The sequence below is a fragment of the Nocardia sp. NPDC047038 genome (assembly GCF_040644075.1).
Taxonomy (GTDB): Bacteria; Actinomycetota; Actinomycetes; order Mycobacteriales; family Mycobacteriaceae; genus Nocardia; species Nocardia sichangensis.
The window spans coordinates 1,496,001-1,551,719 of record NZ_JBEYVQ010000001.1; the positions used below are offsets into that span (position 1 = coordinate 1,496,001).

General features: G+C 67.3%; 56 protein-coding genes and 4 pseudogenes (2 of these 60 running past the window's edge). 34 read left to right on the forward strand and 26 right to left on the reverse strand.

Annotation, left to right across the window (positions count from 1 at the left end):
* The 5 genes from ABZ824_RS07180 to ABZ824_RS07200 all read right to left on the reverse strand — a co-directional run.
* On the reverse strand, positions 1-1,322 hold the 5' portion of the coding sequence (locus tag ABZ824_RS07180; RefSeq protein ID WP_356962152.1) for a CHASE3 domain-containing protein. The gene continues 298 nt to the left of window position 1, outside the view; 1,322 of the gene's 1,620 nt are visible here — the first part of the coding sequence; its start codon is at positions 1,320-1,322; the stop codon falls past the left edge of the window.
* A 2-nt stretch (positions 1,323-1,324) separates the two neighbouring features.
* Positions 1,325-2,524, reverse strand: coding sequence for a SpoIIE family protein phosphatase (locus tag ABZ824_RS07185; protein ID WP_356962486.1), 1,200 nt, complete (start codon positions 2,522-2,524; stop codon positions 1,325-1,327).
* Between the two features lie 278 nt (positions 2,525-2,802).
* Positions 2,803-2,967, reverse strand: coding sequence for a hypothetical protein (locus ABZ824_RS07190; RefSeq protein ID WP_356962153.1), 165 nt, complete (start codon positions 2,965-2,967; stop codon positions 2,803-2,805).
* 161 nt (positions 2,968-3,128) lie between these two features.
* Positions 3,129-4,178 (reverse strand): fused (3R)-hydroxyacyl-ACP dehydratase subunits HadA/HadB, encoded by a 1,050-nt coding sequence (locus tag ABZ824_RS07195; RefSeq protein ID WP_356962155.1) that lies wholly within the window; start codon positions 4,176-4,178, stop codon positions 3,129-3,131.
* Between the two features lie 113 nt (positions 4,179-4,291).
* A complete protein-coding gene (locus ABZ824_RS07200; protein ID WP_356962157.1) occupies positions 4,292-4,621 on the reverse strand; it encodes a DUF732 domain-containing protein in 330 nt (109 codons plus the stop codon).
* 372 nt (positions 4,622-4,993) lie between these two features.
* Here ABZ824_RS07200 and ABZ824_RS07205 point away from each other — a divergent pair, with 372 nt between their 5' ends.
* Positions 4,994-6,514 carry a catalase gene (locus ABZ824_RS07205; protein ID WP_356962159.1) on the forward strand — a complete coding sequence of 507 codons (1,521 nt, stop codon included), beginning with the start codon at positions 4,994-4,996 and terminating at the stop codon, positions 6,512-6,514.
* A gap of 567 nt (positions 6,515-7,081) precedes the next feature.
* Here the strand turns inward: ABZ824_RS07205 and ABZ824_RS07210 are convergent.
* Positions 7,082-7,222: pseudogene (locus ABZ824_RS07210) on the reverse strand (hypothetical protein); the annotation flags it as partial.
* A 285-nt stretch (positions 7,223-7,507) separates the two neighbouring features.
* The gene (locus tag ABZ824_RS07215; RefSeq protein WP_356962160.1) at positions 7,508-8,875 is read right to left on the reverse strand and encodes a hypothetical protein; all 1,368 of its coding nucleotides are present in this window, start codon (positions 8,873-8,875) and stop codon (positions 7,508-7,510) included.
* A gap of 112 nt (positions 8,876-8,987) precedes the next feature.
* Here ABZ824_RS07215 and ABZ824_RS07220 point away from each other — a divergent pair, with 112 nt between their 5' ends.
* Complete coding sequence (locus ABZ824_RS07220; protein ID WP_356962161.1) at positions 8,988-9,890, forward strand: helix-turn-helix transcriptional regulator; 903 nt, start codon at positions 8,988-8,990, stop codon at positions 9,888-9,890.
* 195 nt (positions 9,891-10,085) lie between these two features.
* On the opposite strand, the gene ABZ824_RS07225 is transcribed toward ABZ824_RS07220, so the two are convergent.
* Positions 10,086-10,256 (reverse strand): hypothetical protein, encoded by a 171-nt coding sequence (locus ABZ824_RS07225; RefSeq protein ID WP_356962163.1) that lies wholly within the window; start codon positions 10,254-10,256, stop codon positions 10,086-10,088.
* Between the two features lie 914 nt (positions 10,257-11,170).
* On the reverse strand, positions 11,171-11,560 hold the full coding sequence (locus ABZ824_RS07230; RefSeq protein ID WP_356962165.1) for a helix-turn-helix domain-containing protein: 390 nt from the start codon (positions 11,558-11,560) through the stop codon (positions 11,171-11,173).
* Positions 11,561-11,649: 89 nt separating this feature from the next.
* Here ABZ824_RS07230 and ABZ824_RS07235 point away from each other — a divergent pair, with 89 nt between their 5' ends.
* The 5 genes and pseudogenes from ABZ824_RS07235 to ABZ824_RS07255 all read left to right on the forward strand — a co-directional run bounded on the left by ABZ824_RS07235 (position 11,650) and on the right by ABZ824_RS07255 (position 14,530).
* Positions 11,650-12,468, forward strand: coding sequence for an NAD(P)H-binding protein (locus tag ABZ824_RS07235; RefSeq protein WP_356962166.1), 819 nt, complete (start codon positions 11,650-11,652; stop codon positions 12,466-12,468).
* A complete protein-coding gene (locus tag ABZ824_RS07240) occupies positions 12,435-12,863 on the forward strand; it encodes a PPOX class F420-dependent oxidoreductase (RefSeq protein WP_356962167.1) in 429 nt (142 codons plus the stop codon). The genes ABZ824_RS07235 and ABZ824_RS07240 overlap by 34 nt, the downstream gene beginning before the upstream one ends.
* 301 nt (positions 12,864-13,164) lie before the next feature.
* A pseudogene (locus ABZ824_RS07245) lies at positions 13,165-13,467 on the forward strand (TniB family NTP-binding protein).
* Positions 13,449-13,631, forward strand: a complete 183-nt coding sequence (locus ABZ824_RS07250; protein ID WP_356962169.1) for a hypothetical protein — start codon at positions 13,449-13,451, stop codon at positions 13,629-13,631. Before ABZ824_RS07245 ends, ABZ824_RS07250 begins: the two are co-directional and overlap by 19 nt.
* Positions 13,632-13,945: 314 nt before the next feature.
* Positions 13,946-14,530: a hypothetical protein gene (locus tag ABZ824_RS07255; RefSeq protein ID WP_356962170.1), complete on the forward strand. Its 585-nt coding sequence runs from the start codon at positions 13,946-13,948 to the stop codon at positions 14,528-14,530.
* Positions 14,531-14,537: 7 nt separating this feature from the next.
* On the opposite strand, the gene ABZ824_RS07260 is transcribed toward ABZ824_RS07255, so the two are convergent.
* Both ABZ824_RS07260 and ABZ824_RS07265 read right to left on the reverse strand, forming a co-directional pair.
* Complete coding sequence (locus ABZ824_RS07260; protein ID WP_356962172.1) at positions 14,538-15,332, reverse strand: alpha/beta hydrolase; 795 nt, start codon at positions 15,330-15,332, stop codon at positions 14,538-14,540.
* A gap of 2 nt (positions 15,333-15,334) precedes the next feature.
* Positions 15,335-15,931 carry a TetR/AcrR family transcriptional regulator gene (locus ABZ824_RS07265; protein WP_356962174.1) on the reverse strand — a complete coding sequence of 199 codons (597 nt, stop codon included), beginning with the start codon at positions 15,929-15,931 and terminating at the stop codon, positions 15,335-15,337.
* Between the two features lie 762 nt (positions 15,932-16,693).
* Here ABZ824_RS07265 and ABZ824_RS07270 point away from each other — a divergent pair.
* The 3 genes from ABZ824_RS07270 to ABZ824_RS07280 all read left to right on the forward strand — a co-directional run bounded on the left by ABZ824_RS07270 (position 16,694) and on the right by ABZ824_RS07280 (position 19,201).
* Positions 16,694-16,927: a hypothetical protein gene (locus ABZ824_RS07270; RefSeq protein WP_356962176.1), complete on the forward strand. Its 234-nt coding sequence runs from the start codon at positions 16,694-16,696 to the stop codon at positions 16,925-16,927.
* A gap of 170 nt (positions 16,928-17,097) precedes the next feature.
* Positions 17,098-17,595, forward strand: coding sequence for a recombinase family protein (locus ABZ824_RS07275; protein WP_356962178.1), 498 nt, complete (start codon positions 17,098-17,100; stop codon positions 17,593-17,595).
* 652 nt (positions 17,596-18,247) lie between these two features.
* Positions 18,248-19,201 (forward strand): NAD(P)-dependent alcohol dehydrogenase, encoded by a 954-nt coding sequence (locus ABZ824_RS07280; protein ID WP_356962179.1) that lies wholly within the window; start codon positions 18,248-18,250, stop codon positions 19,199-19,201.
* A 145-nt stretch (positions 19,202-19,346) separates the two neighbouring features.
* Here the strand turns inward: ABZ824_RS07280 and ABZ824_RS07285 are convergent, their stop codons facing one another.
* Positions 19,347-19,505, reverse strand: coding sequence for a hypothetical protein (locus ABZ824_RS07285; RefSeq protein WP_356962180.1), 159 nt, complete (start codon positions 19,503-19,505; stop codon positions 19,347-19,349).
* A 487-nt stretch (positions 19,506-19,992) separates the two neighbouring features.
* Here ABZ824_RS07285 and ABZ824_RS07290 point away from each other — a divergent pair.
* The 5 genes and pseudogenes from ABZ824_RS07290 to ABZ824_RS07310 form a co-directional block, all read left to right on the forward strand.
* Positions 19,993-20,106, forward strand: a pseudogene (locus ABZ824_RS07290) (transposase); the annotation flags it as partial.
* A gap of 164 nt (positions 20,107-20,270) precedes the next feature.
* A pseudogene (locus ABZ824_RS07295) lies at positions 20,271-20,419 on the forward strand (helix-turn-helix domain-containing protein); the annotation flags it as partial.
* Between the two features lie 399 nt (positions 20,420-20,818).
* Entirely contained in the window at positions 20,819-21,688 is an 870-nt protein-coding gene (locus tag ABZ824_RS07300) for an NAD(P)-binding domain-containing protein (protein WP_356962181.1), read from the forward strand.
* Between the two features lie 238 nt (positions 21,689-21,926).
* Complete coding sequence (locus tag ABZ824_RS07305; RefSeq protein WP_356962183.1) at positions 21,927-22,304, forward strand: VOC family protein; 378 nt, start codon at positions 21,927-21,929, stop codon at positions 22,302-22,304.
* Between the two features lie 408 nt (positions 22,305-22,712).
* The gene (locus ABZ824_RS07310) at positions 22,713-23,114 is read left to right on the forward strand and encodes a hypothetical protein (RefSeq protein WP_356962184.1); all 402 of its coding nucleotides are present in this window, start codon (positions 22,713-22,715) and stop codon (positions 23,112-23,114) included.
* Between the two features lie 88 nt (positions 23,115-23,202).
* Here ABZ824_RS07310 and ABZ824_RS07315 read toward each other — a convergent pair whose 3' ends face one another.
* Complete coding sequence (locus ABZ824_RS07315; RefSeq protein ID WP_356962186.1) at positions 23,203-23,826, reverse strand: TetR/AcrR family transcriptional regulator; 624 nt, start codon at positions 23,824-23,826, stop codon at positions 23,203-23,205.
* A 138-nt stretch (positions 23,827-23,964) separates the two neighbouring features.
* Between ABZ824_RS07315 and ABZ824_RS07320 the strand changes: the two genes are divergently transcribed.
* The 5 genes from ABZ824_RS07320 (at position 23,965) to ABZ824_RS07340 (ending at position 28,980) form a co-directional block, all read left to right on the forward strand.
* Positions 23,965-24,780, forward strand: a complete 816-nt coding sequence (locus ABZ824_RS07320; protein WP_356962488.1) for an oxidoreductase — start codon at positions 23,965-23,967, stop codon at positions 24,778-24,780.
* A 108-nt stretch (positions 24,781-24,888) separates the two neighbouring features.
* On the forward strand, positions 24,889-25,065 hold the full coding sequence (locus ABZ824_RS07325) for a hypothetical protein (protein ID WP_356962187.1): 177 nt from the start codon (positions 24,889-24,891) through the stop codon (positions 25,063-25,065).
* A 358-nt stretch (positions 25,066-25,423) separates the two neighbouring features.
* Positions 25,424-26,458 (forward strand): NAD(P)/FAD-dependent oxidoreductase, encoded by a 1,035-nt coding sequence (locus ABZ824_RS07330; RefSeq protein ID WP_356962189.1) that lies wholly within the window; start codon positions 25,424-25,426, stop codon positions 26,456-26,458.
* A gap of 87 nt (positions 26,459-26,545) precedes the next feature.
* A complete protein-coding gene (locus ABZ824_RS07335; protein ID WP_356962190.1) occupies positions 26,546-27,499 on the forward strand; it encodes an NAD(P)H-binding protein in 954 nt (317 codons plus the stop codon).
* Between the two features lie 833 nt (positions 27,500-28,332).
* Positions 28,333-28,980, forward strand: coding sequence for a TetR family transcriptional regulator (locus tag ABZ824_RS07340; protein ID WP_356962192.1), 648 nt, complete (start codon positions 28,333-28,335; stop codon positions 28,978-28,980).
* A gap of 113 nt (positions 28,981-29,093) precedes the next feature.
* On the opposite strand, the gene ABZ824_RS07345 is transcribed toward ABZ824_RS07340, so the two are convergent.
* Both ABZ824_RS07345 and ABZ824_RS07350 read right to left on the reverse strand, forming a co-directional pair.
* Positions 29,094-29,699: a hypothetical protein gene (locus ABZ824_RS07345; RefSeq protein ID WP_356962194.1), complete on the reverse strand. Its 606-nt coding sequence runs from the start codon at positions 29,697-29,699 to the stop codon at positions 29,094-29,096.
* A gap of 15 nt (positions 29,700-29,714) precedes the next feature.
* Positions 29,715-30,173, reverse strand: coding sequence for a TetR family transcriptional regulator (locus ABZ824_RS07350; protein ID WP_356962196.1), 459 nt, complete (start codon positions 30,171-30,173; stop codon positions 29,715-29,717).
* 136 nt (positions 30,174-30,309) lie between these two features.
* On the opposite strand from ABZ824_RS07350, the gene ABZ824_RS07355 reads away from it, so the two are divergent.
* The 3 genes from ABZ824_RS07355 (at position 30,310) to ABZ824_RS07365 (ending at position 34,597) form a co-directional block, all read left to right on the forward strand.
* Positions 30,310-31,941, forward strand: a complete 1,632-nt coding sequence (locus ABZ824_RS07355; protein WP_356962197.1) for an MFS transporter — start codon at positions 30,310-30,312, stop codon at positions 31,939-31,941.
* 702 nt (positions 31,942-32,643) lie between these two features.
* Positions 32,644-33,348, forward strand: coding sequence for a TetR/AcrR family transcriptional regulator (locus ABZ824_RS07360; RefSeq protein ID WP_356962199.1), 705 nt, complete (start codon positions 32,644-32,646; stop codon positions 33,346-33,348).
* An 85-nt stretch (positions 33,349-33,433) separates the two neighbouring features.
* Positions 33,434-34,597: an acyl-CoA dehydrogenase family protein gene (locus ABZ824_RS07365; protein ID WP_356962201.1), complete on the forward strand. Its 1,164-nt coding sequence runs from the start codon at positions 33,434-33,436 to the stop codon at positions 34,595-34,597.
* 21 nt (positions 34,598-34,618) lie between these two features.
* Here ABZ824_RS07365 and ABZ824_RS07370 read toward each other — a convergent pair whose 3' ends face one another.
* Genes ABZ824_RS07370 through ABZ824_RS07390 form a run of 5 tightly spaced genes read right to left on the reverse strand, consistent with a single transcriptional unit; the run spans position 34,619 to position 38,631 of the window.
* Positions 34,619-35,611: an LLM class flavin-dependent oxidoreductase gene (locus ABZ824_RS07370; RefSeq protein WP_356962203.1), complete on the reverse strand. Its 993-nt coding sequence runs from the start codon at positions 35,609-35,611 to the stop codon at positions 34,619-34,621.
* On the reverse strand, positions 35,608-36,186 hold the full coding sequence (locus tag ABZ824_RS07375) for a nuclear transport factor 2 family protein (RefSeq protein ID WP_356962205.1): 579 nt from the start codon (positions 36,184-36,186) through the stop codon (positions 35,608-35,610). Before ABZ824_RS07375 ends, ABZ824_RS07370 begins: the two co-directional genes overlap by 4 nt.
* Complete coding sequence (locus tag ABZ824_RS07380; protein WP_356962206.1) at positions 36,186-36,962, reverse strand: SDR family oxidoreductase; 777 nt, start codon at positions 36,960-36,962, stop codon at positions 36,186-36,188. Before ABZ824_RS07380 ends, ABZ824_RS07375 begins: the two co-directional genes overlap by 1 nt.
* Before the next feature lie 56 nt (positions 36,963-37,018).
* Positions 37,019-37,834, reverse strand: coding sequence for an SDR family NAD(P)-dependent oxidoreductase (locus ABZ824_RS07385; RefSeq protein WP_356962207.1), 816 nt, complete (start codon positions 37,832-37,834; stop codon positions 37,019-37,021).
* Between the two features lie 17 nt (positions 37,835-37,851).
* Positions 37,852-38,631 (reverse strand): SDR family oxidoreductase, encoded by a 780-nt coding sequence (locus tag ABZ824_RS07390; protein ID WP_356962209.1) that lies wholly within the window; start codon positions 38,629-38,631, stop codon positions 37,852-37,854.
* Between the two features lie 101 nt (positions 38,632-38,732).
* On the opposite strand from ABZ824_RS07390, the gene ABZ824_RS07395 reads away from it, so the two are divergent.
* A complete protein-coding gene (locus ABZ824_RS07395; protein ID WP_356962211.1) occupies positions 38,733-39,251 on the forward strand; it encodes a MarR family winged helix-turn-helix transcriptional regulator in 519 nt (172 codons plus the stop codon).
* Between the two features lie 26 nt (positions 39,252-39,277).
* Here the strand turns inward: ABZ824_RS07395 and ABZ824_RS07400 are convergent, their stop codons facing one another.
* Positions 39,278-40,474: a thiolase family protein gene (locus tag ABZ824_RS07400; protein ID WP_356962213.1), complete on the reverse strand. Its 1,197-nt coding sequence runs from the start codon at positions 40,472-40,474 to the stop codon at positions 39,278-39,280.
* Positions 40,471-40,974 carry an OB-fold domain-containing protein gene (locus ABZ824_RS07405; protein ID WP_356962215.1) on the reverse strand — a complete coding sequence of 168 codons (504 nt, stop codon included), beginning with the start codon at positions 40,972-40,974 and terminating at the stop codon, positions 40,471-40,473. Before ABZ824_RS07405 ends, ABZ824_RS07400 begins: the two co-directional genes overlap by 4 nt.
* A 261-nt stretch (positions 40,975-41,235) precedes the next feature.
* Here ABZ824_RS07405 and ABZ824_RS07410 point away from each other — a divergent pair, with 261 nt between their 5' ends.
* From ABZ824_RS07410 to ABZ824_RS07425, 4 genes are read left to right on the forward strand one after another with little or no spacing between them, the layout of a single operon-like run.
* Complete coding sequence (locus ABZ824_RS07410; RefSeq protein ID WP_356962216.1) at positions 41,236-43,644, forward strand: nitrate- and nitrite sensing domain-containing protein; 2,409 nt, start codon at positions 41,236-41,238, stop codon at positions 43,642-43,644.
* Between the two features lie 30 nt (positions 43,645-43,674).
* Positions 43,675-44,085: a roadblock/LC7 domain-containing protein gene (locus ABZ824_RS07415; protein ID WP_356962490.1), complete on the forward strand. Its 411-nt coding sequence runs from the start codon at positions 43,675-43,677 to the stop codon at positions 44,083-44,085.
* The gene (locus tag ABZ824_RS07420; protein ID WP_356962218.1) at positions 44,082-44,456 is read left to right on the forward strand and encodes a DUF742 domain-containing protein; all 375 of its coding nucleotides are present in this window, start codon (positions 44,082-44,084) and stop codon (positions 44,454-44,456) included. The genes ABZ824_RS07415 and ABZ824_RS07420 overlap by 4 nt, the downstream gene beginning before the upstream one ends.
* 19 nt (positions 44,457-44,475) lie before the next feature.
* Positions 44,476-45,066 (forward strand): ATP/GTP-binding protein, encoded by a 591-nt coding sequence (locus ABZ824_RS07425; protein WP_356962220.1) that lies wholly within the window; start codon positions 44,476-44,478, stop codon positions 45,064-45,066.
* A 92-nt stretch (positions 45,067-45,158) separates the two neighbouring features.
* On the opposite strand, the gene ABZ824_RS07430 is transcribed toward ABZ824_RS07425, so the two are convergent.
* From ABZ824_RS07430 to ABZ824_RS07440, 3 genes are all read right to left on the reverse strand, one after another.
* Positions 45,159-46,418 (reverse strand): acetyl-CoA C-acetyltransferase, encoded by a 1,260-nt coding sequence (locus ABZ824_RS07430; protein WP_356962222.1) that lies wholly within the window; start codon positions 46,416-46,418, stop codon positions 45,159-45,161.
* Positions 46,419-46,485: 67 nt separating this feature from the next.
* On the reverse strand, positions 46,486-48,021 hold the full coding sequence (locus ABZ824_RS07435; RefSeq protein ID WP_356962224.1) for an AMP-binding protein: 1,536 nt from the start codon (positions 48,019-48,021) through the stop codon (positions 46,486-46,488).
* Between the two features lie 23 nt (positions 48,022-48,044).
* Positions 48,045-48,680 carry a TetR/AcrR family transcriptional regulator gene (locus tag ABZ824_RS07440; RefSeq protein WP_356962226.1) on the reverse strand — a complete coding sequence of 212 codons (636 nt, stop codon included), beginning with the start codon at positions 48,678-48,680 and terminating at the stop codon, positions 48,045-48,047.
* A 592-nt stretch (positions 48,681-49,272) separates the two neighbouring features.
* Between ABZ824_RS07440 and ABZ824_RS07445 the strand changes: the two genes are divergently transcribed.
* From ABZ824_RS07445 to ABZ824_RS07460, 4 genes are all read left to right on the forward strand, one after another.
* Positions 49,273-49,797: a TetR-like C-terminal domain-containing protein gene (locus tag ABZ824_RS07445; protein ID WP_356962227.1), complete on the forward strand. Its 525-nt coding sequence runs from the start codon at positions 49,273-49,275 to the stop codon at positions 49,795-49,797.
* Positions 49,798-50,270: 473 nt separating this feature from the next.
* The gene (locus tag ABZ824_RS07450; protein WP_356962229.1) at positions 50,271-50,867 is read left to right on the forward strand and encodes a hypothetical protein; all 597 of its coding nucleotides are present in this window, start codon (positions 50,271-50,273) and stop codon (positions 50,865-50,867) included.
* Positions 50,836-51,402, forward strand: a complete 567-nt coding sequence (locus tag ABZ824_RS07455) for a hypothetical protein (protein WP_356962231.1) — start codon at positions 50,836-50,838, stop codon at positions 51,400-51,402. The genes ABZ824_RS07450 and ABZ824_RS07455 overlap by 32 nt, the downstream gene beginning before the upstream one ends.
* Before the next feature lie 638 nt (positions 51,403-52,040).
* Positions 52,041-52,574 (forward strand): RDD family protein, encoded by a 534-nt coding sequence (locus ABZ824_RS07460; RefSeq protein WP_356962233.1) that lies wholly within the window; start codon positions 52,041-52,043, stop codon positions 52,572-52,574.
* 165 nt (positions 52,575-52,739) lie between these two features.
* Here ABZ824_RS07460 and ABZ824_RS07465 read toward each other — a convergent pair whose 3' ends face one another.
* Positions 52,740-53,366, reverse strand: a complete 627-nt coding sequence (locus ABZ824_RS07465; RefSeq protein WP_356962235.1) for a TetR/AcrR family transcriptional regulator — start codon at positions 53,364-53,366, stop codon at positions 52,740-52,742.
* Between the two features lie 125 nt (positions 53,367-53,491).
* Here ABZ824_RS07465 and ABZ824_RS07470 point away from each other — a divergent pair, with 125 nt between their 5' ends.
* Positions 53,492-55,108 carry an AMP-binding protein gene (locus tag ABZ824_RS07470; RefSeq protein ID WP_356962237.1) on the forward strand — a complete coding sequence of 539 codons (1,617 nt, stop codon included), beginning with the start codon at positions 53,492-53,494 and terminating at the stop codon, positions 55,106-55,108.
* On the forward strand, positions 55,105-55,719 hold the 5' portion of the coding sequence (locus ABZ824_RS07475; RefSeq protein WP_356962239.1) for an enoyl-CoA hydratase/isomerase family protein. The gene runs 159 nt beyond the window's last position; the window shows 615 of its 774 coding nt (coding positions 1-615); the start codon lies at positions 55,105-55,107; its stop codon lies beyond the right edge, outside the window. The genes ABZ824_RS07470 and ABZ824_RS07475 overlap by 4 nt, the downstream gene beginning before the upstream one ends.

Here is a 55,719-nt window from a genome sequence, read left to right on the forward strand (position 1 = left end):
GGTTCGCAGGTGATCTCGATCCGCGGTGCGCGGTCGGGCTCGCGGAACTTGATGGCGTTGGCGATCAGGTTCTGCCACAGCATGGTCAGCAGCGTCGGATCGCCGATGATCTCGGGCAGCTCGTCGGGCCGCTGGATGCTCGCGGCGGTGTCGTCGATCACCGCGGAGAGATTGGTCAGGGCCTTGTCCAGGGACGGGCCGAGGCCGGTGGGTTCGGTGCGGTCGGTGACGCGGCCGACGCGGGAGAAGGTGAGCAGGTCGTTGATCAGCACCTGCATCCGCTTGGCGCCGTCGACGGCGAAGTCGATGTACTGCTTGCCGCGCTCGTCGAGTTTGTCGCCGTAGCGCTTCTCCAGCAACTGGCAGAACGACGCCACCTTGCGCAGCGGCTCCTGCAGATCGTGCGAGGCGACATAGGCGAATTGCTCCAGCTCGGCGTTGGACCGGCGCAGTTCCACGGCCTGCAGGTCCAGATCCGTCTTCTGCTCCGCGAGCACCGCTTCCTTGGTTCGGGAGGAATCCAGCTCGGCGACGATGCGGCGGCGCATGCTCTCCACCGCGTTCGCGACGGTCGCCAGGTCGCCGGGGCCGGGGGCGTCGATGTGATGATCGAAGTCGCCGCCCGCGACCCGCAGCGACGCATCCGTCAAGGACCCGAGGGGACGGACGATCAAGCGCCGGATCAGCACGGTCAACAGGACACCGGTCAGCAGGAACGCCACGACCATCCCGGCCAGCACGGCGTCCCGGACCGCGCGAGTGTGGGTCAGCTCGTCTTCGTCGTGCGCGATGGCCGCCGCGAGACTGCTGTTCTGGGCGTCGAAACGTGTCCGGAGGTCGTCGAACAGCGGTTTACCGCGGACCGGCGTGGTGGGGTCGGTGCCGAGGGGTGATCCAGAGGCCAACCCCGCGACCAGCGGCTCCGCGTACTCGTCGCGCCACCGCTGTGCGGCCTGCTCCACGGCGTCGAGCTCGTCGAGCAGCGGCTGTCGATCGGCCAGCAGCTCGCGCAGGCGGGTCGCCGAGTGCGCCTCGTCCCGGGTGCCGTCCCGGTAGGGCTGGAGGAACTGCGGGTCGGCGGTGATCCGGTAGCCGCGCAGACCGGTCTCCTGGTCGACCAGGGCACTCTGTAACCGGTAGGCTTCGGCCGCCGCAGGCAACGTCTTGGCGATGAGCCGATCGGTCACGCGGTTGGTCTGCGCGATCACCTGGGCGCCTGCCACGGTGCCGATGATCACCACCAGCACCATCGCGGCCAGTACCAGTTGGAACCAGGCCTGGGCGGTCAATCGTGCGCTGAGCGGCGCTCGACCGGTCGTCATCGTCATCGCTCCTGTCCTTGCCCGTCGCCGTTCCATGCCAGATACAGAATGGCGACATCGTCGTCCAATCCGCCGGACGCACCCGCCAGCGCCTCAACGCGACCGATCAGCTCGTCGACGAACCAGTCGGGATCCGCGGCTCGCACGGCGCGTGCGACCTCCATCAGCCCTTGCTCACCGAGTCGTTCCCGGTCGGTCCCGGCGTGCCCTTCGAACAGGCCGTCGGTGAACACCATCAGCCCGGAGCCCGGCGGCAGCTCCAGATCGTGGACGGGCCACTCGGCACGACCGGGCAGAAAGCCGAGGGCGGGCCCGCCGGGGACCTCGACCCAGGTCAATCCGGAAGCCGAGCGCAGCAGCATCCCCGGGTGCCCGGCCCGCAGCACCTGGGCGCGGCGGTCGCCGGGATGCAACACCAGGCTCGTGACCGTCGCGAAAGTCTGCTTGCCGGTGCGTTCGGCCAGCAACACTTGCTCGAGCAGCCGCAGTTGCCGGGCGCCGGTGACGCCGCTCAGCACCAGGGTGCGCCAGGCCAGGCGCAGGGCCACGCCGGTCGCCGCCTCGTCCGGGCCGTGGCCCGACACGTCACCGATGACGGCGTGCACCGTGCCGTCCGCGTCCTGCACGACGTCGTAGAAATCGCCGCCGAGCAGTGAATGGGCCCGGCCGGGACGGTAGCGCGCCACGATGTCGACGACCCGCTGTCCCCGCAACAGCGGGGTGGGCAGCAGGCCGCGCTCCAGCCGCGCGTTCTCCTGCGCGCGCATATTGCTCGCCTGCAGGGCCGCGCTGGTGCGCTCGGCCTGCTTGCGCTGGATCGCGTACCGCACGGCGCGCCCGAACAGCTCCGGCTCGACCCGGCCTTTGACCAGATAGTCCTGGGCTCCCGCCGCGACCGCGGCCAACCCGGTCTGCTCCTGATCGAGCCCGGTCATCACCACGATCGCGACCTGGTCGGTGTGCCTGCGGATGCGCTCCACCGCCTCGAGCCCCTTTGCATCGGGCAGATGCAGGTCCAGCAGCACACAGTCGGGCTCGGCGGAGGCGAGGTGCTCGGCGGCCTCCGCCAGCGACCGGACCCAGTCCAGTCGCAGGCCCGGCGCGCCGTCCACGACCAGTTCCTCCACCAGCAGCGCATCCCCCGGATCGTCCTCGATCAAGAGCACCGAAGGTTGCTGCCACGGCCAATCCGCGCCGACCATCACCTCGGGATCGTCGTCTGTCCCGTCACGCCGCACGGACACCGCCGGTCGTGGGTCCGGTTGCGACGGAACGACTGACAGCACTGATGCCGTCGTCGGCGAACACCGACAACCCGGCCTCCGATCCCCAAGGGCGGCACCAGCGCACGCCTACTGTCTCTGCGGCCGTTTGCTGGACCGAGAGGCAGGCAAGATCGTATCCGATCCGCTACCCGACCGAGACATGACGGTGTTCACCTGGGCGGAAGCGGAGGCTGGGTGCGAAGGGAGCCGGAAGATCAGACCATGGTGCCCGTCAGTCGTGCGGTGCTCTGCTCGTCGTCCCTGGTCGCGCCGTCGCGGCGCGGGGAGCGGACTTCCGCCAAGCTGCGTGCGACGACCGTGGCATGGACCGCGATGACGGCAAGGGAAGCCGAGCCGATCACAGCAAGAAGCACAACCACGACAGATACCGGTCCTTTCGGGTGCGAGCGGGCCGGTTGCCCGCTCGATCGAGTGCCGAGTTCGCGTCCACCGATCCCGGCGGGCGCGTGCTCCGCCTCCAACGTGCCCGCGTCGCTCCGGACCAAACACACCGATGCGGCGGCGCGAACGGGTCGCGCGATCACGCGAGGACGACCTCGGCCGTCGCGCGACCGAAGATCTTGTGGCCGTCGTGCTCGGCGGTGATCGCGACGGTGGCGGTGCGCGTGTCCGCGTCCAGGTGTTTCACCCGGCCCGAGAACTCGATCCGGCCTCCGGTCGCGCCGACGTGCACCGGATTGGTCAGCCGGACGTTGTAGGAGCGCAGGGCCCCGGGGTCGCCCAGCCACGAAGTGAGCAAATCCACACTGAGCCCGATGGTGAACATGCCCTGCGCGACAACCGTTCCCATTCCCATCTTGGCCGCCGCCTCGGTGCTCCAATGGATGGGGTTCGGGTCGCCCGCCACTCCGGCGTAATTGACCAGATCGCCTTGGCTGACCGTGAGTGTGCGTGGGGGAAGTTCCGCTCCCGGACACACCGCTTCGAACCGCCGTCCCCGCGGGTTCGCCGATGTGACGGGCGTCTCGCGGGCGGGCTCGCTGCCGTTCCCCACGCGGCGCGGGTCGGGGACACGGCGCTGCTGCCGGGCCTCCGGGCGTACTCCGTGCATCACCACAGCGTCCAACCAGTCAGGCAAGGCCTCGTCGGCCCGCCCGACCAAGCTGGTCCGAGACGTGAGGACCGGCCGATCATCCTGGTCCAGAATGGTCTGGCGCAGGACGATGAGGTCGCCGCCGAACGCGTGCCGGAACGAGTCCAGGGACATCTCGAAACAGATCCGGTCGCCGGCCAGGAGCGGACGGTGGAATTCGATCATCTGGTCGGTCTGGATGGTCCGGCTCAGGTCGTAGCCGGGCAGGATCGTGTCGAACACCTCGGCATAGGCGAGATACCCGGGCACCGCGCCGAAGGTCGGCGGAGCGACCAGGTTGCCGTAGCCGAGGTCGGCAGCGGCGTCCTCCGACCAGTGCGCCGGGTGCTGATTGCGCACCGCGCGGGCGTACTCACGGATCTTCTCGCGGGCGACCTCGTAGTGATCGCTGCTGCGATACCGGCGCCCGACCATAGCGGCGGGCACCGCGGCGTCGGCCGCGTCGTTCGCACTCGATGTAGCAGGGATTCTGGACATCGCGGGGGAATCTACCCAAGGAGAGCCGAATTTCCGGTCAGCCCGCATCGCACGCCGTTTCGCGACCGGAGACGTCCGCGGACCGGGTCGCCTCGCTCGCCGATCGTGGCGGTTCAGCACAGATTCCGCTCGGCGGCCACCACCACGGCGGCGGCCTCGTCCACCGATTGGTGCGCGCTCACCCGCACGACGATGTCGGCTTCGGGCGTTCCCGCCGCCAATTCCCGGCACACCGCGTAGCCCAGATCGAGCAGCGCCGCGGTCACGCCGTCGCCCGCGGTCCGCACCCCGAGCCGCTGTAGATCGGCGAAATAGCCTTTGGTGGCACCGCGCGGCGCGTGCGCCCGCGCTTCGGCGACGATGAACGCCGCCGCGACCACGGAGACGGACAACGTACAGACGACCAGCACCCCGCACAGCGCGAGCTTCATTTCGTTTCCCATCGAAAGAATTTGTGGTCGGACGGAATTCGGCATGCGACAGCCGACGCAGCCTAGCCGGGCGCCGGTCGCCTCGCGAAAGAGCCCCCGTGCCGGTCGTGCGCGTACCGATCGCGCGCCGCCGGTGGCGCGGCCCCGGTCGCTCGTCGTCGCGGAAGGCCTGGTCAGCGCTAGTTTGAGCAGTGGTCCCCTGGGAAGTCGATCGACAGGACCGACGGGACGGGTATCGGCCTTCGGCCGGCCGCGGCGGCGATGCCGTTCGTCGAGCGCGGGAGCCTACCCGCAAACCCCGTCGCGGTCGTGAAGCGATCGCGCCGCTCGTCTCTGCGGTCTCGTCGCCGGCCTCCTGCCCGCGGCTCGTAGGAGAGGAGAGAGATGTCTGGCCCGAACTACACCACCGATGACGCCGGGATCCCGGTCCCCAGCGACGAGCATTCACTGACCGTCGGCCCGGATGGGCCGATCTTGCTGCAGGACTGGTATCTGATCGAGAAGATGGCGGCGTTCAATCGGGAACGGGTGCCCGAGCGCCAGCCGCACGCGAAGGGCGGCGGCGCGTTCGGCGTCTTCGAGGTCACCCACGACGTGAGTGCCTACACCATGGCCGAGGTTTTCCAACCGGGGAAGAAGACGGAGATGCTGGCCCGCTTCTCCACCGTCGCTGGAGAGCGCGGCAGCCCCGACACCTGGCGCGATCCGCGCGGGTTCGCGCTGAAGTTCTACACCGAGCAGGGCAACTTCGACATGGTCGCCAACAACACGCCGATCTTCTTCGTGCGCGACCCGATGAAGTTCCAGGACTTCATCCGTTCCCAGAAGCGCCGCGCCGACAACAATCTGCGCGACCACGACATGCAATGGGACTTCTGGACGCTGTCGCCGGAATCCGCGCACCAGGTGACCTGGTTGATGGGTGACCGCGGTATCCCGCGCACGTGGCGGCACATGAACGGATACTCCAGCCACACCTACATGTGGGTGAACGCCTCCGGGGAACGGTTCTGGGTCAAGTACCACTTCAAGACCGATCAAGGTATCGAGTTCTTCACCCAGGACGAAGGCGATCAGATGGCGGCGATGGACACCGACTATCACACCCGCGATCTGTGGGAATCCATCGAAGGCGGCGATTTCCCGAGTTGGACGTTGAAGATGCAGATCATGCCGTTCGACGAGGCGAAGTCATACCGGTTCAACCCCTTCGACCTGACCAAGGTCTGGCCGCACGGCGACTATCCGCTGATCGACGTCGGCAAGATGACGCTCGACCGCAATCCGGCGGATTACCATACCGAGATCGAGCAGGCGGCGTTCGAGCCGAGCAGTTCGGTACCCGGCACCGGGCCGAGCCCGGACAAGATGCTGATGGCCCGCTGGTTCTCCTACCCCGACGCGCACCGGCACCGCATCGGCGCCAATTACAAAGAGCTCCCGGTCAATACGCCGCACGCCACCACCGTCCGCTCGTACAGCAAGGACGGTGCGCTGCGTCACCACAACCCGGGCGATCCGGTGTACGTGCCGAACTCGAAGGGCGGCCCGCACGCCGATCCCGCCGTCGCTGGTCCGCCCGCGACGTGGCACACCGACGGCGAACTCGTGCGCTCGGCCTACACGCTGCACCGGGACGACGACGATTGGGGCCAGGCGGGCACCATGGTCCGCGACGTGCTCGACGACGCGGCACGGCAGCGGCTGGTGGACAACATCGTCGGGCACCTGCTGAACGGCGTCAGCGCGCCGGTGCTGGACCGGGCATTCGAGTACTGGCGCAATGTCGACAAGAATCTCGGCGACCGGGTCGAGGCCGGGGTGCGCGCGAAACAGGACGAACTCGACCCCAAGGCGGCCGGGCAAGCAAATCCGGCTCGCTCGTCGGCGCAAGCGAAAGCCTGACGGACGCCAACAAGCGGCCGGTGCCGACCGGCCGCTTGTTCGTTGTCTTTTCGTGATCATTTCGTCGTGTGTCCCGCGCCAGCTCTTCGAATGTGTGCGGGAGCATGACTCTCCGGATCCAGTGGACCGCAACCACCGTGGTGTTTCGAACGAATTCGAGGCTCGGTGACGTCCCCGTGGTACCGGATGGGTCGTACCGGGCCGGCCGACGCAGATCGGAGGACCGCATCATGGCGTCTGACGCCGATATTCGACCTGATCAACGCGCACAACATAGTTCGTGGGCCGCCCGGACGATCGCCGCGGTATGTGCGGCCGCGGCAGCCGTGCTTCCCGCCGCTCCCGCCGTGGCGGAGCCGTCGTCCGTCGGCGAACCCGATCTCCCGCTGGAGGTTCCCATTCCCGGTGGATTCCGGGGTTTCTCCGAAATCCTGCGATTCGTTCCGCCCGCGCCGCCGGTGCCGCAGATGCCGCTCGGTCGACCTGTGCCACACCACGGCGGGATATCGGCGCCGCATCAGGACGGTCGTTCGCTGCCACACCACGGCGGCGCGACCGGTCACACGGCGAAGGGATAGGTTCGGGCAGTTCCCCGGCTTCCCATCGGGAGGTACCGTCGAGCGGTTCCAGTGCGCGGGGCTCCTCGATGTGAATCAGCGCGTCGAACCGGTGGGCGATCCGTACTCGGAAGTAGTGACTGCGCCGCTCGGCTCGCGGCCTGTGGCGACGTCGGTGTGGGCGTGGTCGCGCACACGATTCGGTCTCCAAGGCGCGACCCACTTCCTGGCACGTGGACTCGGAGCATCGGGCACGGCCACCACGATTCGCGTCGGACCCGGTCGCCGCACCGCTCCGGCGCGGCGCGCATATTCGCGCCGGTAGCGACGTCGTCGACCAGGGGCATGGTCGTGCCCGCTACGTATCGCCCAATGGGTGCTGTCGGACGTAGTGCGTCTTCAACCCGCACATGGCCGGACGAAGGCGGAGGTACGCCTAACTCGGTTCCATGCGCCCATGTCGAGCCGTCGACGCCCTGGACATCGCGGGTCGCATCGCCGCCATGTCGGCCGGAGCGCGGCGCGGCACGCGGGCTCTTCGCCTCGGAAGAGCGCGGAGAGCGAGTCCGATCCCGCAGCCGACCGCGATGGCGAACGCCGCCCATTCCGAGCCCGACACCACGGTGACCGGGCCCCAATCGTGCAGATGGTGCGGCGACACCATCGTCCAGTCGAACGACTCGGTGCGGGTGGGCGCCACGGTCGAGGGGCGCCACAGGATGGCGATCGCCAGAATGCTGCCCGCCGTTCGTGGCTGGATGCAGACCGCGCAATACCCCGCGACGACGGCGAGCGCGGCCGTGACCACGTTGCGCGTGCCACCTGGTGGGGCAACAGAGGCGAACAGCGCGACGGCCGCGAGCGAACCGGCGCCTATCCGGGGATTCGAGGGTCGGATTCGGGTTCCGACCAGATACCCGAGCAGGATCAGGCCCAGCAGGAGCGGCACGCTCCATATCGGTCGCGGACCGTTGCCCACCGCGCTGCCTGTGGCGCTGAGCCCGACCGCGAGGTAGATCGCGATCCCGTCCCGGCGCGGTAGCAGCCAGGCGGCGAGGGTCGTGGCCAGCAGCGTGCACAGTGCCGTCACGATCAGCGCGAGACTGCCGTCGCCGTGACGGAAGCGCCACTCCGCGACGGCCAATTCGGTCAGCACGAGCACGATCGCGGCGATGACCGGGCTGAGCGGCAGTTCCGGATAGATCGGTTCCGGCGTGAAGCGGTGCCGGGTGACCACCTGGCACGTCAGGATGAGCCCGGCGACCGCCGCCAGCAACCACAGAGGTTGCGTTTCCAACACCGACCACACGTGTGGCTCGGCGGTCGCCCGATGCGGGTTGCCCAGCAGCCCCGACGCCTGCGAGAGCGTGATGACCACGAAGCAGCCGACAGCGCCGAGTACCAAGCCCGTCGCGGGCACGCGGCGGCCGAGTACGGCCACGCCCGTCGCGCCGAGCAGGATGCCGCTGCCGATCGCGTCGAGGTTGGCGGTGGTCGTCAGGACGTCGGGCGAGGCACTGTTCGCTTCGACCGTGTGTGTGACGAACAACAGCGATGTCGCCGCCAGCGCGATCCACCACGCGGTACGCGCCCGGGCCAGGCTGACCGCGACCACCGCGGTGACCGCCGCGACCAGCACACCGATCGCTGCCTCCCGCGGCACGCTCAACACCAATCGATTCACCTGATAGGGCGTGCAATGACAGGTCCTGCCGAAGCTGAGCGGCACGACCAGCAACAACCCGGCCACCGCGGCGGCCAGGAACGCGGTGACGCCTTCGAGTGCTTCACGCCATCGCACCACTTCACAGTCGTACCCAGCCGGGACGAACCGAACATCACCGGCGCCGCGCCGCGCTGAAACTGGTACCAGCAACACCTGGATACTTGTGTCCCGGTACGGGATGATCTCTGGAATGACCGAAGTCGTCGACGTGCGAGCAGTGCGCAAGGCGCGGCGCGCGGAACTAGGAGCCTTCCTCAAATCCCGGCGAGCGCGTATCGCACCCGAGGATGTCGGCATCCCCACCGGAACGCGTCGACGTACACCGGGGCTCCGTCGCGAAGAAGTCGCCCAATTATCAGGAATCGGCGTGACCTGGTATACGTGGCTGGAACAGGGGCGCAGCATCAATGTGAGTGTGCAGGTGTTGAACGCGGTGGCCCGGACGTTGTCGTTGGATGCGGCGGAGAAGGCGCATTTGTATCGGTTGGCGGATGTGCCGACGGTGCCTTCAGTGGAATCCGGATCGGCGTTACCCGAGGAGTTGCAGGTGATCTTGGATCATCTGGAGCCGTTGCCGGGTGTGGTGTTGAGTGCGAGGTATGACGTGTTGGCGCACAACAGTTCTTATGAGGCGTTGTGCCCAGGCTTTCTGGCGGCCGAGCGGAATGTGGCGCGTCGGGTGTTCCTGACTCCGGAGTGCTGCAACGCGTATCGCCATAATTGGGATGATCTGCGGCGGATGGTGGGGTATCTGCGGGGTGCGTATGCGAAGAACCTTGGTGATCCGGGGTGGGAGGAGTTCATTTCGGAGTTGTGTGGGGAGAGTGAGAGTTTCGCGTCGTTGTGGGCGTTGAATGATGTGGCGGTGCCGGTGAGTCGGACGAAGGCGGTGCGGAATTTGGCGGTGGGGGAGTTGGAGATGTTCTTGACGAGTATGTCGTTGCCGTCGGTGCCGAATGCGTGGATGCAGGTGTATACGCCGACCGATGAGGTGGCGTGGGGGAAGTTGCGGGCGTTGTTGGCGATGAGTCCTGAGGAGCGGTCGCGTCCGTGGGCGGAGCATCGGGAGTTGTATCACGCTGCGGCGGGGTGAGGGCCATGATTGATTCGGTGCCGCCAGCGATGATTGCCGCGCGTGGGCGCACCGGATGGCTTGGCTCGCCGGTGGACTGAGGTCGGCGGGACCGCGGACGGTCCCACGGGTTCGGACTTGTTTCGCCATGCTCGGTTAGAGGAAGCGTGACGCCTCGAGAAGTGTGGCGGAATTGTGGGCCGGTCGTCTGAGACTTCAGGTTTCTGGCTCGTCGGTGTGGTCTGTGGCGTAGCCGCCTTGCCACCATCGGCGCAGCACGGCGAGTTGACGCTCGGAGAGTGGACCGGAAAGCCGTTGGTGGACGTCGTTGATGTAGGCGAGTTCCTCGTCGGTCCATTCCTGTGAGTGACCGTTGTTCTCATCCATGTCAGGCCGCCTGGGGGAGCTGCTGGTGAGAGGCCTGGGCCGCGGGAAAAGGGCGGACCGTGCAAGCGGCTTGTGTTGGAACGGTCGAGGCGGATGCTAGGAACCATCCACCGGCTACCGCGATACGGGTATGAAACAGCATGGAGTCACCTCTGTCGTGACCCGTCTGCTGATTCTCCCGACATCGATTGAGGCGCACACGCGTCTCTTGCGCTAGTGGCGTGGTCAAGTGGATGTGCGAGTCCGGATCGGTGAGACGGCCCGACCGGTCATTGGCCAGCTGCTTCCACCGGGTGAGTGTGATGGCGTACGCGCCGAGTAATGGTTCTACTCGCTGGCGTACCTGTTGGCGGAACGGTGCGTTTGGCCGAAGTTGAGCCGCGCCAACGGTTCACGCCGTCCAGATTGGTCACATCAGCAAGTCCGCGTGCGCCGCCAGTGAAGTCACCCGGTTCAACGCGCCGTAGCCCAGCGGACTCTTCGGGTCGATCGAGTTGGGTGGGGCAACGACGGCACACGCTTTCCTGGCGACAAATGCCGTGGGTAGTGATGGTCGGCGCTGCCGGGAGCACCCACAAATGCCGCTTCGCGACTCGCGCGGATGTTCGTGGTCTGGCCGGGCAGCAGTGGGCTGGTGGCCTGTCCCCGGTGGATGAGACCGCCCGGATTTGGAGTCCTGTTGGCCCTGTGAGGGCCAGAGGGGACACTGAGAACCATGGCAGGACGTAAGCGGCATTCCGCGGAAGAGATCGTGCGGAAGCTGCGCCGTGCTGACCCGACCAAGGTGCAGTAGTCGTCACAATTCAGTGCCGCGGCGCGGATTTTAGTCACGCAGCCGACTGGGGTGTAGATGGCGGAGACGGTGTTATGTGGCGAGTGGATCCAGCCCGAATCCGGCGCTGCGGGCCTTCGGATCAATTTCGAGGGTGAAGCTTTCGATTGCTGGCGTCGTAGGCCTGTCGGGCCTGTTCGACCTTGTCGAGGTTGACCGACCATTCGGCGAGTGTCGCGAACAGCGGCGCGAGACTGCGTCCCAGGTCGCTGATCTCGTACTCCACTCTCGGTGGGACCCCGGGGTGGAAGGTGCGCACGACCAGACCATCGCGTTCCAGCTGCCGTAGCCGCTGAGTCAGCACCTTGGGTGAGATCGTGGTGATGCGGCGGTCCAGTTCTACGAAGCGGTGCCGCCCGAATTCGTTGAGCGTCCACAAGATCGGCGTGGTCCACCGACTGAAGACGATGTCGACCACCGGGGCGATCGGGCAGGCTAACTCCGGGGGAACTTCCGCTGTGGTCTCGATCACGTAAGCCCGTACTTTCCTCTAGGTACCTACTTGCTTCTCGATAGTACCGTCGCGGGGTCAGAACTGCAGACTCGCGACAGGAGACCGAAATGATCGTGGTGACCGGAGCAACTGGGAACGTCGGGCGGCCGCTCGTGCGGGCCTTGGCCGAGGCCGGGGAGAAAGTGACCTCCGTGTCGCGGATGGTGACCGAGGCGCCGGCGGGTGTCCGGTTCCATCAGGCCGACCTGGCAGAGCCGCAGAGCCTCGGCCCAGCCCTCCACGGCGCCGAAGCGCTGTTCCTGTTGACCTCTCCCGGCTTCATGGCCAACGGCGACATCGGCGCTGTCGTCGACATCGTGCGGTCGGTCGGCGTCCGCCGAGTGGTGCTGCTGTCCTCCCACGGCGTCGGCACCGGACGCCACGCCTCGCACCTAGAAGACGCAGTGAAACAATCAGATCTGGAATGGACGATGCTGCGGCCGGGCAACTTCCACTCCAACGCATTCCAGTGGGCCGACACGGTCCGCACCCAACGAATGGTCGCGGCGCCGTTCGGTGACGTCGCAGTGCCGGCCATCGACCCGGCCGACATCGCCGAGGTCGCCGCCGTCGCACTGCGCGAACCCGGCCACGGCGGCGCGATCTACACGTTGACCGGACCGGAACCGATCTCACCCCGGCAACAGACCGCCGCAATCGGGGACGCCCTGGGCGAGCCGGTGCAGTTCGTCGAATTGAGCCAGGCAGAGGCGAAAGCCCGGATGTTGGAATACCTGCCCGAACCGGTCGTGGACGCCACCCTCGGCGCCCTCGGCACACCATCCGCCGACGAACAGCGCGTCTACCCCGATGTAGAGCAACTCCTTGGTCGGCCGCCTCACACCTTCACCGAATGGGCGGCCCGCAACATCGCGGCGTTCAGGTGACTCTCCAGAACCATTTGTCGGCCTCGGCTCAGGACTTCTTGGCCAAGCCGCTCCTTGCCACGCTGTCTACCATCCGGCCGGACGGCTCGCTCCATGCTGTGCCGGTTCGGTTTACGTGGGATGACGACATGAGGCTGGCCAGGGTAATGACGGTCGCCTCGTCGCGCAAGGCCCGCAACCTGGCGGCCAACCCTGGCAGCCGCGTCGCGCTGTGCCAGGTGGCCGACTTTCGCTGGATCACCCTAGAAGGTACTGCAACTGTGTCCGACGATCCACGCGAGGTGGCCGACGGCGTATCCCGCTACACCAGGCGCTATCTGTCTCCGCCGCCCGATCCGCCTGGGCGGGTCGTCGTCACGATCGCGGTGGACAGCGTCATGGCCCTAAATATTTGACGTTCGAATCTGAACGCGGAGAAAGTGCATGCCACCGCGCTGACGCGTCCAGGGATTGTTGCGATGGAGTCGCGGAGGGCGGCCAAACGCTGAGCGTGTGGCAGTGCGGCCAAGGCTGTCGGATCGAGTCGATTCGGGGAACTCATCGCCAGATCCACTCGAACATACGTTCTGATCTGTCATATTGGCGCAATGTGCGGACATCGAGTAGGCCCGCAACGTCACAGATCGCGACCGCGGCCATCGACGCGGTGAGCAGCTGGTACTGAACGTGCTGCGGGCCGCTGGAGTGCGTGTGCTGGTGATCGACGAACTGCACAATGTGTGCTCGCTGGCCGCAGCGGCACGGTGCGGCGGGAGTTCCTGAGCCTGCTGCGGTTCCTCGGCAACGAACTGCGGATCCCCACTGGTCGCGGTCGGCACCAACGACGCCTATCTGGCGATCCGCTCGGATCCGCAACTGGAGAACCGGTTCGCCCGTTCGTCCTTCCCCGGTGGCAACCCGACGCGCAGGGGTGTGCGCTGCTGGCCAGCTTCGCCGCCGCGTTCCCACTGCGCCGGCCCTCGCCGATCTCGACCGTGGAAATGGCCACCTACCTGCTGACCCGCAGCGAGGGCACCATCGGCGAGCTGACAACACTGTTGACCGATGCCGCGATCGCGGCGATCGAGTCCGGGGTGGAAGCGATCAACCAACGGACACTGGTGCTGGCGTCCTATGCCGGGCCGACCGAACGCCGACGGATGTTCGAACGGGACCTGGCATGAGCATGCCGCCCACATGCTGGCCGCTGCATCCGCAACCGGATCCGCTGGAGTCGCTCTCGTCATGGGGGTTCTTGTCGAACTCGCCGAATTTCGGGCGGATCTCGGCGGCGTCATCGAAGCGAACCGGCCTCGTTCGACTACACGCTGATCGGAATGTGCGCCCGTCCGGTCAGCCGGAGTTCGGTGTAGTGCGCCAGTCGGTTGATCTGATCGATGAAGCGATCGGTGTTGGCGTGGCAGACCGCGATCAAGGACAGCGTGTCCGCTCGTCCGGTCGTTGGATACCGGCCCTGGTCGCCACGCGGGTCTAGGCGGTGGAAATCCTGGATGAAACTGACGATGAGTTGCTGGTCGGCGCCATCCCCGAGCAGATCATCCCCTGCCGGGAGCGCGTTGAGCAGGCCGTCGAGATTGTGGCTGTACCGGTGATTCGCGAGGACGGCCGACGGAAGGAATGCCTTGAGCGCGAGTTCGGCTGCTTGGCGGCCGTAGTAGAAGGCACCATACGGCTGTGGTGTGCAGGCTCCTGGGCACTCCAAATCCGCCCGAAATTCGGCGCGTTCTACGGGAACCCCGCATCGCTGTCGGCAGGCCAGGAAGCGTTCTTCGAAGGCCATCTGCACGCGCTGCCTCCTCGGCGGAGTCCCGCCCGGGAAGTGCGCTACGACAACCTGCGTTCTGCGGTCGCGCAGGTTCTGGGGTTCACCCGTGCCCGGGTGGAAGCCGAACGATGGACGGTGTTCCGGTCACATTTGGGGTTGGAGCCGTTCTACTGCCAGCCCGACGTCGAAGGCGCCCACGAGAAGGGCGAGGTCGAAGGCCGGGTCGGCTGGTTCCGCCGGAACCCCGCACTATCTGACCCGGTTCGCTACTCCAACAATCGGGAGCCGAGTTGGTGAGTGCCTTTCATACGGCGTCGGGCGGGGCGAGGAAATCGATGACGTCTTCGCTGAATCGGCGGTCGGACATCACTGTGTGGTGTCGGCGCCCCTCGTACACCCGGAGCTTGCCATCACGTACTCCGCTGGCTACTCGCTCAGCGAGTTCGGGCGGGTAGAGGGCGTCGCGCGCACCGGCGATCATCAAGGTGGGTGCGGTGATCTCGCCCAGACGGTCTTCGATGTCGAACGCGTCCTCGGCCGCCAGCATGGCCACCATGCCGTCCGGGTCTGCCGGGCGACCGGCAGTCAGTCCCAGTAGAACGGCCATCAAGGCTCGCCCGGGCCGGGAGTCCGCGGTCGTTGGCGCCAGTGCCGCTGCCGCGGCCCGGTATCGTCCAGTGGCCAGCAGGTCCGTGTACTCGCGCTGTATGCGTCGGCCCTCCAACCCAAGGCGTGGGCCCGCGGCTCCGACCACCAGTCGGCGTACCAGGCCGGGGTGGTCGACGGCGAACTGCAGCGCGAGGCAACCAGCCGTGGACAGGCCGAATACGTCTACCGCGCAGTCGAAACGCGCATGTAACTCTTCGGCGTGGTGAGCGGCGAGCTCGGCCATGGTGACACCGGGCTCGAGACCGGGCCGGCGGCCGACTGCCAGCACGGTGAATCGCGCGGCCAGCGACTTGAGGGAGCGCAACTCTGCCCATCGGGCGGCACCCGTGGGGTTGGCCGAGTCCGGCAGCACCGTGCGAAATACCACGAGCGGGCTTCCCGTTCCGAACTCCAGGTAGGCGGCACCACCTGTCAGTACACCTTCGCGCATGGTCATTGCTTGGTCAGTCCAGTCGCGACAATGTCGATGAGCCGGTCGAGCACGGCGGGGTACCGGTGCTCGCCGATGTCTTGGCGATGCATGGGCAGCAGAAGTACGGCTTGGAGCACCCCGATCAGTTCGTCGGCGTCGGCTTCGATGAGTTGGCCCTTGGCCTTGGCAGCCTCCAGGAACTCGGTCAGCGGCATCACCTGCCGCGCCCTGGCCAGCTCGTCGGGGCCCATACGACGAACCACCGCCCGCATCTCCTCGGGGTGGGTAATCAGCCGGTGATAGAGCGGGTTGTCCTCCAGCATCCGCACCGTAGCGCGCAGGAACCCGCCGAGGGCGCCGCGCGCGTTCTCGGCCTCGCTCAACACCACTGCCAGCTTGTTGTGCAGCTGAGGTGCCTGTCGCAGCATCAGCTCCAGGTACAGCGCCTCCTTGCAGTCGAAGAAGGCATAGAAGCTGGTTTTGGCGATCCCGGCAGGGGCGACGAGGTCGTCCAGGGAGGTCTTGCGCAGGCCCTGGGTGGTGAACAAGCTATGTCCGGCCTCCAGGAGTTGCTCGGTGATCCGGGCGCGGTCCTCAGCACTGAACGGGGGCGGCATACCACTCCTGAATACATATGAACAATTCAGTCTTTGTTAATGGGGACAGTACCGCATCCTGGGGTTCGGGACCAGTGAGATCGCCCTTGAAGAGCGCTGTCGATGGCGTCGCCCGTGATTTGTGGCTGGTAGTCGGGTTGGCATCGAGACGCCGCCCGATCTCAAGGGCGAATCTTCGTTGCATGTCCGGGTCGCCGGCGGCCAGGCGCCGCCAGCGCAGCGCCGAGAACCTCGGCGATGTAGACGGTTTCGGGGTAGGCGGCGGCGAACAACTTCAACGGGGTGAAAGTCGTCAGTTCGGTGCCGATCGGGATCAGCTGCTGAGCCCGTTTGCTCCACCGGTGTCGTGCGTCGCCGCGCGGGGGGTTCTTCTCGGGTGCTCCAGCGGTGAGCGCAGATCGGGAAGCCGGTGAGCACCGCGTCGAAAGTCGCCGCCGGTCCGAGACGGTGCAGCAGGTGCAGGTGTGTGCGTTGCGCGGCAACGACTTCCGGTAGTTCGCTCAGATCGGTCTGCTCGAAGCCGGTCAAATCGGGTGGCCCGATCCAGACGCGGTGACGTAGGCAGACCAGGTGGTGGCCCAGGAGTCGCAGGGGCGCGGGCCTCCGGGATGCGTGGCGGCGCAGCGGTGGCAGCCGTGTTGGGGTTCGTGGCGCAAGCCGAGCCAGTCCGGTTCCGGGTCGCGGAGCTCGATGATCGCGCGGGTCAGCCGTTGACGGGGCTGGTCGACGACAGCGGCGAACCGTTCGAGGTCGAGTCGTCGGGTGCTGGTGCCGTTGCGTGATCGACTGACCTGGGTCCAGAGTGTCGACCTCGGCATCCCCACCGACTTCCTGCCCACCACCAGCCAGTACGCCACCCGGCTGTGCCCGATGTGCGACGACGACGTCTACTCGGTGATCCGCAAGATGGACAAGCGACTGGACGACCTCCCGGTGTTCATTCGCGGCCATGGCCCGTCGATACACAGCCGACGGGTCGAACCCTGCGGCCGATGAACATCCGTTGGTGTCGTCAAATGACCCTTTGACGACATACTCCCGAGACCGCCTCCGTGCCACTCGGATCATGCGGAAACGGCGCAGCCGATCCAATGCGATCCGTTCCCGATTGACGACAGATAGAACAGTGAACGGACACCACACCGGGCAACGAAAGGGACTCTGCGATGGCCGAACTCGTCTACACACGGGTATCCACCGACGAGCAGAGCACCGACCGCCAGACCCACCTGCTCACTGAGGCCGGCCTGACCGACGGAGCCGACGGAGTGCGGCTGTTCGCCGACCCGGCCACATCATCCAAGATCCCCGCGCTCGAACGCGAAGGCTTCCGCCGACTGGTGCTGGTCAACGTGCTGATCTCGGTCGGCCAGTTCCAGCGCGACCTGCAAAACGAACTCACCCGCGAGGGCCTGGCTGCCGCCTGGGCACAAGGCGCCCGATCCGGCCGCCGCCCACAGGTCGCCACGAACGGTGCGCTGGACCAGGTCCGCCAGGAATACCGCGAAGGCGCCAGCATCGCCGCATTGGCCCGCCGGCAAAAGGTGAGCCGGGTCGCGATCCGAACCGCCCTCGCCGACCTGCTGCCCGGCCGATCCGAACAACCCGCGCGCGGTCGGACCAGGTTCGTTCGATTGGGTCGTAGCGGTGAATCAGTTGGATGATCTGGCCGTTGTTGGTGAGGCTGTCAATGCCGACCCAAACCTGGTTCTGGCCCACTTTCCGTGATCAGGTCTGGAGCCACGGCCCCCGTGGGAGTATCCCGCCGCAACCCCATGGCTGCAAGCGAAGGTTCGTGCCACCCAATCGATCCGAGCCGGATTTCGGACAGTCGACCAACGAGCGCCCAGTGGCATGTGAGTGCGTTGGGCGAGGGTGACAGCCTGCGCGATCTGACGGCGCCGGGAACGGTGGTCGACTTGTGCGCTCTTCGGAGTTGATTCCGCATACGGGCAGCGATTTTCGGCTCGTCTATCGCACGACCGGGCAGAGCGAAGAGCCGGTAATCAGCGGGGCATGGTCTGCGTGCCTGAGGGGAAGCCGCCGCAAGGTGGCTGGCCGGTCGTCTCCTGGGGGCACGGTAGCTCCGGGATGACCGAGGGCTGCACGCCGAGCCGGAACAACGGTGCCGTCGGGCCGGTCGACACGCTCGGCTTCCTAGGCCACACCCTGCGCTGAGAACATGAGATGCGTTATGTCGCAGAGATTCTCGCTTGCACAGAAGGCCGGCGCACAGTTCGCCGGCCCGCGGCGCGGCCCGCCGACTAGACTTTGTCACGTGTCCAGCTGTCGCTCGATCCTCCGCGCCGGTATCGCATGAGGGCTGTCGTGTACGACCGCTACGGCGGCCCCGAGGTGCTGTCGATCGCGGATACCCCAACGCCGTCTCCGGCGCCGAAACAGGTGCTGGTCCAGGTGCACGCGACGTCGATCAACCTCTCCGACTGGGAGACACTGCGGGGGACGCCGCTGTATTCGCGCATCGGCGGGCTCCGGACTCCCGGTCGTCCGGTTCTCGGATCCGATATCGCCGGACGGGTCGAAGCCGTCGGCTCCGAGGTCACCCTGTTCGCACCCGGTGACGAGGTCTACGGCGACATTCTGATGCTCAAGGGCGGATTCGCTGAATATGCCGTGGCTCCTGAATCGGCGTTGGCCCACAAACCGGCGTCGCTGAGCTTCGCCGAAGCGTCGACCCTGCCCCAAGCCGGGGCGATCGCCCTACAGGGCACGGCCGATATCGAGGCCGGAATGTCGGTGTTGATCAACGGAGCGGGCGGCGGATCCGGAGCGTTCGCGATCCAGTTGGCCAAGCACGCCGGGGCGCACGTGACCGCGGTCGACAACGCCGACAAGCTGGCGTTCATGCGCACGCTCGGCGCAGACGAGGTTATCGACTATCGCGTCGAGAACTTCACCCGAACCGGACCATACGACCGAGTACTCGACCTGGTCGCCCACCGGTCGGTCTTCGCCTACCGCAGGTCGGTCGCCCGCGGCGGCCGGTACCGCTGCGTCGGCGGCACCACGAGCGCGTTGCTGCGGATGACGACGGTCGGCGTGCTCGCCGGATCGGTGACCGGGCGTTCTCTCGGAGTCCTCGCGGTGAAGGAAGGGCCCGCGCACTTCACACCCCTCGCGGAGGCATGTGTCGCAGGACGGATCGGAATCCACATCGACCACACCTTCCCGCTCGACGAGACCGCGAAAGCGCTGTCCCACGTAGGTACGGGACGCGCCCTCGGCAAAGTGGTGGTCCAGATCCGCTGATTTGCGGGTGCTGCTGCTTCAGGGATGTCCGGTTCGATCAATTCGTTGGCGCCCGATATTCGGCATGAGCGCGCACTCGAGTTCGCTTCTGCCTGCCGCTGGGCTGACGCGGGTTCGTCGTTCCGGTTGGTGCTCGGGAGTTGTCCTACAGGCCGTCAATCGCGATGCCGAGATCCGCGCCGTAGCTGGACCAGCAGAAGATCGGCTCCCCTGGTTCGCCTCGATGGCCCATGTACCACTCGCCGTCGTCGACGCAGCGCGCGAGGCACAGACCGGTGAAGCCGATGATCGGATCGACTTCCAAGCAGACTCCTTCGCTAGGTTCGAGTGGCGCCAGGAATACCGGAGTGCTGGGATCCAACAACTCCACGGTGCTGTCCTGCGCTCGTCGCCGCACCTCGTCGATGGTCCACTCACTCGGAAGCGTGCCCTTTGTCCACCACGTGATTCTTGCCGAAGCGGCGCCCTACTCCTCGTCCGGGTGGACGAACCGATCTTTGAGATCCACCCCTGACTCCTACCGCACCGAGTTGCGTCAAACACCGGCAGAAGCCCGACGCAACGAACTGCCACATACCTGACGCATCGCAGCTCATCCCCGTGATCCTGCGTCAGGTCAAGTGACAACGGACACTGGTTTTGTCTCGCATTCCGTGATTGACCCAGCGTCCGGATGTGCTGGGGCGCTCCGTAGTTGATCGGTTCGGCGGTGTTCTGATCTTGGTGTGTTGACGATCTTGTTCCCGCACCTCGACGGTCTGATCATCGGCACCCGATTCTGCAACAGCCTCTACGACGTCGAGATCCGACGGGTGATCTGCTCGACCAGCGCCATCGAGTCATTGAATGCCCGCTACCGGCGTGCGATCCGCGCCGTAGGTCACTTCCCCAGCGAACAAGCCGCTTAGGTTCAAGGGGTCAATGCAACACCCGTCATGACGAGGGGTTTGTGTTCGGGCGTTCGTTTTGGGCGTGGATCCGTGAGGGCGAGATCATCGACACCGCGGCCGCGGCGGTCGGTGTGTCGAAGACGGTTGGCTGGCGGTGGTTCCGTGAGGCTGGCGGAGTGATGCCGCCATGGAGTGAACCCTCGACTCGCCCGGCCCTCTTGTCGTTCGCCGAGCGGGAAGAGATCGCCTGTCGCCGTGCGGCGGTGTCCGAGCGATTGCCAGGTCGATCGGAAGGTCCGCGTCGACCATCAGCCGAGAGCTCGCCCGGGGCACTCGCCGACCGAAGACCAGATACCGGGCACTCGCACCGCGTCGAACGGTACCGCCCCTGCGGGGAGGTAGCCGCAGGGTGCCCGGGACTTCCGTGCGGAATTCATCCAGCATAGGTACGGCGAACTCGTCCTGACCATGATCACGTCATAACGCCCGTTCGTCGCCCGTATCGCCGGACTTTCCGCGTCCGCTCGCTATCACCGCTATCTGCACGGCATCGCCCGCCTCGACGACCCCGCCGATGCTCGACCCTCCAGAAAGGCAGCCAGTTCCCGGCGGAGGCGATGACGCCTATGCGACGGTGCTGCTGCGCGACTTGTCCGAACATGGCCTGGTCGACGTTGTCTTCGCGTAGGCGCTGGTCGCAGCGGATCGCGCTGCCTAGACTGAATGGATGCCGCGGATCGGCTTCGTCGGTGTGGGAGACATGGGATCGCGAATGGCGGCGCGTCTGCTGGTCGCGGGCTATCCCGTGACCGTATTCGACATAGCGCCGCACCGCGTCGCGGACATGATGGCTGCGGGTGCGAGCGCCGCCCCCAGCGCCGCAGCTGCGGCACGCGAGGCCGATCTGGTGATCAGTTCGGTCATGTCGGCGGACATACCGTCCGCGCATCTGGGCGCCAACGGCATTCTGGCGGGCCTGCGACCAGATGCGGTGCTGGCGGTGACCTCGACCACCACACCCGCGATCCTGAATTCGATCGCTGCCGCGATGCCACCATTGACGCACCTGCTGGACGCCACCCTCGTCGGCGGAGTCCGCTACGCCGACGAGGGCACGCTGACCATCCTGCTCGGCGGCGATGACGAACTCGCCGCCGCCTGGGAGCCCGTCCTCGCGTCGTTCGGGCACGTTGTCCGCGTCGGACCGCTCGGCTCCGGCGTTGCCTACAAGCTGATCACCAATGTGGTCGTCATGGCCGCCGAAGCAGGGCTACGCGAGGCGCTGGACCTGACCGACCTACTCGGCAGGGACTACATCACGGCTTTGAACTTATTGGCTCGCGGCCCCATGGCGGCGGTCGTGAACCGCGCACTCGACCGTGACAACCCCAGACCGATACGCGCCTCCGCCGCCGACTTCGACGTGCTCCTGGAGGCTGGCGGAGAGGAGGACCTCCCGATCAGCGCTGCCGCGCGCAGACGGTTGTGGGCAGCGGCGACAGCCGCCGACTCACCGATGTTCTACGACCTGACCACCCACCTCACCGCGCTTCCTAGTTATCGGACGCCGACGGGCGGGACGTCTACCCCCTCATGATCAGGCGGCTCCGACTGGAGAAGCTCGGCTGCAGGCGGAGATTCACCACCCCGGCGTACCGCGGGTGATCGCGACGACGAGAAACCGGCCGGGGCGGCAATGCTCACCCTGAAGCTGTAGCCATCGCGACAGCACACCGCACCGTATCGACTGACCGCGAAAGGAGGCAGCAGCGTTCATGAACAGTACTGACTTGCCCGCTCCTGACCAGGGAATACTGGTGACCCACTTTCTGACCGTGTCCGACGTGGCCCGCTCTCGGACCTTTTACGCCGACATCTTCAACGGTCGCGTGGTGCTGGAGGAGAACCCCTGCATCGTCAAAGTCGCCAATAGTTGGATCATCATGAACCCCGGCGGCGGGCCCACTCCGGACAAACCGAACATCGTGTTGCGCCCGCCCCAGCCGACCGATCCCGTGTCGGCATTCCTGAACGTCCGTGTAGCCGACATCGCCGCCTTCTATGCTCACGCACGAGGCAAGGGCGCCGAATTTCTTACCGAGCCGATCGACCGCAAAGCCGAAATCCGTTGCTACTTACGCGATCCCGACGGCTACCTGATCGAGATCGGCCAAGCCACCGGCATGCTCGAAGGGATCTTCGCTGACCGCTGAAACGCCGGCGAGAGCGACCGATGACCGACTCCGCAGCTCCGACATGGTTGAGCCGCTCACCGGCCCCTGCGCCCACCGCGACTTCACCAGGCACTGGCGGCTAGACCACGGCCACGTGAAAGAAACCGCACCAGACGCTCAGAACGCCTTCTTGGACTCTTACGTCGATGAGCTGCTTGGACCCGTCGGTCGATCGGCGAAGCTGGCATTGACGATCGCGGCCGTCCCGCGCCCGAATCCAGCGATGCACTCTTTGCTCGGCATCGAGCTCGCCTTCGTCGTACGCGTCTTACAGCGCCGGATCTTGCAGAGAGCAGACATGCCTTCGCGACCGCCAGGCGGCGAGCAAGCGCATTCGAATCCCAGCGCATCAGCGCGGTGCCTACGCCGACGCAGCAGCCATGGCATGTGTCGCGTTTCCAGGGCGGCTGGCGCCCTGAGCTGGTAGTCGGGTCCGAAGTTCGGGCGGAGATATTCAGCTTGAAAGAGCGGTTGAAGGTGTTGACCACAACCGACAGCCCGTTCGACCAGTCGGCACCATCCTGGCCGATGACAGCGGCGCGGTGGGTGAAACCACAGTTGGTGGGCACCGTCGAGTACCGAGAGTTCATCGGCGCGCTACGGCATCCGAGCTGGCGCGGATTGCGCGTTGAGATCGATCCCTCCGGGGTGCGGCTACCGACTCGAGACGGCACTTCCCCCGGGCTTGAAGCTGTGATGGCTGGCCTGGCCGTCTCGACGAGCCCGTCCAGGATGGACGGTCATGTGTCTCGCTTATGCCGTTTGCCGTGTGGCGCGGATCATACTTGACTGCAAGTCGCCTTTACTCGAACAGGACAGGACAGAGTGACGGCTCATCCACAGTGGACGTTCTGCGACGAGTCCTACCGTGCTCCTCTCAGCGGTGGTGCGGGCGAGGCAGCAATGCGAACGCGCTTTCCGCAACCGAGGTCAGGCGGGCGGGACTGTGACCGTAGGCGCCTACGACGTCGGTCCCGCGGATGATGGTCAGCAGAAGGTAGGCAAGGTCGTCGGCATCCGCGTCGGGGTCGATGTCGCCGTTGCGCTGCGCGGCTCGTACACACTCGGCCACCGCCGTCGCGAGCACCGAGAAGCAGTCGCGGGCCATGCGTTGCACCTCGGGGTCGGAGGTGCCGATCTCCAAGGCCATTTTGGCGGCGAAGCAGGCCGCCGCGGCCCGGTCGGCGGCGGGGGGTACGTCGTCGGCGAGCGGCACCCCGTGGACGGCGCGGAGCAAGTACCTGTGCAGTCGTTCCAGGGCGCCCTCGTCCGGTCCGGCGAGCGCCTGCGGCGCGAACTGTGCCAGCCGGGCGAAGTACCCGTTCATCGCCTGCCGCAGCACGCCGCGCTTGCCGTCGAACGCGGCGTAGAGGCTACCGCGGCCGATGCCGGTGGCGGCGCTGATGTCGTCCACGCTCGAGCCGTTGTAGCCCGAGGTCCGGAACTGCCGCTCGGCGGCGTGGAGGACGTGGTCGCGGTCGAAGCTTCGTGGTCTTGCCATACCCCGACGGTAGCGCCGACCAGCCATAGTTGACAACTCAGTACAGAACTGGCTAAATTTCTGACAGTTCAGTACACAACCATCCGGCGACCCCGCACCGGGCACGACGGAGTCGTGCCCGCAACCGAAGGAACCACCATGCAGACAGCTTCCCCAGTGGCCGTTGTGACGGGCGCCTCCTCCGGGATCGGGCGGGCGGCAGCGCGCGCCCTCGTGAACGCCGGCTTCGCGGTGGTCGGCACGAGCCGCAACGCGGCGAAGGCCGAGCCGCTCGCCGGGGTGACGTTCCTCGATCTCGACGTGGCCGGCGACGAGTCGGTCCGCTCCCTGGTCGAGGAGGTGATCGAGCGGTTCGGCCGGGTCGACGTCCTGGTCAACAACGCAGGCGTGGGCGCGGTCGGCGCCGGCGAGGAGAGCTCGATCGACCAGGCCAAGGAAGTCTTCGACATCAACGTCTTCGGTCTGATGCGGATGACCAACGCAGTGCTGCCCCACATGCGCGCCCAGGGCAGTGGCCGCGTGGTCAACGTCGCCTCGGTACTCGGTCTGATCCCCGCCCCCTTCATGGCCATCTACGCCGCCACCAAGCACGCGGTCGAGGGCTACGCCGAATCCGTCGACCACGAGCTTCGCGAGCACGGCGTCCGGATGCTGCTGGTCGAGCCGGCCTACACAAGCACGAGTTTCGAGGCGAGCAGCCTGCCGCCCGACTCGCCCCTGCCGGTCTACGCCGCACAGCGGGAGGTCGCCCGGGACGTGCTGGCCACGGCCGTGCGCAACGCCGACGACCCGGACGTTGTCGCGAAGGTGATCGTCGCGGCCGCCACCGATGCCAAGCCGAAGCTTCGGTACACCGCCGGCTCGATGGCCCGACGCGTCAGCCTCCTGCGCCGGATCGTGCCCTCGCGCGCCTTCGACAACCAAATCCGCAAGCTCAACCGGCTGGCCGGCTGACCCCGCGCTACATCCGGCGCCCGAGGAGACGCCCATGGAGTTCGAACGCGTCACCTTCGACCTGCCACAATGCTCGGGGCGACGCGCCGCCTATCTCAGCCGATCACAGTGCCCCTGCTGCAGCTCCACGGTGCCGACGACGGCTGCATCCGCCCCCTGCAGGTCGACGACCGGCATCGGTTCGCCGCCGCGCACGCGCTGGAGGTCGTCCCCGACGTCGGCCACTTCCTGCACATCGAGGCCCCCGAGGCGATCGCGGCACGGATCGCGGCATGGGCCCCGTAGCGGATCACTCGACCCTCGCGGCGAGACCACCGGGATAGGCGGCGGGGCGGACTCTGACATGGCGTTGTCGCGGTCACGATTCTTCTCCGCTCGGTTTGCCGGCGTCGGCCCCGACTTCCGTTTCCCTGGGCTCAACTCTCGCCACGGCCATCGCCGCCGTGCCCAACCACCACGGCGAGCGTCCTTCGTGGACCTGGGCCAGTCTGATCGTATGGCCGACCTGTCGTACTTGACAAGTCAGTACAGAACCGCATAGGTTTCTGACAGTTCAGTACACAACCGTCCTGGGCTCGCCGGACCGGCTTGGTCCGGGCTTGCGGGACCGTGATGCCGCGAAGGCGGCTTGGAGGTTGAACTCATGACACAGGTGACCCAGCCACTCTTCGGCGAGGACTCCGAGAGCGATGCGCTGGCCGAGGGGACCGTCGACGTGGTGGTGATCGGCGGGGGCGCCGCGGGGCTGAACGGTGCGCTGATCCTCGCCCGCTCCCGCCGCTCGGTCGTCGTGATCGACAGTGGCTCCCCGCGCAACGCGCCCGCGGAGGCAGTGCACGGCTTCATCGTCTTCGACGGCACTCCGCCGTCGGAGATCCTTCGACGGGGTCGCGAGCAGGTGCGCCAGTACGGCGGACGCGTCGTCCAGGGCGAGGTGGTCTCGGCCGAGCCTGCCGCTCCGTCGGCGGACGGGGACCTGCGGTTCACCGTCACCCTGGCCGACGGCCGCAGCGTCACCGCTCGCCGCATTCTGGTGGCCACCGGCCTCACGGACGTGCTGCCGGAGGTGCCCGGGCTCGCCGAGCACTGGGGGCACAGCGTGGTGCACTGCCCGTTCTGCCACGGCTGGGAGGTGCGCGATGAACCCATCGGTGTCCTCGCCACCGGCCCGGCCTCCATCGGCCACGCATTGCTGTTCCGTCAGCTGACCGAGGACCTGACCTACTTCACCCACGGCACCGACCTGGACGAGGACAGCCGCGCCCGCTTCGCCGCCCGTGGCATCCGCGTCATCGACACCCCGGTCACCGAGATCGTCAACGACACCGACGGTGCCCTCGCCGGTGTGCGCCTGGCCGACGGCCAGGTCGTGGCCCGCCGCGTCCTCGCGGTCGGCCCGCGGACGCAGGCCCGCACCCAGGGCCTGGAAGGTCTGGGCCTGCCGGTGCAGGACCTGCCGAACATGGCCCGCGGTTTCGCCTCCGGCGCGGCCGGCATCACCGAGGTGCCGGGTGTGTGGGTGGCCGGCAACGCCACCGATCCGGTCGCCCAGGTCGGAGCCTCCGCAGCGGCCGGTGCACTGGCCGGCGCCGAAATCAACAAGGTGCTGGCCATCGCGGACACCGACGCGGCCCTGCAGGGGATCGCCGAGGTGAGCCTGAAAGCGGCCACGGCATGAACGGCCGACCCACCCCAACCCGATGAAGGACACGACGATGTCGGAGCGCAATCTCTGATCACCGGCGCCGGCGGCCAAGTCGGTGGCGTGAGCAGGGTGATGGTCGACATGCTGCTCGAACAGGGCCACCCGGTGCGTGCGTTCGTGCGACGGGACGACGAACGCGCGCAGTCGCTGCGCGAGGCCGGGGCCGAGGTCTTCGTCGGCGACCTGCTCAAACTCGCGGACGTGGCCGCCGCGCTGAAGGGCGTCAAGCGCATCTACTTCAGCATGACCCCGCAGCCGTACTACGCCGATGCCCTCACCTTGATGGTCGCGGCGGCGCGAGCCCAGGGCGACATCGAGGCCTTCGTGCACATGTCCAACTACGAGCAGTCGTACATGACGCTCGAGAAGATGACCACACCGGAGGAAGAGCGGCGTTCCTTGCTCGGCGGACTGGTCACGGACTGGTCACCGCAGCAGCGGGCGCACTGGGTCTGCGAGCGGGTGCTGGACTGGTCCGGCATCCCCACCGTCAACGTGCGTGCGACCCTGTTCGCCGAGAACCCCCATCTGACCTGGATGCTCCTGGGCCCGCTGAGCAACGGCGAACTGCGCCTGCCCTTCGGCAACCAGCGGCTCGCGCCCATCGCCGTGCACGACGTGGCCGAGGTGTGCGTGAAGATCCTGGCCGACCCCGCACCGCACATCTCGAAGTCCTATGCGCTCACCGGCCCGGAGCTGAAGGACATGTACGGGTTCGCTGAGGACTACGCAGCCGTGCTGGGACGCCAGGTCGTCTACATCCCTGAGGAATTGGAGGCCTGGCAAGAGGCATTCCTCGACGAGACCGCCCTGCAGAAGGACCTGGGCGATCCGGGTACGGCCCGGCACGTGGCGGCGCACCTGAGGATCCAGACCAGTCTGATCGCCAGCGGGCGGTACGACGAAGTCTCCGACCAACTAGAAACCCTGCTCGGGCGCGCACCGCGAACCATGCGATGGGCGCTGCAGAACAACACTCGCCTGCGCGAACTGGCGGGTGCCCCGAGCCAGTGAGCGCTCCGGAGCAGAACATGACGCCACACGCTGTTGAAGAGCGGCGAACTAGGGGACAAGTCACCCCTGAGTAACTTTCGGAGCCGGATCCTCCTCGTCGGACTCGTCGTGGTCCTCGTCCTCGCGGGACCGGGCCAGCGGCCGAACGGGCCGATCTGGCCAGGGCGTTCGGCTCCGAGTGCCCCGGGGCCCTTCGCACGGTGCGACACCGAGGGGAGCACGCGTGCTCCCCTCGGTGTCGGGCATGCGCGAGCAGCTCGGCAACGAGGTCGTTCGCCTGGTCCTCGGTCTGTCCAACGTCCGTGCCCACCGCGTCGGTGGTGCCGCTTCCGGGCCCGGTGAGGTCCACCCAGGTCGGCCGACGCAGGGCGATGATCTCCGGCCCGGCCGGGGCGCCGGTCTCCTCGGCTTCGGCGTGCGCGCGATAGACGGAGGCGACCGAGGGGTGCTGTCCGACGTTCTTACCGGTCATGCTGGTCAGCTTCGCGATCTCGGGGACGGGGACGCCTTTGTCCTTCAGTGCGCGGGCGAAGGTGAGCATGTCGTCGTCGCCGGATGCAGGTGCGCTCTATCTGGGCAGCGGCCAGGACGGCGAAGAACATCGCGCCCATGCCGCCTGGACCGTAGATACCGCTGAGCGGGCCGGGATCCAACGGGGTGGCCGGTGGGAGGGCCGCGACGGACGAGCTCGGCGGCGGCGACCGGCGCGCCGGAGCTCTCGTCGAAGAACAAGCGAGGGCCGCACCGGGCGCAGGGGCGTGAAACAGGGGCTTCGGCTCGGCGTGACAAAATGGAGGGCCGTTCGTCCGTCCTTTGATGCTGCGAGGTTCTCCGTGAGCAAGCCCGTGGGCCGCGAGCCGCTGCGCCGTAACGCGCGGTCCAACCGGGCGCGCATCCTGGCCACGGCCCGTGAGGAGCTGGGGCGGAACCCCGATGTCACGCTGGAGGAGCTGGCGCGGGCCGCCGGGGTCGTCCGGCGCACCCTCTTCGGGCATTTCCCGGGGCGGGCGGCGCTGCTGGAGGCGCTCGCCGAGGAAGCCGCCGAGACGTTTCGGAACGCGGTGGAGGACGGGCCGGAGCCGGGGGAGTCGGCCGAGCGGGCGTTGGCGTGGTTCGTACTCCGAATGTGGCGCGTGGGCGACCGCTATCGCATGCTGGTGGCGCTCACCCGGCGGGACCTCGGCTCCGAGCGCTTCGCCGAGGTGCTCGCGCCGGCCCGGGAGGCCGCCACCGGGATCGTGGAGCGCGGGCAGCGGGACGGCGTCTTCCACACCCATCTGCCGCCGGCCGTGCAGAGCGCCAGCCTGATGGCGTTGATCGTAGCTCTGGTGGAGTCCGTCAACACCGGCGCGCTGGAGGACGACGGGCACCGGATCGCCACGGCCACCCTCATCGCGGCCGGCGTGCCCGAGGCTCGGGCGAGCGCGGTGGTCGAGGAGGCGTCGGCGATGGCTACGGCTCTTCCGGCCCACGGCACCTGATTTCTCTCCGGCCGACCCGTTCGACGAGGTGTCCCGGACGTCGTCGCGGAAGGTGACCGACTCGCCGGAGAAGTGGGCGGTGAGGCCCGCTCCGTAGTGGTGACCGAGCGCAGTCAGAGGCCGTCGGGGATGTTCCGCGGCGCGGTCGGCTCGGCGAAGACCCGGCCGAGCAGCTTCTCACCGGCTTCGGGCAGGGCGACGCGGCCCGCGACCTCGAAGTCCTTGCAGGTGACGTGGTTGCTGGCGGCCGCCGAGACGGTCGTCATCGCGGTGACCTCGAAGCCGAGGGTGGTCAGGACGCGGGCGCGGATCCGGGGGCCTCGCGGGACAGGGAGTCGGGGGCGGACATTTGTGTGAGCGAGTGGGGTACGGGCACGGGCTTCAGACGGGACTCGGGGGCGACCCGGACTTCCGTACGTGATCGACCTTGCGGCGGCGGTGTCCGGGGCGGCGATGAGGGCGGCGGTGGCGGTGGCGGTGTCCGGGGCGGCGATGAGGGCGGCGGTGGCGGTGGCGGTGTCCGGGGCGGCGATGAGGGCGGCGGTGGCGGCGGCGGTGTCCGGGGCGGCGGTGGCGGCGCCGGTGCCGTCGTCGGACCACAGGCCGCAGTCGAGCAGGGTCAGCAGTTGGGCCTCGATGGCTCGGGCGAACGGGTCGGGCGGGACGGTGGTCTGGAAGACGCCCTGTTGGCGGCCGTGGGCGAAGAATTTCGTGGCCATGTCCCGGGCGGGGATTCAGTAGTTCGTCGACGCGTGCGCGCGCGAGGTCATGGCCGCGGGCGAGCCGGATGAGGGCGCGGTAGCGGTCGCCGACGGGCTACACCAGAGGACGAATCGCGCCAGGTCCGCGACGGCGTCGTGGGTCGGGGCCGGTGCACCCGCAACGGCGCGCCGGATCGCCTCCGCGGCCTCGGCGGCCAGGCCCTCGACGAGCGCGGCCCGGCCGGCGAAGTGGACGTACAGGGTGCGCCGCGCCACACCGGCGGCACCGGCGATGTCCTCCAGGCGGCTGTCGGGGTCGCGGCTCAGTTCCCACCGAGCCGCGTCGAGGATCCGGGAGCGGGTGGCCCGCGCGTCCCGACGCTGCGCCGAGGTCGAGGTCGAAGTCGGAGCAGGAGGGGGCGGCGTCTCGAGGAGCCGGGCAGGCGATCGTCTCGGCCTCGTCGTCGGTGTTCGTGCTGATCGGCTGGTCACGTCGGTACCTCGAGGACGGGTGGGAGGAGCGAGTAATCGCGATATTTGCACACAGAGGGGCAATAAACTAGCGTGCACATCCATGGGCAATTAAGCGATTCCACTCGTCCGCCCCGTCCCCCTCAGGAGCTACTGGATGTCCTTCCTTGTGAACACCCCCGTGGAGAAAATGACCGGGCCCTACGCACGGCGCTGGTGGGCACTGCTTGTGCTGTGCCTGAGCCTGCTGATCACGGTGATGGCGAACACGTCGCTGATCGTCGCCGCCCCCGACATGACCACGGACCTGGGCCTGAGCAGCAGTGATCTGCAGTGGGTCGTCGACAGCTACACCGTTCCGTACGCGGCGCTGATGCTGGTGCTGGGCGCGATCGGCGACAAGTACAGCCGGCGTGGCGCGCTGGTGCTGGGTCTGTTGATCTTCGCCGGCGGTTCGGCGATGGGGAGCATGGTCGACGAGACCTCGCTGTTGATCGTGGCCCGCGCGATCATGGGTGTCGGTGCCGCAGTCGTGATGCCGGCCACGCTGTCCCTGGTGGTCGCGACCTTCCCCCGGAGCGAACGGGCCAAGGCCATCACCGCCTGGGCCGCGACCTCCGGGGTGGCGGTGGCCGTCGGCCCGCTGGTCTCCGGCTGGCTGCTGGAGGACCACGCCTGGGGCTCGACCTTCCTGATCAACGTGCCGATCGCCGTCCTCGCCGTGTTCGGCGCGCTCGCCCTGGTACCGCCGTCCAAGGCGGAGGCCATGGGCCGGATCGACTACGTCGGTGGTCTGCTGTCGATCGTCTCCGTCGGCTCCCTGATCTACGCCGCCATCGAGGGCCCGCACTCCGGCTGGGGCGTCGGCCCCGTCACGGCCGCCGTGATCGCCGGTGTCGGTCTGGTCGCTTTCATCGCCTGGGAGCTGCGCCACCCGCACCCGATGCTGAACGTCCGAAAGTTCGCGCTGCGGCCTTTCACCGGCTCGATGCTCGCGGTGATGTTCTTCTTCTTCGGCATGTTCGCCGTGATCTACTACGGGACGCAGTTCCTGCAGTTCGTCCTCGGCTACGGCGCCCTGGACACGGGCGTTCGGCTGCTGCCGCTGGGCGGTGCGGTGTTCCTCGGCTCCGCGGTGACCGGGATGCTCACCCCGAAGCTGGGGGTGAAGGTGATGGTCGTGACCGGCCTGGCCGTCGGCACGGCGGGCATGTTCCTGCTCACCCAGATCGACAAGGGGTCGACGTACGGGGACTTCCTGGTGCCGCTGATGATGCTGGGCCTCGCGCTCGGACTGGCCATCTCCCCGGCGACCGACACGATCATGGGCTCCTTCCCCGAGTCCGAGCTGGGCGTCGGCGGCGGTGTCAACGACACCGCTCTGGAGCTGGGCGGAGCGCTGGGCATCGCGGTGCTGGGCTCGCTGCTGGGCACGGCCTACCGGGACGAACTGACCGACCTGGTGGGCAACCGGCTCCCGGCCGAGGCGATGGAGACCGCCAAGGACTCGGTCGGCGCCGGCCTGGCCGTCGCGCAGCGGGTCGCGCAGGATCCCTCCGCCGGGCCCCAGCAGGCCCAGGCCGCCGTGGACGCCGTCCACCAGGCCTTTGCCCACGGAGTCGCCCAGACCAGCCTCATCGGCGGGATCATCATGGCCGCCGGAACACTGATCGTCCTCGCGGTCCTGCCGGGCCGGCGCGGGTTCACCAAGAAGAGCGCCGAGCCGGGGGCCGGGACGGCGGCGAACGAGGCGGCGCCTGTGCGAGAGCACACCGGAGCCCCCCGCTAGATCGTCGGCGGGGCGCCCACCGGATCGCCAGGGACGCGTCCGCCGAGTCGCCGGGCACCGCCTCCGCCGGATCGCCCGCCAGGCACGTCGGGTGGGAGTCAGGCGGCGCGAGACGCGCAGGGCGCGGGCATGGTCCACGGTCCATAGGCCATGGCCACGGGGATCCTCTGCCGGAACACCTCACCGAGGGCCGCGAGGTGACAGCGGCGGTCGCCTCAGTCGCCCCAGACGGTGAGCACCGGCCGCAGGCAGTTGAGTGGCGGCGCGCCTTCCCCGAACGCGGCAATCGCGGGTCATCGTCCAGTACCACTGCCGGCCGGGAACGTCGCTCGTCTCACCATGCCACCGGCAATGTCCTTCGACCCTGGGCGCAGCAGCCTGCCGAGGGATTGACTTCGATACATCCAGGTCGTGTACGAGGCTGTCCGCCGTACGACCGAGCGGGACGTGGAGACTATCGGACCCTCGGAAGCTCACCGCTTTCGCCCCGACGGTCAAGCCTGGCCCCGTAAACACTGACGATGGTGTGGTCGTCGTCCTCGTCGAGTATCCCGGCCCTGCGGTCGGGTCTGCCGCGTAGGTGAGCTCGTTGGGCGCTCGCGCAAAGTGTTGCGACGACCGATTCGGTGCTTGCAGGTGGCGCTCGAGTCCGCCCAGGTCGGAAGGCTCCGGCCGGATGTCGGAGCATTACTCTGTTTCGGTGTGAGCAGCATCCGTGATCGAGTTCTACTGGCCGCGCTCGAGTGCTTTTCCGACGAGGGATACGAGCGCACGACGATAGCCCGGATCCGGGAACGCAGCGGCGTGTCGAACGGTGCGCTCTTCCATCACTTCCGCAGTAAGGAGGCGATAGCCGGCGCGCTGTACCTGGACTCGATGCTTTCGGTGCACGAGGGCTATCGCAAGGTGCTGGCGGCGCAACCGGCGACGCTGGCGGAGGGTGTCGGCGGGGTGGTCCGGGGACAGTTGTCGTGGGTGGAGGCGAATCCGGCTCGTGCACGGTTCGTGTACGCACAGGGCAGGCTCGACTGGGCCAGCGAGCCGGGGGAGCGCCTGCGGGCTATGAACGAGGAGATCGGCGCTGCCTGGCGGGAATGGCTGGCGCCGTTCGTCCGTCGTGGTGAAGCGCGCGAGCTGTCGATGGCGCTGGTGGTAGCGGTGGTCACCGGTCCGGCGCACGCGCTCGCGCAGCAGTGGTTGGCGGGACAGCTTCCAGGACCGCTCCGAGCATATGCGGACGATCTGACGGCAGCGGCCGTGGCGGGAGTGTCCGGAAATCCGGCGTCGCGGATCGAAAGCGTGCCGTACCCAGTGGTCGGACGGATACGCGTCGAGCTCATCGACGCGGTGGGGTCGGTCTTGGGCGTGGCCGAGGTGGACGCACCCTTGGACGGGCCGCTGGGCTGAATCGGACATCTACCGAGTGTTGCTCCGGAGTGTTACTCTGTGGTCAATCCTACTGTGCGACAACCTGACCCATTTGGAGTTGAAGATGGCCGTCTCCGCGACCGCGACCCAACTGTTCGAGCTTCCCCCGGAGTACCGTTCGACCCAGGACCGGGCGCGCCTGGTGGCCGCCGAGTTCGCGCCGGAGGCGGTGGCGGTCCGGCGGCATACGCTGGAGCACGTCGAAATTCATCCCCGGCTGTGGCGGGCTTTCTGCGAAAACGGCTGGCCCGGCGCGATATTGGACCATGACTCCGGGGGAAGCGGGCTGGGTTTGCTCGGTGCGGCGCTGGTGCTGGAGGCGTTCGCCGAGCAGGGCATCGTCTTGTGGATGCCTGCGCTGTCTGCGGCCATCGCGTGGGCGATCGACCGGGTCGGCTCCGACACGCTGCGGGGCACATGGCTGCCCCGGATCGCTGCCGGCACAGCCCAGCTGGGCATGGCGGCAACCGAACCGGAGGCCGGTCACAACCTTTTCCGTGCGCGCACCGAGATACGCGAGGCCGACGGACGATTCGTCGTCACCGGGCGCAAGAGCATCACCTCCGGCGTGGACCTGGCCGACCGGCTGCTGGTCTTCGGCCGTGGGTCTGACGGGTACACCACCGTGCTGGTGGATCCGCGGGCTCCTGGCGTCACGGTCACCGAAGTGCCTATGCGTTTCCGAGAGGGCGTGCGCCAGTTCCAGCTCGACTTCGACGCGGTGGTCGCGGACGCGGTGGTCGGCGTCCCGGGGCAAGGCTTGCTCACCCTGTGGCCGTTCACGCACGTCGAGCGGGTTCTCACCGCCGCCATCTGCACGGGCTTGGCCCGGCACTGCCTCGATCACGCGGTCGCCCACGCGAAGAGCCGGGTCATCGCGAGCGAGCCGATCGGCGCGAACCAGGCGCTCGCGCATCCGCTGGCACACTTGCACGCGCGATCGGCCGCCGTCGGTCTCCTGGTTCGGCGCACTGCCGCCCGAATCGACGCGGGTGACGAGCAGAACACGGCCGCCGATGCCAACGCCGCCAAGGTGCTGGCCGCAGACCTGGCTTTCGACAGCGCCGATCACGCGATGCAGGTACTGGGCGCCGAAGCCTGGGACGAGCGCCACGGCTGGCTCGATCTCTATCTCGACGCGCGGCTCGCGAGATCCGGGCCGGTCAGTAACGAATTCGCGCTCAACTACCTTGCCGAGCACGTCCTCGGCCTTCCGGTGCGACGGTAGAGCGATCAGTCGAGCCCGGCCTCAGCGCAACAGCGGAGCCAGTCGGGTGCAGACCGTCCGGACATGCTCGGCGACCATCGGCTCGGGCATTCCGCCCACCGATCCCCACAGGTACACAGTGGAGGTGGGGGCGTCTTTCACGAGGTCGCGGATACGACCGGCGATCTCCTCCGGGGTACCGAACCAGAAGTACGACAGCGGGCCGCGCGGGTCACGCGTCGCGAGCTTCGCCGGGTCCACCGGTTTCGGCGGCGGCGCGTCCGTGCCTTCGACCATGTGACGTCGGTACGAGTCGACCTGGTAGGCGATATAGGGTGCCACCAAAGGCCAGTCCCGTTCGGGATCCTCGGTGACCCAGGCCTGGACCCCGCCGCCCATGCGTGCGATGGCGGGGTCGAAGCCCCCGGCGACCAGGCCGTCGCGATAGGCGGGCCAGCTCTCGTGATTCGGGGTCAGCAGGGGCGCTCCGAGCAAGCCGGCGCGTCGCGCGCCCTGAGGGCCGTGATAGCCCAGCCAGACCGGGATCGGATCTTGCACGGGGCCCGGCGTGACACCCCCTTCGGACCACAGCTGTCGCAGTCGCCGGACCATGTCGTCGGTCCTGCCGTAGCGCTGCCGGTCGGAGACGCCGTAGAGCTCGTATTCCGGCTTTCGGTAACCCGTTCCGATGCCGAGGTCCAGCCGCCCGTCGGAGATGAGGTCGACCAGGGCTGCCTGCTCGGCGACCTCGACCGGGGAGTGCAACGGCGCTACGAGGATGGCAGTACCGAGGCGCGCCCGCCGGGTGCGGGCGGCCGCGGCGGCGGCGAAGGTAAGCGGCTGCGTCAGGTAGCCGTCGTCGAAGAGGTGGTGTTCGGAGAACCACAGCGACCCCGCTCCGAGCCGGTCGGCCTCCTCGCACATCTCGAGGGTGAAGCCGTGCAACCGGGCAGCCGAGCCCTCGCGGTGCGGCGGATTCCGCAGATCGAAATAGAGGCCGACATCGATCGAGCCTTTGGTCGTCGGGCTGGTCACGGCAATCCTCCACCGGTGGGTCTGGTCGTCGGAGCCGGGGATTCCGCGGGCCAGAACGCGGCCCACGACGACTCCAGTGCGGGTAGGGCGGGTTCCGGTCCCACTCGCCAGCTGTCGAATTCGGCCTCCTGCGGGCGCTCGAGCAGATCCGCCGCATACCAGTGGCGCTCGATCCGTCTTTCGAACAACCACTTTCCCTCGACCCGGCGATAGGTGTCGTCGTAGCGGATCGCCATCACCACCCACCGATCGTGCACCTCGTGTTCGGCGCGACAGTAGACATGCCCGCTGGCGGTCTGCGGTCCGTCGTCGTCCACGTCCGGCCCCAGCTCGATCTGGTGACCGCAGATCAGGTGGATCGACCGGTAGAACCAGCGCAGCTGCGGTTCGATGAGCGCGCGTAAGGCTTCCCGGCCGGATCCGTGCCGGCCGAGGTGGACATCCGGAACGAACAGCGACAGCCAGGTGCCGACATCGCGCTGATCGACCGCCAACGCGTACTTGATCGGCAACTGCCCGATCTCCCAGCGCGCCTCCGCCCGGGCCAGCCGCCGTGCCAAGACCGACGGGTCCATCACTCGCCCCCGGTCAACATCACCGTGTCACCGGTGAGGTAGGCCAGATCGTCGCTCATCAAGGCGGCCACAGCACGACCGATGTCGGCCTCCGGATCGCCCATCCGGCCCAGCGGTAACCGCCGCACGTGCTGCTGGAAGCGCTCCGGCTGTTCCTCCCGGAACTGCTCGGCGGCGGGAGAAAGTGCGGTCGGCACAACAACATTCACCCGGATCCCGTAGCGGCCCCATTCCCTGGCAGCCACCCGCGACAGTCCGCGGATGCCTTCTTTGGCCATCGCGTAGGCGCCGAACAGCGGAGCCCCGTTGATCGCCGTGCTCGATCCGAAGTTGACGATCGCCCCTCCGCCGCGTTCGCACAGCAGCGGGAGCGCGGCCTGCATCGCCCACAATGTCGCCAGCGGGCCACTGCGGAAGCACACTTCGACGTCATTCTCGGTGACGTCGGCCAGCGGACCTTGGGTCGAGGACTGGGCGTTGTTCACCAGTCCGTCGAGACCGCCGAATTCCGCGGCGGTGGCAAGGATCGCGTGCTCGATCTGGTCGCGATCGGTGACGTCGCATTCCAGCGCGATGGCCTTTCCGCCGAACGCGGCGATCTCGCCGACGACCTTCTCGCATTTCGCCAGGGTGCGGCCGACGGCGGCGACCGACGCACCGTCGCGGGCCAGAGCCAGCGCGACGCCGCGGCCTATTCCTTGACCGGCTCCGGTGACCAGGACGGCCTTGCCGCTCAATCGGCCCGGGCGGGCCTCTGTCTCGGCGGAATCCATCATCTACCTTTCTGTTCTGCCCGGCCACGACGGAAACTCCCGCCGCCTCCGGGACCTGTTCACCCGAATTGGGTGAGATTCGCGATCAGCGGCGTATCCGAGTGCCGCTTCAGCCGGTACTCGCGCACCGCGCCACCGGCCGCGTGGACGACCCGGCCCGTGATATCTCCTGCCGATTCGGTGACCAGTGCGAGCACCACCCGGGATACATGCGCGGGGTCCAGATCCAGCGTGCTCCCGACCCGCTCGAGGTGATCGCGCGACATCCGGGTGCGGGCGCCGGGCGACACCGCGTTCACGGTGATGCCGTGGGGCGCGCCTTCGTCGGCGAGAGCCATGGTCAATCCCCACAGCGCTGCCTTGGACGCGGCATACGCGACTCCGGCGTGATATCCGGTTCCGAGCGCGGCTTCGGACACCGTATTGATCACCCTGCCGTAGCGGCGCTCGCGCATCGGCGCGAATGCCGCCCGGGCGATTCCCACGCTTCCTGTCACATTCGTGGCGAGAACCCGGTCGAAGTCCTCCTGGGACAGGCCGGTCATCTTCGACGCCGACATGATTCCGGCGTTGTTGATCACGATGTCGAGTCGTCCGAAGGTCTCCAGCGCGCACGCCACGGCCTGCTCCGCGCCGGAGAATCGCGAGATGTCCGAGCGGTCGGCGGTGGCGATTCCGCCTGCGGCGGTGATCGTCTCGACGACGGCACCCGCGACATCCGCGTCCTCCCTGGACACTCCGTCGAGGGACAGCGAAGCATCGTTCACGACCACTGCCGCACCGGCCGTCGCGAGTACGGCCGCGTGGGACGCACCGAGCCCGCGTCCGGCGCCGGTGACCAGCGCGACCCTGCCGGCGAGAGGTAAGTTCGGCATCGTGGTTCCGCTCGTGCTCACCGGTCCATCACCGGCTGGTGCATCACGGCGCTGATGCAGGAGTCGACGGCGAGCGCGATTCCGGTGATCGCGGCCGCCGCATCGGACGCGAGGAAGGCCACCGCGTGGGCGATATCCTCCGGCTCGGCCATCCGGCGCAGCGGCAGTTGCTCCACATAGCGCTCGAAGCGTTCGACGCCCAGATACGACTCGAAGGCAGGCGTGCGGACCGCGCCCGGGACGACCGCGTTGACCCGAATTCCGAACTCGCCGGCTTCTACCGCGGCCTCGCGCGTCAGTTGAACAACGCCTGCCTTCGCCACGCCGTAATAGGGAACCACGCCGGGAACCTTGCGAAGTCCCGCTGCGGAGGCCGTATTGACAATTACGCCCCGCCGCATCGGTGCCATTACCCGAATGGCTGCTCGCACGCCACGGAACGTGGCACCGAGATTTCCGTCCAAACCGTGCCGCCAGGTCTGGTCGTCGGTGTCGGCGATGGATTTGTTTCCGCCGAAACCGACATTGTTGTGCACGATGTCGATCCGGCCGTATCGCCGCAGAGCGGCGTCGAACATCTCGTCGACGAATCCCGGTGCGGTGACATCACCGGCGACCACCTGGGCATCGCCGCCGAGCGCCTGGATCTCCTCCGCGACTTTCGCGGCGTTGTCGGCGGAGATGTCGTTCACCACGACGGCCGCGTTCTCCCGCGCCAGCAGCAGAGCGGACGCACGCCCGATTCCCGACCCCGCGCCGGTGACCAATGCCACCTGGTCGCTGAATCGTCCGCTCATGATCGGCCTCGCTCTCGCTGTTGTCGGTTGTCCGTACGATGAAGGGAATTGGAGAAATGGACGGTTGGTCGGCCTGCGGTGTCGGAGGAGGAAGGGTGGGCGTGAGCGATCCGGTTGAGCTCATCGAAGTCGAGACCATGATTTTCGGTCGCTACAGCACCGCCACTCGCCGCCGCGGTGAACCGGTGCTGGACCGCAGCGCTTACACGTTGTTGTCCCGTATCGCTGCCGGAGCGCCCATGTCGATCACTCAGCTCAGCGAGGCGCTGGGGCTCGACGTTTCGACGCTCAACCGGCAGACCTCCGCGGCGATGCGGGCCGGACATCTGCGGCGAATTCCCGACCCGGACGGCGGCGTGGCCCGGAAGTTCGAACTCACCGCCGAAGGGCGGGACCGGCTCGACGAACAGCGTCACGCTTATCGCCGCTTCCTGGCCGATATCCTGTACGACTGGGACCGCTCGGATCTGGCCACCTTCGCCGGCTACCTGCGGCGGTTCAACTCCGCCCTCGAGAGCCGTCAGGGAGTCGCCTGGCCTCGTCCTGTTCCGGAGGCCGGTGGGTCGTACCGGGGTGAATCCGACATCCGGCATGGTTTCGGTGCCGGTGATCCGGCATGACAGTACGGACGCCGGTCGGAGCACGCTCAGCCCGCACGCAGCGCGATGCCCTGGGCGTTGAAGAACAATCCGCCGGGTGACAGCAGGGCCGACCGCGCGCCGCTGACTTGCCGGTCGCCGGCGTCCCGGCGCAGTTGCAGCACCGCCTCCCGCAGATGTCCCGCACCTTGGGAACCGCCCTCGGACAGGCTGCCGCCGTGCGGGTTGATCGGCACCCGGCCATCGATCAGGACGCGCTGGCGGCTCTGATCCCAGTGTTGGGTGAGGAAGTCGCCGGCCTCGCCGGGCTTGCAGAACCCGTAGGACTCCAAGCAGTGCAGGGTGATGATGGAGAAGCCGTCGTAGGGGAACAGCACATCGAAGTCATCCACGGTCAGGTCGCTGCGTGCCAGCAGCGCCTGCGACGCCACTGTCTGCCCGGTGTGGTCGAGGCCCGCGGTCAGGTGCTCTTCGGGATGGGCGGTCATTCCCATCGATAGCGCATGCACCAGAACGGGCTTCGCCGGCATGTCCCGGGCTCGATCGCTGGTGGTCACCACGAACGCGTCGGCACCGTCCACCGGGACATCCATGTCGTAGATGCACAGCGGTTCGCGGATCATCCGCCCGTTGAGATAGTCGGCCATATCGATCGGGTCGCGCATGACCGCGCCGGGATTCTCCGCCGCGCCCGCGCGGCCGTTGAGCGCGACCAAGCCGAGGTCCTTCCGGTCGCGCGCGAAGGTGTGGAGGTAGCGAGCGGCCCAGGCGGCGTAACCGGTCGGCCCGAACATTCCCCACGGCTCCGAGTCGGTGTGGCCGTCGCCCATGAGCGCGCGACCGTCGGGTAGCCCCGCAGCCGCTCTGGCTCGAAACGGCTCACGCCCGAGTCGGTACATCGAGTGATAGACGAGTACCGCGTTCGCGGCGCCGGACCATACCGCGTTGACGGCCGCGGTGAGGTGATTGCCGATCGGTGGCCGGACGCCGGTCCACCAGGTCACCGCAGGTAGCCCGAGGGCGGAGACGACCACGGCCGGATCGATGCCGTTGGTGTGCAGGCCGCCGCCTACCACGCCGTCGATGTCAGCGGCGGTCAGTCCCGCATCGCCGATCGCCGCCGTCGCGGCCTCGAGCACCATGGTGAGTTCGGTGGTCCCACGGTTCCGGTTGTAGGCCGAGCGTCCGAGGCCGACGATGGCTACGCGATCTTTGATCGGATTGCGCTGGGTGGAGAGGTTCATCGGTCGTTCTCCTTCCCGGTCACGGCGCGGAACGCGGGCCACGGCGCGCCTTCGCGGTCGATCCAGACCAGCTCCACGGGTTGCCCGATGCGCTGCTGCGCCTCCGGGGTTCGCACCAGCGGCGCAACGATTCGCAGCCCCGTCTGTTCGGCGAGTTCGATTGCCGCGAGAGGCCATGGCGGCGAGTAGTCCACGACTGGTGGACCTTGGTGCAGGCGGGTCAGCAGGTGAATCGTCCCCGCGCCCCGAACCGGTCGGACGGTCACTTCGGTGGCCCAGCACGACGGACACATCGGACGCAACGGAGTGTGCCACCGCGCGCAGTGCGGACACCAACCCGCCGTCAGCGTGTGGGTGAGCAGGCCGCGGTAGTACTCGATGTTGATCTGATCCAGCCGGATACGGGGATACCGCTGGAAGATCTCCTCATCGGCGGGCGGACAAGCGTCCCCGGCGACCCCGGAAAGGTTGCCCCCTGCTGCCGATGCTCGGTCGACCACGTGTACTCCCTTGTCTCACGGTTGGCTATCCGCCTTCGATCTTCGGTCGGCGAGGCGTCCGAAGGAAGGGGTAGCGAGCCGAACCGCGTTCTCCTGCGGAAACGTGCGGTCCAACCAGCGGGATGAATCGGTTTCCTTCGCTAACCAAAAGTACGGCTACTCATCGGCAATCCGTTAGGAGGTAGAAGCGGGCGGTTGTGACTGAAAATAAATTAACGATTTCATTGATTTAACTATAAGCAACCGGCTAGGTTGAGCCCCGTGTTCAAGGCATTCCGCACCTTGCGAGCGCGCGTGCTGGCGATCGCACTCGTCCCGAGCGTCGCCCTTCTGGTCATCGGAGGAGGGGGAGCCGCCTATCTCGTGGTGCAAGGACAGCAACTGAACGACTGGGCCGACGAGATGCGGGCCAACGCTTCGCCCGGACTCGCGTTCGTCCAAGCCGTCCAGCAGGAGCGCCGGATGAGCATGATGCGGATCGCGGGTCATCCCGAAATGTCGGCGAATCTTCGGGATGTGCGGCCGAAGGTGGATACCTTGATGCGACAGATCATCGGGGCCGCAGCCGCTTTCGAGGATCGCGATCCGGGCTTGGCGGCCGGTGCGCAGACCGCGCTCGACGGACTCTCGCGCGAACTGTCCTCGGTGCGAGCGAAAGTCGACACGAACACGATCTCGGTCGCAGACTCGTACACCTTCTACAACCAGCTCACCGACACTGCTCGCGCAGCCATGGCATCGTTCGCACACGGTGCTCCGGACTCCGAGATCGCCATCGGTTTCGGCACCGTGCTGGACTTGTTCACGGCCTCGGAAAGCATGGCTCGCGCACACGATCTGGCGGTCGCCGCGGAGGCGACGGGCGGGCTTTCCCCCGCGGAGGTCGAAGAGTTCGGTCGCCAGGTCGGCTTCTATCGCAATCAGATGCAGCTGCTTCCTGCGAGCCTGACCGAGGAGGGCCGCGCACGGTGGAAGGCGCTGAGCGAGTCGCCGGCGTGGCGTACGCTCAGCGAGGTCGAAACCGTCTTGGTCCGGCGTGGGGCCACCACGCAGACCGATCAGCAGGCGGTTCCGTCGTCCCGCTCCGGAACCCGTGGTGAGCCGGTGCGGACGGACGACAGCGTGCTGCCTGTCTCGACCGCCGATTGGGAAGCGGCGATCGCTGTGGTGTCCAAGGCGTTGCTCGAGCTCTGGACCGGCCAAGCCGAGCGCATTACCGAGTTCATCCAGGAGCTCGGCGACAGCCGGGCGCGGAACTCGTTGCTCGGCGGCTTGGTGGTGCTTCTCGTCACGGCCGCGACACTCGCGACCACGCTGCAATTGTCCGGCAGAATGATTCGCCGGCTGCATCGGCTGCGCGCTGAGACCACCGCGCTGACCGACGACAAGCTGCCCGCGATCGTCGGTGCGCTGAACCGCGGTGAGCCGGTGGATATCGAGAAGGAATTGACCCGGCTCGATTTCGGTACCGACGAGATCGGCCAGGTCGCCGACGCGTTCAACCGCGCTCAGCTGTCGGCCGTGAACGCGGCGGCGACGGAAGCGCGGACGCGCGAAGGCGTCAACTCCGTATTCGTGAACATCGCCCACCGCAGCCAGGTCGTGCTGCACCGGCACCTCAAACTGCTCAACGACGCGGAGTACGAGCAAGAGGATCCCAAGATCCTCGACCTGCTCTTCCGGCTGCATCACCTCGCGACCCGCGAGCGCCGCAACGCCGAGAACCTGATCATCCTGGGTGGTGAGCAGCCGCGGCGGCAGTGGCGCAATCCGGTGCGGCTGGACGAACTCGTCCGCGGCGCTGTCGCCGAGGCTCAGGACTACTTCCGCGTGCGGGTCGGGCGGCTGCCGGATGTCAAGGTCTCCGGCGGGGTGATCGCCGACCTGATCCACCTTCTGGCCGAACTCATCGACAACGCGACATCGTTCTCCCCGCCGGATTCCCGGGTGGAGGTGTCCGGCAACGCCGTGGGCCGGGGCGTGGTGATCGAAGTCGTGGACCAGGGAATCGGCATGCCTGCCGAGCAATTGGCGGCGCTGAACGAAACGCTCTCGAATCCACCGGATTTCGCGCTGGCAGCCTTGTCGACCGACAATCGGCTCGGAATGTTCGTGGTGGCGCGTCTGGCCGGTCGGATCGGCGTGACGGCGCGACTGGCGGAGTCCGAATACGGCGGTGTGAAGGCGGTCGTCCTGATCCCCGCGGCGCTGCTGGTCAGCGAGGACAGCGGCGAACCGGCCTGGGCGATCCCCGAACCGCTGGTGAGCACCGGCTGGTCCCCGGCCATTCCGCCGACCGCCCCGGAGACGTTTTCCGGTGCCGGCGACAGCGTCGTCCCCTCCCCGGACGGACCGTGGCGGCAGGCGGCGCTGCCGCAAGAACCCTCTCGCGGCTTGATCGATCGGCAGGGTCTCGGCCGAGGACCCGCGGCACGCGTCGATCCGCTCGAGCATCGCGGAGATCCCCGGCCCGAACTGCCGCGCCGACAACGCCAGTCGCATCTGGCGCCGCAGCTGGCGAACAGCACGCCGGGTCCGGAGGCTGCGGCGGGGCAGCCACCGCAGCGTTCCGCGGACGAAGCGCGAGACCTGTTCTCCGCGATCGAGCGCGGCACGCGCCAGGGCCGGGCTACGCCGCCCCCATCGTTCCCGACAACGAACAGTGAGTGAGAACACACGGTGACGACATCTGCGAACACGATGAAGAACCTCGACTGGCTGCTCGACGATTTCCTCGGCCGCATGCCGGGCATCGAGTGCGCCGTGGTCCTGTCGACCGACGGCATGTTGATCAGTAAATCCAGTGCCCTGACCCGGGAGAACGCTGAACACTTCTGCGCCATGGCCTCGGCGTTGCAAGGGCTCGCCCGCAGCGCCGGCGGCCATTTCGGAGTCGGTGGGGTTCGCCAATCGGTCATCGAACTCGACCGTGCGGTGCTGTTCGTGACATCGGCCGGGGACAACGCATGCCTGGCCGTATTGGCGGGCGAGGACTTGAACATGGGCATGGTCGCCTACGAGATGAACCAGACGGTGGCGCGCGTCGGCACGTTCCTCTCGGCGGCTCCACGCCCGAACTTCGGCCACGCGACCGGCCATAGATTGTCATGACCGATCCTCGTGAACCCTGGTTCGATGACGACGCGGGGCCGTTGGTGCCCGCCTATGCGGTGACCCGCGGACGCACGACGAGCAACCGGCACGAGCTGGACATGATCACCCTGGTGATCACGATGTCGACCGGCCTTGGACTCACCCGGCTGGAGCCCGAGTACCGCGAGATCTTGCAGTCGTGTGGCGTTCCCAAGTCGGTCGCGGAGATCTCGGCCGAGATCCGCAGGCCGCTGGCGGTCACCAAAATCCTGATCGGCGATCTGATCGACGACGGCTACGTCGCCTACCGGTCGCCGCGACCCATGAACGCCGATTCGGCGGACATCAATCTTCTTCGGACGGTACTGGATGGAATTCGCGCACTCTGATCTACGGGAGGAGCCGCACATGCTTCCCGTTACCGCCGTCAAGGTATTGGTGGCGGGCGGTTTCGGGGTCGGCAAGACCACGCTGGTGTCCACCATCAGCGAGGTCCGGCCGCTTCGCACCGAAGAGCTGCTGAGCGAACTGAGTGTCGGTGTAGACGATCTGGATGGGGTGGAAACGAAGACCACGACCACCGTCGCACTGGACTTCGGGCGGATCACGCTCAACGAGACGCTGGTTCTGTACCTGTTCGGAACGCCGGGACAGGATCGCTTCTGGTTTCTGTGGGACGAGCTGTCTCGCGGGGCGCTCGGCGCCGTGGTCCTGGTCGACACCCGACGGTTCGACGCCTCGTTCGCCGCAGTGGACTACTTCGAGAGCAGGGGGGTGCCCTTCGTGCTGGCGGTCAATTGCTTCGACAACGCCAACCTGTACACGCCGGACGAGGTGAGGCGAGGATTGGATCTCGACCCGCACGTCCCGGTCGGCCTGTTCGACGCACGTCGTCGCGAATCGGTCAAGGATATCCTGGTGACCTTGATGGAACACATTCTCGCACAAGCGGATCGGGCTCAGGCGAGGTCGCCGCTCCGAGTGGACGGATACAGCTGACAGCGACCAGTGTGTCGTCTCGTCGTGTTCTGACCCGGCTCGACGAAGTCCGAGTCCCGTGGCCGGTCCCGCGAGGACCGGCCACGGGCATTTCAGCTGAGCCGTTCGATGATCAGAGCCATGCCCTGGCCACCGCCGACACACATCGTCTCGAGCCCGAACTGCTTGTCGTGGGTGCGCAGCGAATTGATCAGGGTCGTGGTGATGCGAGCGCCGGTCATGCCGAACGGATGGCCCAGTGCGATGGCGCCGCCGTTGACATTGAGCCTGTCGAGCGGAATTCCCAGCTCCTTATAGGAGGGAATCACCTGAGCGGCGAACGCCTCGTTGATCTCGAACAGGTCGATGTCGCCGATGGTCAGGCCGGCGTTGGCCAGCGCGTCGCGGGTGGCGTCGACCGGGCCGAGGCCCATGATCTCCGGCGACAGCGCCGAGACACCAGTGGCGACGATGCGCGCGAGCGGGGTGAGCCCCCGGTCGCGCGCAGCTCGGTCGGACATGATCACCAGCGCGGCGGCGCCGTCGTTGAGCGGGCATGCGTTGCCCGCGGTTACCGTGCCGTCCGGCCGGAAGACCGGGCGCAATCCCGCGAGTGCCTCCCGTGTCGTGCCCGGGCGCGGACTCTCGTCGGTGTCCAGGACGGTGCCGTCGGGCAGCGTGATGGGCGTGATCTCGCGGGCCCAGAAACCGGCGTCGGCGGCTTCCTGGTACAGCCGCTGGGAGCGGGCGGCGAACTCGTCCTGCTCCTGGCGCGAGACATTGCGATACTGCGCGACGTTCTCCGCGGTCTGTCCCATGGCGATGTAGACGTCCGGGAGTCCGCTCTCCTCACGCGGGTCGGTCCAGTCCGGCGCGCCGCCGGTCGCTCGCTTGGCAGTGCGAGTCTGGGCGTCACGGAAGCGTGGATTGGTCCACGGGTTGGTCGTGCGGTCGCGCGGGTCGGCGCCCTCCGCAACCGGGGGAGTGTCGGCGTGCCCGCGGGTGCCGCGGCTGATGGCCTCGACACCGGCGGAAACGAACGCCTCACCCTCGCCTGCCTTGATGGCGTGCAACGCCATGCGGGTGGTCTGGACGCTGGAGGCGCAGTACCGCGTGACCGTGGTCCCGGGAACGGTGTCCAGCCCGAGTAGTACCGCGGCGACTCGACCCATGTTGAAGCCCTGCTCGCCGCCGGGTGCGCCGCAGCCGAGCATCAGGTCCTTGATATCTGCCGGATCGAGTGCGGGCACCTGATCCAGCGCGGCGCGCACCGCCTGAACCGTGAGGTCGTCGGGCCGCATGTCCTTGGTCCGGCCCTTGTAGGCCCGGCCGATCGGGGTGCGTGCGGCGGCGACGATCACTGCGTCCACCATGAGGGCTCCTTTTTCGGTCGTGAATGAGAACGGCGCCGGCCCGTCGGGGCCGACGCCGGGTCTTGGTTCAGGCGCGGACGTTGTCCCCGCCGGGATAGCCACCGCCGCCGAACATCTCGTCCAACGCCGCGTAGTCCTTGGCGCCGTCGCGATGGGGGATCTCATCGACGAACTCGACCGTGCGCGGCTTCTTGTAGGAGGCGATGCGCTGGCGGCAGTGCTCGATCAGCTCCTCTGCCGTCACCTCGGCGCCTTCCACCAGCGCGACGACTGCTTTCACCGACTGGGTGAACTTCGGATCGGGCACGCCGATCAGCGCGGCCTCGCGCACCGCGGGGTGCTGCTCCAGGCAGTTCTCGACCTCGGCCGGGTAGATGTTCTCCGCTGCGGACTTGATCATCCGCGTCATCGTTCCGATGAAGTGGATGGTGCCATCGGCCTCGCGCCTGCCCAGGTCGGTGGTGTGCCACCACCCGTCGCGCATCCGCTGCTCGTTGATCTCCGGCCGGTTCCAGTAACCGGCATGGACCACGTCGCCGGCGACGACGATCTCGCCGGGTTCGCCGATCGGCTGCTCGTTTCCCTCGGCGTCGACGATCCGCACACGGACGAGCGGAGCCGGACGACCGGAGTTGCCCTGACCGCGTCCGCCGTGACCGTTCACCACCGCCAGACCGCTGACCTCCGTCTGTCCGAAGCCGCCCGGGGTCGCCCCCCACGGCGCGGTGTCCTCGGCCAGCAAGCCGTTCCACAGCGGGGTGAACGGACCGCCGCGCAGCTTGGACACATCGTGTTTGTCGGCGTCGTAGAGCTGGGTCATCTGGATGATCGTGGGCGGCATGAGGAACGCCGAGGTGACGCCCTCACGGGTGATGATCTCCAGCAGGGCCTCGGCCTCGACGCGCCGGACGAAGACGTTGGTGCCGCCCTGCAGGTAGACCGCTACGGCGTCCCACTGGAAGTTGCCGATATGGAACAGCGGGCCGGAGTTGAGGAAGACCGACTCGTGGCTCGAGCGGGTCAGGTAGGACGCCTCCACTCCCATCGTCAGCAGGTTGCGCTGGGTCAGCAGCGAGCCGTTCGGGCGACCCGCGATCGCGGCGGTGTAGATCACCAGGACGGGAAGGTCGACATCCACCGGGCCCCACGGGTCGTCGGTGCCGTGGGCGGCGATGGCGTCCTCGTAGCTGCCCGCGCCGGTGGCGTCGTGCTGCCACCACACCGGGTCTCGCTGGGTCAGTTTGCGCGCGTCGCGGACGGCGTCGCCGATTTCCTCGTCCTGCCACACCACGACCTTCGGATCGAAGTCGTCGATGACGAACGCGAACTCCTCGCCCGACTGCCGCCAGTTCGCCGGGCAGACCATCGCCCCCAGCTTGGCGCAGGCGCCGAGCAGTTCGAACACCCGGAACGACGTCTGGCCCAGCCAGAGCACCCGGTCGCCCTCGCCCACACCCGCGGCTTCCAGCGCATGGGCCGCTCGGTTGACCCGGTCGTCGAACTCGGGCCAGGTCAGTCGATACTGGTCGTCCACAATGGCCGTGGTGCCGGGGTAGCTGCGCCGGTGTTCTCTCGAAATGTCACCCAACGTGGTGGTGGGCACGGTTTCTCCTCGTCTGCGATCGTTCAGTGATTCGAATCGGTAATGTCGGCCCGCAACCATTCGCTGGTACGAGGGTGGTTGGGGTGGGGATGGCCCAGCGCGCGCAGCACGAAGCTGTGGACGCACGCCACGAGGTCGGGCTCGTCCGGCGGCAACGCGCCGTTCAGGCCGCTGGTGAGCACGCCGCGCACCAGATGTCCGACGAGCATCGCGCCGGTTTCGGGATCGCCCAGCGGCAGTTCGCCCTTACGCATGCCCCGCCGGATGATCTCGGACAACTGCTTGTCGAAGATCCCGTACAACGTGGTGACCTGCTCGGGGAGGACCTCCATCAGATCCTGGTCCAAGAACAGCCGCGTTCGCTGGGCGCGTTCCTGGTCGTAGAGGCTGCCCATGTTGCAACGCAGCCACGTGTGCATCTGTTCGGCGACCGGAGCGTCGGGATCGATTCGATCCCGGAGTTGGCGGGCGACGATTCGCACCTCGTCCTCCAGAAGTGCGAGCAGCAGGTGGGCTTTGCTCGGGAAGCGGCGATAGAAGTTGCTGGCTGATGTGTGGGAGGCGGCGAGGACTTGGCGAACCTTCAGCGACCGGAAGTGGGAGCGTTCGAGCACCGACCATGCCGCGGCCAGTATCCGCTGGGTCTCGGAGTCGCGCACCGGCGGGTGGTAGTCGTCTGCATGAAGGCTTCCACTCGCATAGGTGGGGACGGACTGCTGCAACTCTGCACCCCTGCTCGGCTGATCATGGCGGGCTTCGGTCTAATCCGATAGATAATTCTACTACATGAATAAGGCTGAGCAGCTTGACGAGGGGCAGTGTTACCTAGGTCACAACCCTTCGGGCGTCCTGCGGTGCGATCCAGATCGCTATTCGGATTTTCGGGGTCGCGGGTGGCTCATTCGGGTGGTCGCGCGCCACCGGCGGGGATCGTGGGCCGACTGCGAGCATGCACCGGTGCCGTCGCCGTCGCGGTCGGCTGCCTCGCTACTGCGAGGTTACGAGCGAGAATGTGACCCTCACGGGCAGCGGCGGGAAAGCGGTAGCGGCATGACTGCGCGAGCGTGACGACGTGCAGCATTGGCGACCCGGCGCAGGGTCCGCGGACTCTGCACGGTAGGTAACGGGCCATAGCTTACAGTCGAGGAATGGCGTCGCGGCAGACTGCCGGAGGCCGACCGCAGGCGCACCGGTCGTCCGTCGGACTCCACCGTCGAGCGCCGGGTGTTGCGGGAGGCCAGGGCTGAACTGGTGTCGGTCGGGGTCGAAGCGTTCAGCCTCACGGCCACGCTGCGGCGTGCGAAGGTCGGCAACAGTGGCTTCTACCGGCGGTGGTCGAGCGCGCAGGAACTCATCGTCGACGCGCTCGCTTCCATCGCCACTTGGCCGGAGGTTCCCGACCTCGGCGACCTTCGCCGGGAGTTGCGTGTCCTGGTGGATGCGTTCGATCGGCCGGGGGCGTGGAAAGGGCTTCAGGTCCTGTTCACCTTCACCGGGCAGGCGGCCCGGCATCCCGAGCTGTATGCGCGTGTCCAGCGTACGGTGATCGTTCCGGCGAGCCGGCGAGTAATCGCGGTATCCGAGCGTGCCTGCGCTCGAGGAGAATTCACGCCCGACGTCGATCCGAAGGCGCTCGCGGCGGCATTCGTCGGTGCGTTGACCGTTGTCGAGCAGTGGTCGGTCAGTGCAGGCGACGACGTCGGTACCGATTTGGACGCCGTGCTCGAAACGTTCGCCGCACTGGCCCGTCGCCCCGGTGCCGACAACCGGCAGTGAGTCGGTGCTGGAGGCCCGGCCGCCGCGCAGTGTATCGGCAGAGCGCGCGCGTCGTGATGGCGTCCGCTGTCGGAGCCGAATCGAGACGGGAGCACCTGCGGCCGCGTGGCTTCCAGGGCCGCGGTGGACGCCTGCCTTCTGTGAGTCTGCTGGCGGTTAGCTTCGAGTTGAGTGCAGCCCGGGAAGTCTTTATAGTTCAAATAATGAACTGATTCATCTGGTGGAGCCGCATCGGCCTCCGGTCGGCTTCTCGATGTACAAGGTCTCGGGGTTGGGCCGCGTTGATGATCCAACCCGATCAGGAGGCGTCCACCACCGAGGTCGGATCTGAAACCCGCAGTGAACGGCGAAGAGACGACTACGGGTGATCGGTGGTCCTGCGATACCCACGCTCGAGCGAGCGACGGTGGCCGCGCGGCCGTGGGAACGTTCGCGTCAGCGAGCCGAGAAAAAGTAGACCGAACGAGAGGATGATGGTGTCCGACGAATACAACTCCAAGTACAAGAGTATTCAGCACTCCGAGGCTGCCGTGACTCTGGAAGATGAGACCACCCACTTCGACTCACTGGCGATTCCGTCCGATCGCACCGACCTGTGGGAAGAGACCGCGTTGGGGGTGGTTGCCGAGTGCGGCGACTATGACGTGCTCTTGTGGGCCGCCGGCTACGTGCTGTTCGGTAACGGCAAAGGGCTTTGGGGTCCGGGCAAGAGCGCAGAACGCGAGATTCAACTGATCGTCGTACCGAAGTCCCAGCGAGGTCGGATGAGCGACAACGACTTCGTGCGGGTCGGCTGGACGCCTACCGAGCGCCTGCGCGGCGATCAGATCAAGGTCGTAGCGGCAGACGATGCGATCACCTGGGACTTCAACGGATTGCGTTTCGTCTCGCAGCCGCCGCAGTGGCGCCTCGAAGGCCTCAGCCGGAGATGCCGAATTCGATCTCACGTACCGCCAGAATGGTGCCCCGCTGTGGAATTGGGGGCCGTTCACCAAGGCGCACGAACAGGATCGCGCCGGATACGACGCCTTCGTCACCGTGGACGGCACTATCCGAACCTCTGTTCATGAGCTCGAACTGACCCGTGGCTACGGAGTGCGCGAGCACATCATCACCGGTCAATCCAACGATCCGATCGCCAACCTGTCCGCGCCGAACTGGATGTGGTGGCTCTACACCATCAAGGACGACGTCAAGATCAACTTCTTCCAGCCGCGGGATGGTCTTCAGCTCGGCTTTGTGAAATATGCCGGCGAGCAAGTCAACATCGGTCCAGGCAACGGTTCGACCGACTTTCAGGTGACCGAGAAGTGGGAGGACCCGCGGACGGGTATGAACCTTCCGGTCAAGTGGCGCCTGACGATGGAGAACGGCGCGACTACGGTCGACCTGGACATTGCGGCTCACGGCCGGGCCTACAGCCACTGGCCGACCGCGAACGGTACTCGCATGTATTCGTACCTGCTGTCCACGATGACCGGCGTGGTTCGGCTCCCAGATGGCCGGAGCGTCGAACTGGACAACCATCTCGCAGTGAACTCGTTCTGCCGCACAGTGCTCACCGCGGCCGAAACCAGCAAAGGGCCTGGCCTGATCACCGAGTGATCCACCCGCCGACAAGGTGTGTTCCGCGGGCGGCGGCACAACTGCCCGTGGATCGGGTCACCGTCGGCGCAGTACAAGCGGCCCTCCGAATGGGTCATCGTGACAACACTGCGCCGGACGAGTACCGGGAAGGTCCGTAAGCACCGACTGCGGAAGTGGTACGAGGACGGCACTCTGTCGGCGCGATGCGGTGCTGGCCTCTGGTCCGTGTCACTCGGCGAGGCCGAGGATCCGTGGCCACCGGGCATCGAATGAGTTAATTATTTATGCTATATAAAGAGAGCTTCCGGCGGTGCCACGCCGGCGCCTCGTAACCCGGGTGCCGGCAGTGGAACCGTCGGCCGGCGAATGGTAGCGGTCGGCCGCATGGAAGGCCCGAACCGCCGGAGTCGGGCAGCCGGCTCCGGCGTTGCGGGCGACAGGAGTTGTCGCGTCTCCGGCGAACAGCGGGTCGCGGCGGCGTGCGGGCGCCGATCGACATCGGCGCCCGCCCTCTGTTCGGCGAGACGCCGCGCAGGGCGCTACCTGATGGGACGAAAGAAGTGCGAATGTCCGAACCGGAGATCGAAATCGCGGAAGTGTCCGATGCGGCCGGCCGCTACGAGTAGTCGCGCAGCCTTCGAGGAGTCGTGGTCACGATGACGCCGGAGAGGGGCGAACCGAAGATCTCCGCGGCCCCGATCCCGGCGCGCATTCTCGCCTACCTGGTGGATTTCGTCTGCCCACTCGGGACCTTTGTCGTACTGGTCGTGCTCGCGGTCCAGCATTCGCCGAGTGCGTGGTCGAGGCTTACTTGGGCGACGATGGCCGCCGCGGTGGCGGGTCTGGTCGGTCGCAACAGGATTCTTCGGCAGGGACGCACCGGTCGCACGTGGGGTCGCATCGTCACCGGAACCAGGACTGTCGTCGGTTCGCACCATCGGGCACCCGGTATCCCGCGCACCGTGCTGCGGGAGGCGGCACATTTCATCGATCTCCTCCCGGTGCTGATCATCTGGTTGTGGCCATGGCGGGGGCGTGCGGGGCAATCCTTCGCCGACGCACTCGCAGGCACTTGGGTGATCGCGGATGGCACGGCGGCAGAGGTCGATCGGCGCACTGCTCGCCGCATGGCCGTGGCCTCGGTCGTCGGATTCGCGCTCGCGCTCGTCCTGCTGTGTATCTGCCACTAGGTCACCGGCTACCGCGCATGATCGCTCGGAGACCTTGCCGCAGCGCAGGCGCATAAGTTCGTGAAGCCCGGGCCGGAAACCGAGCCGTGTTCTCGTGGGCGTGGCCTCGAGTTCGATGCAGTTCTCCCCGTAGCCAGTGATTCGCGGTGTGGCCCGCCTCGAAGGTTATCGAGGCTTGTGGAGCAACCCGTGCAACAGCAGCGTCGCCAGTTCGTTGAACGCATCCGCTGCCGAGAGGCCCGTGCGCTCGAGCAGTACTCCGGATTGGACTCCCTCGATGGCGAGCGCCACGAGCTGGGAGGCGAACAGGCCGTCGGTGGCGCGGAAGCGACCTTCCCGGATGCCGTCGTCGATCAGTTCACGAACGCGTTCGGCCGCACGGGCGGTGTTGCGTGCGTAGATCTCGGCGGTGGGAGCGAAGGACACCATGTCTTCGTAGAAGGTCGTGGAGTTGCGCCGCATCGCGTTCGCGACACCGCTGAGGTAGGTCAGGATCTTGGCTTGCGGGTCGGTTCGGGTGGCCACGTCGGCTTCGATGCGTTCGGCCGATTCGCCGAAGAACTGTTTGGTGGCGAGTACCACCAGCTGCTCCTTGGTCGCGGCGACGCTGTAGAGGGTGGCTTTGGAGCAGTGCAGTCTTTCGGTGAGCTCGCCGATCGTGATGGTGGTGAAGCCTTCGCTGAGAAAAATCTCCTGCACCTGTCGCAGCAAATCGTCGCGACGCGCGACATCGACCCGCCGCTTGCGGGGGGAGTTGAGCGTGTTTCGACGCGCCGGGCTCGTGCGAGGCATGGGATCGAGTGTTTCATACCGGTCATCGGGCCGCCGCGAGTGAAGGTTTGGTTATCGCCACCATGAGGTACTGTTTCGGGTACCATCGAATCACATTTGGTACCCACACTCGCATTGGAGTGGTAATGAGTCCTGACTCTGCAACCCGCGTCGGTGAACTGCTCGAGCAGTTCGGGGCGCCGGAGGCGGACGTGGCCTGGCTGTTGTGCGACCGGCATTCGGAATCGGCCCGAGCCCTGACGATCATCGATGAGCGATCGGTGGCGACGCACTACAGCTATGGTGAGCTGGCCGAGGCGTCACGCCGAGTCGCCGCGGTACTGGCCGAGGACGGAGTGGGGCGCGGTGATCGTGTCGCGACCGTGATGGGCAAGGGCGCCGATCTGGTCGCGGTCGTGCTGGGCATCTGGCGCCTGGGCGCGGTGTATGTGCCGTTGTTCACCGCCTTCGCCGAAGACGCGATCGGTTCCCGGCTCACCGATGCCGGGGCGGTGCTCGTCGTGGCCGACGAGGACCAGCAGGCGAAAGTGCCTTCCGGTGACTGGACTCTCATCGTCGCCGGTACCGATGCCCCGGAAGGGCTCACCGCCCGGATCGACGCGGCCGACCCGAAGGATATGGACTCGGTCCGGGTCGGTGGTGACGGTGCGTTGGTGCACATGTTCACCTCCGGTACGACCGGTAAACCCAAGGGTGTGGTGCATCCGGTGCGGTATGCCGCCGGCTGGCAGAGCTACCTGGAGTTCGGTCTCGGTGTGGGGTCCGGCAGCGTGTTCTGGTGCGGTGCCGACCCGGGATGGGCCTACGGGCTCTACACCGCGATCGTGGCGCCGCTGGCGGCCGGCGTGCCGACGATCCTGGTTCGTGGCGGCTTCTCGGCCGCGACGACGTTGGCGGTGCTGAAGGATCTCGCGGTCACCGACTACACCGCCGCGCCCACGGTCTATCGCGGGCTGCGCGCTTCAGGAATCCCGGTACCCGAGAACCTTGCCCTGCGCCGGTTGTCGAGCGCGGGAGAGCCCCTGACCCCGGAGGTCAACGACTGGGCCAGCGAGGCGCTCGGACTCGAGGTGCACGACCACTACGGGCAGACCGAGCTCGGAATGCCGATCGGTTTCCCGCACCACCCGCGGCTGCGACGCCCGGTGCTGACCGGAGCGATGGGAACATCGCTGCCGGGCTGGAGGATCACCGTCTTGGGCGAGGACGACGACGCGCCGGTCGCTGCCGGGCAGACCGGGCGGCTGGCGATCGTGGTGGCGGACAGTCCGTTGATGACCTTCCGCGGCTACGTCGGAGGGCGCGGTAGCGACCGGTTCCGCGGCGATGGCGCGTATTTCCTGACCGGTGATATCGCCTCGATCGACACCGATGGGATCGTCCGGTTCTCCGCGCGGGACGACGATGTCATCATCATGGCCGGATACCGCATAGGCCCCTTCGACATCGAATCCACCCTGCTGCGGCATCCCGCCGTCGACGAAGCCGCAGTGGTCGCAGGCCCGGACGAGGTACGTGGTGAGGTCGTCGAGGCATTCGTGATCCTCGCGCCCGGCACCGAGGGCACCGACGATCTCGTCGAGCAGCTCCAGCAGTGGGTCAAGGACAATTACGCCGCGCATGCCTATCCGCGCCGTATCCACTTCGTCGAGGCGCTGCCCAAAACCCCGAGCGGCAAGATCCAGCGTGCACAGCTACGTCGGCGTCGCCGTGAGAACACCCCGGGCGTGGCTGCCTCATGAACTCCTCCGCACCGGTCCTGATCACCCGCTCCGGTCCGATCCGCACGCTCACTCTCAACCGCCCCGCCCGCCGCAATGCCTTGAACCCGGAACTGATCGAGGCACTCGATACCGCCCTGACCGAGGCCGAACAAGATCCGCACACCCGGTGCCTGATCCTCGCCGGAGCGGGCAAGAGCTTCTGCGCCGGCGCCGACCTACAGTATTTCCTCAGTGCGGTCGACACCCCGGGCGGACCGACTCGGTTCCTGCGCCGGGTCTCGGCAGTGGTCACCCGGTTGGAGACCAGCCGCCTGCCGGTGGTCGCCGCCCTGCACGGGCACGCCGTCGCCGGTGGTCTGGAGCTGGCACTGGCCTGCGATGTGGTCGTCGCCGCCGAAACGGCACTCATCGGCGACGGGCATATCCGCAACGATCTGCTTCCGGCCGCGGGCTCGAGCGTGCGGTTGCCGCGCAAAGTGGGCGACTCGATGGCGCGCTGGCTGGCCCTGACCGGACAGCTGGTCCCCGCCCAACGGCTCGCCGCGACCGGCTGGCTGCACGCGGTAGTCCCCGCCGAGGAAGTCCACGCCTGTGCCCAGGCCGCCGCGATGGAGTTGGCCGATGCGAGC

Coding starts and splice junctions, on each gene's coding strand:
- ABZ824_RS07450 (WP_356962229.1), top strand. CDS start 50,271: ATGGTGTCCGACGAATACAACTCCAAGTACAAGAGTATTCAGCACTCC.
- ABZ824_RS07390 (WP_356962209.1), bottom strand. CDS start 38,631: ATGAGCGGACGATTCAGCGACCAGGTGGCATTGGTCACCGGCGCGGGG.
- ABZ824_RS07265 (WP_356962174.1), bottom strand. CDS start 15,931: ATGCCGCCCCCGTTCAGTGCTGAGGACCGCGCCCGGATCACCGAGCAA.
- ABZ824_RS07375 (WP_356962205.1), bottom strand. CDS start 36,186: ATGGACCCGTCGGTCTTGGCACGGCGGCTGGCCCGGGCGGAGGCGCGC.
- ABZ824_RS07345 (WP_356962194.1), bottom strand. CDS start 29,699: ATGGCCACGAAATTCTTCGCCCACGGCCGCCAACAGGGCGTCTTCCAG.
- ABZ824_RS07465 (WP_356962235.1), bottom strand. CDS start 53,366: ATGCCTCGCACGAGCCCGGCGCGTCGAAACACGCTCAACTCCCCCCGC.
- ABZ824_RS07425 (WP_356962220.1), top strand. CDS start 44,476: ATGCTTCCCGTTACCGCCGTCAAGGTATTGGTGGCGGGCGGTTTCGGG.
- ABZ824_RS07300 (WP_356962181.1), top strand. CDS start 20,819: ATGCCGCGGATCGGCTTCGTCGGTGTGGGAGACATGGGATCGCGAATG.
- ABZ824_RS07355 (WP_356962197.1), top strand. CDS start 30,310: ATGTCCTTCCTTGTGAACACCCCCGTGGAGAAAATGACCGGGCCCTAC.
- ABZ824_RS07195 (WP_356962155.1), bottom strand. CDS start 4,178: ATGTCCAGAATCCCTGCTACATCGAGTGCGAACGACGCGGCCGACGCC.
- ABZ824_RS07225 (WP_356962163.1), bottom strand. CDS start 10,256: ATGGATGAGAACAACGGTCACTCACAGGAATGGACCGACGAGGAACTC.
- ABZ824_RS07200 (WP_356962157.1), bottom strand. CDS start 4,621: ATGGGAAACGAAATGAAGCTCGCGCTGTGCGGGGTGCTGGTCGTCTGT.
- ABZ824_RS07275 (WP_356962178.1), top strand. CDS start 17,098: ATGGCCGAACTCGTCTACACACGGGTATCCACCGACGAGCAGAGCACC.
- ABZ824_RS07415 (WP_356962490.1), top strand. CDS start 43,675: ATGAAGAACCTCGACTGGCTGCTCGACGATTTCCTCGGCCGCATGCCG.
- ABZ824_RS07235 (WP_356962166.1), top strand. CDS start 11,650: ATGATCGTGGTGACCGGAGCAACTGGGAACGTCGGGCGGCCGCTCGTG.
- ABZ824_RS07365 (WP_356962201.1), top strand. CDS start 33,434: ATGGCCGTCTCCGCGACCGCGACCCAACTGTTCGAGCTTCCCCCGGAG.
- ABZ824_RS07320 (WP_356962488.1), top strand. CDS start 23,965: ATGCAGACAGCTTCCCCAGTGGCCGTTGTGACGGGCGCCTCCTCCGGG.
- ABZ824_RS07380 (WP_356962206.1), bottom strand. CDS start 36,962: ATGATGGATTCCGCCGAGACAGAGGCCCGCCCGGGCCGATTGAGCGGC.
- ABZ824_RS07205 (WP_356962159.1), top strand. CDS start 4,994: ATGTCTGGCCCGAACTACACCACCGATGACGCCGGGATCCCGGTCCCC.
- ABZ824_RS07330 (WP_356962189.1), top strand. CDS start 25,424: ATGACACAGGTGACCCAGCCACTCTTCGGCGAGGACTCCGAGAGCGAT.
- ABZ824_RS07315 (WP_356962186.1), bottom strand. CDS start 23,826: ATGGCAAGACCACGAAGCTTCGACCGCGACCACGTCCTCCACGCCGCC.
- ABZ824_RS07430 (WP_356962222.1), bottom strand. CDS start 46,418: ATGGTGGACGCAGTGATCGTCGCCGCCGCACGCACCCCGATCGGCCGG.
- ABZ824_RS07420 (WP_356962218.1), top strand. CDS start 44,082: ATGACCGATCCTCGTGAACCCTGGTTCGATGACGACGCGGGGCCGTTG.
- ABZ824_RS07240 (WP_356962167.1), top strand. CDS start 12,435: ATGGGCGGCCCGCAACATCGCGGCGTTCAGGTGACTCTCCAGAACCAT.
- ABZ824_RS07260 (WP_356962172.1), bottom strand. CDS start 15,332: ATGCGCGAAGGTGTACTGACAGGTGGTGCCGCCTACCTGGAGTTCGGA.
- ABZ824_RS07460 (WP_356962233.1), top strand. CDS start 52,041: ATGACGCCGGAGAGGGGCGAACCGAAGATCTCCGCGGCCCCGATCCCG.
- ABZ824_RS07220 (WP_356962161.1), top strand. CDS start 8,988: ATGACCGAAGTCGTCGACGTGCGAGCAGTGCGCAAGGCGCGGCGCGCG.
- ABZ824_RS07250 (WP_356962169.1), top strand. CDS start 13,449: ATGGCCACCTACCTGCTGACCCGCAGCGAGGGCACCATCGGCGAGCTG.
- ABZ824_RS07470 (WP_356962237.1), top strand. CDS start 53,492: ATGAGTCCTGACTCTGCAACCCGCGTCGGTGAACTGCTCGAGCAGTTC.
- ABZ824_RS07280 (WP_356962179.1), top strand. CDS start 18,248: ATGAGGGCTGTCGTGTACGACCGCTACGGCGGCCCCGAGGTGCTGTCG.
- ABZ824_RS07185 (WP_356962486.1), bottom strand. CDS start 2,524: ATGGTCGGCGCGGATTGGCCGTGGCAGCAACCTTCGGTGCTCTTGATC.
- ABZ824_RS07400 (WP_356962213.1), bottom strand. CDS start 40,474: ATGAACCTCTCCACCCAGCGCAATCCGATCAAAGATCGCGTAGCCATC.
- ABZ824_RS07385 (WP_356962207.1), bottom strand. CDS start 37,834: ATGCCGAACTTACCTCTCGCCGGCAGGGTCGCGCTGGTCACCGGCGCC.